Source organism: Arthrobacter sp. FW306-1B-G06A, assembly GCF_058781765.1.
Genome location: NZ_JBYSXB010000033.1, coordinates 1 through 56,884, shown reverse-complemented (window position 1 = coordinate 56,884; position 56,884 = coordinate 1). Strand labels below are relative to the sequence as shown.

General features: G+C 60.8%; 53 protein-coding genes and 1 riboswitch (1 of these 54 cut by a window edge). Of the genes, 23 read left to right on the top strand and 30 right to left on the bottom strand.

What is annotated here, in order from left to right:
• Both AC3WJM_RS16835 and AC3WJM_RS16830 read left to right on the top strand, forming a co-directional pair.
• Positions 1–428: the 3' portion of a class I SAM-dependent methyltransferase gene (locus AC3WJM_RS16835; RefSeq protein WP_492272447.1), read on the top strand. It extends 391 nt beyond the left edge of the window; only the last 428 of its 819 coding nucleotides appear in the window; its start codon lies beyond the left edge, outside the window; its stop codon occupies positions 426–428.
• A 139-nt stretch (positions 429–567) separates the two neighbouring features.
• Complete coding sequence (locus tag AC3WJM_RS16830) at positions 568–1,683, top strand: EAL domain-containing protein (protein WP_492272446.1); 1,116 nt, start codon at positions 568–570, stop codon at positions 1,681–1,683.
• A gap of 39 nt (positions 1,684–1,722) precedes the next feature.
• On the opposite strand, the gene AC3WJM_RS16825 is transcribed toward AC3WJM_RS16830, so the two are convergent.
• Entirely contained in the window at positions 1,723–2,367 is a 645-nt protein-coding gene (locus tag AC3WJM_RS16825; protein WP_284989977.1) for a TetR/AcrR family transcriptional regulator, read from the bottom strand.
• A gap of 239 nt (positions 2,368–2,606) precedes the next feature.
• On the opposite strand from AC3WJM_RS16825, the gene AC3WJM_RS16820 reads away from it, so the two are divergent.
• From AC3WJM_RS16820 to AC3WJM_RS16795, 6 genes are all read left to right on the top strand, one after another.
• Positions 2,607–4,112, top strand: coding sequence for an FAD-dependent oxidoreductase (locus tag AC3WJM_RS16820; RefSeq protein WP_492272445.1), 1,506 nt, complete (start codon positions 2,607–2,609; stop codon positions 4,110–4,112).
• A gap of 1,536 nt (positions 4,113–5,648) precedes the next feature.
• Complete coding sequence (locus AC3WJM_RS16815) at positions 5,649–5,819, top strand: hypothetical protein (RefSeq protein ID WP_307053644.1); 171 nt, start codon at positions 5,649–5,651, stop codon at positions 5,817–5,819.
• A 1,030-nt stretch (positions 5,820–6,849) separates the two neighbouring features.
• On the top strand, positions 6,850–7,482 hold the full coding sequence (locus AC3WJM_RS16810; RefSeq protein ID WP_492272444.1) for a response regulator: 633 nt from the start codon (positions 6,850–6,852) through the stop codon (positions 7,480–7,482).
• On the top strand, positions 7,479–9,266 hold the full coding sequence (locus tag AC3WJM_RS16805; RefSeq protein ID WP_492272443.1) for a sensor histidine kinase: 1,788 nt from the start codon (positions 7,479–7,481) through the stop codon (positions 9,264–9,266). The genes AC3WJM_RS16810 and AC3WJM_RS16805 overlap by 4 nt, the downstream gene beginning before the upstream one ends.
• Before the next feature lie 89 nt (positions 9,267–9,355).
• The gene (locus AC3WJM_RS16800; protein WP_492272442.1) at positions 9,356–9,961 is read left to right on the top strand and encodes a YdcF family protein; all 606 of its coding nucleotides are present in this window, start codon (positions 9,356–9,358) and stop codon (positions 9,959–9,961) included.
• 658 nt (positions 9,962–10,619) lie between these two features.
• Positions 10,620–12,314, top strand: a complete 1,695-nt coding sequence (locus AC3WJM_RS16795) for a right-handed parallel beta-helix repeat-containing protein (RefSeq protein WP_492272441.1) — start codon at positions 10,620–10,622, stop codon at positions 12,312–12,314.
• A gap of 136 nt (positions 12,315–12,450) precedes the next feature.
• Here the strand turns inward: AC3WJM_RS16795 and AC3WJM_RS16790 are convergent, their stop codons facing one another.
• The 4 genes from AC3WJM_RS16790 to pdhA form a co-directional block, all read right to left on the bottom strand.
• Positions 12,451–13,224, bottom strand: coding sequence for an SGNH/GDSL hydrolase family protein (locus tag AC3WJM_RS16790; protein WP_492272440.1), 774 nt, complete (start codon positions 13,222–13,224; stop codon positions 12,451–12,453).
• Positions 13,225–13,391: 167 nt separating this feature from the next.
• Positions 13,392–14,846, bottom strand: a complete 1,455-nt coding sequence (locus AC3WJM_RS16785; RefSeq protein WP_492272439.1) for a dihydrolipoamide acetyltransferase family protein — start codon at positions 14,844–14,846, stop codon at positions 13,392–13,394.
• A gap of 2 nt (positions 14,847–14,848) precedes the next feature.
• Positions 14,849–15,976 carry an alpha-ketoacid dehydrogenase subunit beta gene (locus tag AC3WJM_RS16780; protein ID WP_492272438.1) on the bottom strand — a complete coding sequence of 376 codons (1,128 nt, stop codon included), beginning with the start codon at positions 15,974–15,976 and terminating at the stop codon, positions 14,849–14,851.
• Complete coding sequence (pdhA, locus tag AC3WJM_RS16775; RefSeq protein WP_492272437.1) at positions 15,973–17,208, bottom strand: pyruvate dehydrogenase (acetyl-transferring) E1 component subunit alpha; 1,236 nt, start codon at positions 17,206–17,208, stop codon at positions 15,973–15,975. The genes AC3WJM_RS16780 and pdhA overlap by 4 nt, the downstream gene beginning before the upstream one ends.
• Before the next feature lie 171 nt (positions 17,209–17,379).
• Here pdhA and AC3WJM_RS16770 point away from each other — a divergent pair, with 171 nt between their 5' ends.
• Complete coding sequence (locus AC3WJM_RS16770) at positions 17,380–17,844, top strand: Lrp/AsnC family transcriptional regulator (protein WP_284989995.1); 465 nt, start codon at positions 17,380–17,382, stop codon at positions 17,842–17,844.
• Positions 17,845–18,075: 231 nt separating this feature from the next.
• On the opposite strand, the gene AC3WJM_RS16765 is transcribed toward AC3WJM_RS16770, so the two are convergent.
• Positions 18,076–18,207 (bottom strand): hypothetical protein, encoded by a 132-nt coding sequence (locus AC3WJM_RS16765; protein WP_492272436.1) that lies wholly within the window; start codon positions 18,205–18,207, stop codon positions 18,076–18,078.
• 349 nt (positions 18,208–18,556) lie between these two features.
• Between AC3WJM_RS16765 and AC3WJM_RS16760 the strand changes: the two genes are divergently transcribed.
• From AC3WJM_RS16760 to AC3WJM_RS16745, 4 genes are all read left to right on the top strand, one after another.
• Positions 18,557–20,032, top strand: a complete 1,476-nt coding sequence (locus tag AC3WJM_RS16760) for a tyrosine-protein kinase domain-containing protein (RefSeq protein WP_492272435.1) — start codon at positions 18,557–18,559, stop codon at positions 20,030–20,032.
• A 67-nt stretch (positions 20,033–20,099) separates the two neighbouring features.
• Positions 20,100–20,732 carry a CatB-related O-acetyltransferase gene (locus tag AC3WJM_RS16755; RefSeq protein WP_492272434.1) on the top strand — a complete coding sequence of 211 codons (633 nt, stop codon included), beginning with the start codon at positions 20,100–20,102 and terminating at the stop codon, positions 20,730–20,732.
• Position 20,733: 1 nt separating this feature from the next.
• Positions 20,734–21,636: a glycosyltransferase family 2 protein gene (locus tag AC3WJM_RS16750; RefSeq protein WP_492272433.1), complete on the top strand. Its 903-nt coding sequence runs from the start codon at positions 20,734–20,736 to the stop codon at positions 21,634–21,636.
• A gap of 17 nt (positions 21,637–21,653) precedes the next feature.
• On the top strand, positions 21,654–22,994 hold the full coding sequence (locus tag AC3WJM_RS16745) for a hypothetical protein (protein WP_492272432.1): 1,341 nt from the start codon (positions 21,654–21,656) through the stop codon (positions 22,992–22,994).
• On the opposite strand, the gene AC3WJM_RS16740 is transcribed toward AC3WJM_RS16745, so the two are convergent.
• The 8 genes from AC3WJM_RS16740 to AC3WJM_RS16705 all read right to left on the bottom strand — a co-directional run bounded on the left by AC3WJM_RS16740 (position 22,960) and on the right by AC3WJM_RS16705 (position 31,139).
• Complete coding sequence (locus AC3WJM_RS16740; protein WP_492272431.1) at positions 22,960–24,120, bottom strand: MATE family efflux transporter; 1,161 nt, start codon at positions 24,118–24,120, stop codon at positions 22,960–22,962. The two genes, AC3WJM_RS16745 and AC3WJM_RS16740, sit on opposite strands and share 35 nt — an antisense overlap.
• A 102-nt stretch (positions 24,121–24,222) precedes the next feature.
• Positions 24,223–25,473: a Coenzyme F420 hydrogenase/dehydrogenase, beta subunit C-terminal domain gene (locus AC3WJM_RS16735; RefSeq protein WP_492272430.1), complete on the bottom strand. Its 1,251-nt coding sequence runs from the start codon at positions 25,471–25,473 to the stop codon at positions 24,223–24,225.
• On the bottom strand, positions 25,470–26,561 hold the full coding sequence (locus AC3WJM_RS16730) for a polysaccharide pyruvyl transferase family protein (protein WP_492272429.1): 1,092 nt from the start codon (positions 26,559–26,561) through the stop codon (positions 25,470–25,472). Before AC3WJM_RS16730 ends, AC3WJM_RS16735 begins: the two co-directional genes overlap by 4 nt.
• 40 nt (positions 26,562–26,601) lie before the next feature.
• The gene (locus tag AC3WJM_RS16725; protein ID WP_492272453.1) at positions 26,602–27,051 is read right to left on the bottom strand and encodes an acyltransferase; all 450 of its coding nucleotides are present in this window, start codon (positions 27,049–27,051) and stop codon (positions 26,602–26,604) included.
• 90 nt (positions 27,052–27,141) lie between these two features.
• Entirely contained in the window at positions 27,142–28,203 is a 1,062-nt protein-coding gene (locus AC3WJM_RS16720; protein WP_492272428.1) for a glycosyltransferase, read from the bottom strand.
• On the bottom strand, positions 28,190–28,777 hold the full coding sequence (locus tag AC3WJM_RS16715; protein ID WP_492272452.1) for a glycosyltransferase family 4 protein: 588 nt from the start codon (positions 28,775–28,777) through the stop codon (positions 28,190–28,192). The genes AC3WJM_RS16720 and AC3WJM_RS16715 overlap by 14 nt, the downstream gene beginning before the upstream one ends.
• Positions 28,778–29,343: 566 nt before the next feature.
• Complete coding sequence (locus tag AC3WJM_RS16710; RefSeq protein WP_492272427.1) at positions 29,344–29,835, bottom strand: acyltransferase; 492 nt, start codon at positions 29,833–29,835, stop codon at positions 29,344–29,346.
• A 170-nt stretch (positions 29,836–30,005) separates the two neighbouring features.
• A complete protein-coding gene (locus AC3WJM_RS16705) occupies positions 30,006–31,139 on the bottom strand; it encodes a glycosyltransferase (protein WP_441433064.1) in 1,134 nt (377 codons plus the stop codon).
• Between the two features lie 273 nt (positions 31,140–31,412).
• Between AC3WJM_RS16705 and AC3WJM_RS16700 the strand changes: the two genes are divergently transcribed.
• The 4 genes from AC3WJM_RS16700 (at position 31,413) to AC3WJM_RS16685 (ending at position 36,499) form a co-directional block, all read left to right on the top strand.
• Positions 31,413–32,855, top strand: a complete 1,443-nt coding sequence (locus AC3WJM_RS16700) for a sugar transferase (RefSeq protein ID WP_441433065.1) — start codon at positions 31,413–31,415, stop codon at positions 32,853–32,855.
• Between the two features lie 41 nt (positions 32,856–32,896).
• Positions 32,897–34,783, top strand: coding sequence for a DUF4012 domain-containing protein (locus tag AC3WJM_RS16695; RefSeq protein ID WP_492272426.1), 1,887 nt, complete (start codon positions 32,897–32,899; stop codon positions 34,781–34,783).
• A gap of 185 nt (positions 34,784–34,968) precedes the next feature.
• Positions 34,969–35,577, top strand: a complete 609-nt coding sequence (locus tag AC3WJM_RS16690) for an LPXTG cell wall anchor domain-containing protein (RefSeq protein WP_492272425.1) — start codon at positions 34,969–34,971, stop codon at positions 35,575–35,577.
• Between the two features lie 319 nt (positions 35,578–35,896).
• Positions 35,897–36,499, top strand: a complete 603-nt coding sequence (locus tag AC3WJM_RS16685; RefSeq protein WP_492272424.1) for an arsenate reductase/protein-tyrosine-phosphatase family protein — start codon at positions 35,897–35,899, stop codon at positions 36,497–36,499.
• Here the strand turns inward: AC3WJM_RS16685 and galU are convergent.
• Together galU and AC3WJM_RS16675 are read right to left on the bottom strand one after the other, a co-directional pair.
• Complete coding sequence (gene galU, locus AC3WJM_RS16680) at positions 36,496–37,386, bottom strand: UTP--glucose-1-phosphate uridylyltransferase GalU (RefSeq protein WP_492272423.1); 891 nt, start codon at positions 37,384–37,386, stop codon at positions 36,496–36,498. The genes AC3WJM_RS16685 and galU overlap by 4 nt on opposite strands.
• A gap of 76 nt (positions 37,387–37,462) precedes the next feature.
• Positions 37,463–37,939 carry a carboxymuconolactone decarboxylase family protein gene (locus tag AC3WJM_RS16675; protein ID WP_492272422.1) on the bottom strand — a complete coding sequence of 159 codons (477 nt, stop codon included), beginning with the start codon at positions 37,937–37,939 and terminating at the stop codon, positions 37,463–37,465.
• Between the two features lie 82 nt (positions 37,940–38,021).
• Here AC3WJM_RS16675 and AC3WJM_RS16670 point away from each other — a divergent pair, with 82 nt between their 5' ends.
• The 3 genes from AC3WJM_RS16670 (at position 38,022) to AC3WJM_RS16660 (ending at position 41,208) form a co-directional block, all read left to right on the top strand.
• The gene (locus AC3WJM_RS16670; protein WP_307053671.1) at positions 38,022–38,849 is read left to right on the top strand and encodes a MurR/RpiR family transcriptional regulator; all 828 of its coding nucleotides are present in this window, start codon (positions 38,022–38,024) and stop codon (positions 38,847–38,849) included.
• Between the two features lie 187 nt (positions 38,850–39,036).
• Positions 39,037–40,398: a cation:dicarboxylate symporter family transporter gene (locus AC3WJM_RS16665; protein WP_492272421.1), complete on the top strand. Its 1,362-nt coding sequence runs from the start codon at positions 39,037–39,039 to the stop codon at positions 40,396–40,398.
• Positions 40,399–41,208 (top strand): bifunctional allantoicase/(S)-ureidoglycine aminohydrolase, encoded by an 810-nt coding sequence (locus tag AC3WJM_RS16660; protein ID WP_492272420.1) that lies wholly within the window; start codon positions 40,399–40,401, stop codon positions 41,206–41,208.
• Between the two features lie 42 nt (positions 41,209–41,250).
• On the opposite strand, the gene AC3WJM_RS16655 is transcribed toward AC3WJM_RS16660, so the two are convergent.
• Together AC3WJM_RS16655 and AC3WJM_RS16650 are read right to left on the bottom strand one after the other, a co-directional pair.
• Positions 41,251–42,651, bottom strand: coding sequence for an LCP family protein (locus tag AC3WJM_RS16655; protein WP_492272419.1), 1,401 nt, complete (start codon positions 42,649–42,651; stop codon positions 41,251–41,253).
• A gap of 115 nt (positions 42,652–42,766) precedes the next feature.
• A complete protein-coding gene (locus AC3WJM_RS16650) occupies positions 42,767–44,446 on the bottom strand; it encodes an Nramp family divalent metal transporter (RefSeq protein ID WP_492272418.1) in 1,680 nt (559 codons plus the stop codon).
• A 290-nt stretch (positions 44,447–44,736) separates the two neighbouring features.
• Positions 44,737–44,911, bottom strand: a riboswitch (M-box (ykoK) riboswitch).
• Positions 44,912–44,958: 47 nt separating this feature from the next.
• Here AC3WJM_RS16650 and AC3WJM_RS16645 point away from each other — a divergent pair.
• On the top strand, positions 44,959–45,318 hold the full coding sequence (locus AC3WJM_RS16645) for an ArsR/SmtB family transcription factor (RefSeq protein ID WP_059389577.1): 360 nt from the start codon (positions 44,959–44,961) through the stop codon (positions 45,316–45,318).
• Positions 45,319–45,369: 51 nt separating this feature from the next.
• On the opposite strand, the gene AC3WJM_RS16640 is transcribed toward AC3WJM_RS16645, so the two are convergent.
• Genes AC3WJM_RS16640 through AC3WJM_RS16630 form a run of 3 tightly spaced genes read right to left on the bottom strand, consistent with a single transcriptional unit; the run spans position 45,370 to position 47,785 of the window.
• Entirely contained in the window at positions 45,370–46,053 is a 684-nt protein-coding gene (locus AC3WJM_RS16640) for a hypothetical protein (protein ID WP_492272417.1), read from the bottom strand.
• Positions 46,050–46,859, bottom strand: a complete 810-nt coding sequence (locus tag AC3WJM_RS16635; RefSeq protein ID WP_332602696.1) for an ABC transporter permease — start codon at positions 46,857–46,859, stop codon at positions 46,050–46,052. Before AC3WJM_RS16635 ends, AC3WJM_RS16640 begins: the two co-directional genes overlap by 4 nt.
• Positions 46,856–47,785 carry an ATP-binding cassette domain-containing protein gene (locus AC3WJM_RS16630; RefSeq protein WP_492272416.1) on the bottom strand — a complete coding sequence of 310 codons (930 nt, stop codon included), beginning with the start codon at positions 47,783–47,785 and terminating at the stop codon, positions 46,856–46,858. Before AC3WJM_RS16630 ends, AC3WJM_RS16635 begins: the two co-directional genes overlap by 4 nt.
• Positions 47,786–47,823: 38 nt before the next feature.
• Here AC3WJM_RS16630 and AC3WJM_RS16625 point away from each other — a divergent pair, with 38 nt between their 5' ends.
• Both AC3WJM_RS16625 and AC3WJM_RS16620 read left to right on the top strand, forming a co-directional pair.
• Positions 47,824–48,339: a DUF2127 domain-containing protein gene (locus tag AC3WJM_RS16625; RefSeq protein WP_492272415.1), complete on the top strand. Its 516-nt coding sequence runs from the start codon at positions 47,824–47,826 to the stop codon at positions 48,337–48,339.
• Positions 48,340–48,803: 464 nt separating this feature from the next.
• Entirely contained in the window at positions 48,804–50,282 is a 1,479-nt protein-coding gene (locus AC3WJM_RS16620; protein ID WP_492272414.1) for an HNH endonuclease, read from the top strand.
• Between the two features lie 74 nt (positions 50,283–50,356).
• Here AC3WJM_RS16620 and AC3WJM_RS16615 read toward each other — a convergent pair whose 3' ends face one another.
• The 9 genes from AC3WJM_RS16615 to paaA are packed head-to-tail and all read right to left on the bottom strand — an operon-like array spanning position 50,357 to position 56,771.
• Positions 50,357–50,746: a hypothetical protein gene (locus AC3WJM_RS16615; RefSeq protein ID WP_492272413.1), complete on the bottom strand. Its 390-nt coding sequence runs from the start codon at positions 50,744–50,746 to the stop codon at positions 50,357–50,359.
• A 9-nt stretch (positions 50,747–50,755) separates the two neighbouring features.
• Positions 50,756–51,538, bottom strand: a complete 783-nt coding sequence (locus tag AC3WJM_RS16610) for a permease prefix domain 1-containing protein (protein ID WP_492272412.1) — start codon at positions 51,536–51,538, stop codon at positions 50,756–50,758.
• Complete coding sequence (locus AC3WJM_RS16605; protein ID WP_306959123.1) at positions 51,535–51,858, bottom strand: PadR family transcriptional regulator; 324 nt, start codon at positions 51,856–51,858, stop codon at positions 51,535–51,537. The genes AC3WJM_RS16610 and AC3WJM_RS16605 overlap by 4 nt, the downstream gene beginning before the upstream one ends.
• A gap of 38 nt (positions 51,859–51,896) precedes the next feature.
• A complete protein-coding gene (locus AC3WJM_RS16600; RefSeq protein ID WP_284990023.1) occupies positions 51,897–52,676 on the bottom strand; it encodes an enoyl-CoA hydratase/isomerase family protein in 780 nt (259 codons plus the stop codon).
• 11 nt (positions 52,677–52,687) lie between these two features.
• Positions 52,688–53,923 carry a 1,2-phenylacetyl-CoA epoxidase subunit PaaE gene (gene paaE / locus AC3WJM_RS16595; RefSeq protein WP_059389571.1) on the bottom strand — a complete coding sequence of 412 codons (1,236 nt, stop codon included), beginning with the start codon at positions 53,921–53,923 and terminating at the stop codon, positions 52,688–52,690.
• Positions 53,924–53,933: 10 nt separating this feature from the next.
• Positions 53,934–54,488 (bottom strand): 1,2-phenylacetyl-CoA epoxidase subunit PaaD, encoded by a 555-nt coding sequence (gene paaD, locus AC3WJM_RS16590; protein WP_059389572.1) that lies wholly within the window; start codon positions 54,486–54,488, stop codon positions 53,934–53,936.
• A gap of 8 nt (positions 54,489–54,496) precedes the next feature.
• Positions 54,497–55,465, bottom strand: a complete 969-nt coding sequence (gene paaC, locus AC3WJM_RS16585; RefSeq protein WP_441433084.1) for a 1,2-phenylacetyl-CoA epoxidase subunit PaaC — start codon at positions 55,463–55,465, stop codon at positions 54,497–54,499.
• Entirely contained in the window at positions 55,462–55,779 is a 318-nt protein-coding gene (paaB, locus tag AC3WJM_RS16580; protein ID WP_284990026.1) for a 1,2-phenylacetyl-CoA epoxidase subunit PaaB, read from the bottom strand. The genes paaC and paaB overlap by 4 nt, the downstream gene beginning before the upstream one ends.
• Positions 55,776–56,771: a 1,2-phenylacetyl-CoA epoxidase subunit PaaA gene (paaA, locus tag AC3WJM_RS16575; RefSeq protein WP_284990027.1), complete on the bottom strand. Its 996-nt coding sequence runs from the start codon at positions 56,769–56,771 to the stop codon at positions 55,776–55,778. Before paaA ends, paaB begins: the two co-directional genes overlap by 4 nt.
• Positions 56,772–56,884 lie beyond the last annotated feature (113 nt).

Here is a 56,884-nt window from a genome sequence, read left to right as displayed (position 1 = left end):
TCCTGTTGGAGCGGCTGGGGCCCGCCAACGTCTTTGTCCGCGGAGTCTTCCACGTCCTGAAACCCGGCAAGCAGGCCGCCATGGCCGCCAACCTGCGGACCGCCGTCGGGAACAGAGGCCGGGTGTTACTGGCCGAAACCAACTTCCGCGGAACTAGCCTCGGCTACCTGACCGAGCTCGGCGCCACCCGGCAAAGCATTCCCCTGCAACTGCGGCGCGCCTTGGAGAACCTTCCCAGGCCCGGGCATTTCGGTGCCGCGGAACGGCACCGCGCCTTTTCGGATGCCGACTGGCAGTTGATTGCGGACGGCCCGATGAACATCGAGGTGGTCCCGATGAACGCCGGCGGCCTTCCGCAGTGGGTTCCGGGATACTACGCACTCCTGGCCGGCGCGGAAAATTCCGGAACAGATCACAATCGGGTGTAACTGCGCCCAGGTGCGCAGCGCGGCGTTACATCCCTATGAAGATTTCATTTCAATCCGGGGCGACCGGATTGTTCGGCTGTAGTGTTTGCTTTGTTGCAGGTCCCGGGCTCAGCCGGAACTCAAGGCAAAGGAATGATTCATGTCGACGCGCAAACCGTCTGCTCGTGCATTGACCGATTCAGGGATGCCGGCTAGTCCGGAGGCTACGGAGCCACCCCTCGAGCAGTTGCGCGGGCTGCGCCTCCAGGTCCTGGAAATCATCGATGAAGTCTTAGGGGACTCTTCGCAAGCAACAGATGCGGTGCGCGAGGAACTTCGCCGGCACATTGCTGCCCACCCTGGGCGTCCGGAAGAGGCGCTGCTGGAACACTTGTCTTCACTCAGGTCGGAACAGCCGGCCCCGCAAAACGAGCCGGAGTCACAGGACAACCCGGCCGCCCAAGACGCGCCGGAGTCCGAGCACGCAATCAGCCAGCACCCAAGCAGCGCGCGTCTTGAGGCGGTGCTCCGCGACCACATGCTGATGACCGCTTTCCAGCCCGTATTCGACCTCAGTACGTCCACGGTGGTCGGCGCCGAGGCTTTGACCCGCTTCGTCAGCGACAGCGGAGACCCTGCCGATTACTGGTTCGCAGAGGCTGAGGACTCGGGGCTCCGAACGGATCTCGAATTCGCGGCGTTGGAGTCGGGGCTTGAGGCCGCGCTGAAGCTCCCGCCCCACCTTTTCGTGGCGTTGAAACTTTCCGACGAGGTCTGCCTGGACCCGCGCCTTCCTGGGCTTTTCGAGCAAACGCCGCTGGCTCCCGCGCGGGTGATCCTTGAAGTCTCCGGGAAGTTCCCCCAGGAGCAGGCCGCTTCGCTCGACGCCGCGGTGGCTCCGCTGCGCAGTGCTGGCGTGCGCTTGTCCATCGAAAACACGGGTTCCTTCTTCGCCGGGGCCAGCCATATCCTTCGGCTCAAGCCGGAAATGATCAAGCTGGAGCGGAATCTGACTGCGGGTCTCAACCAGGATTCCCTCCGGCAGGAACTCGTCGAGGCCGAGGTCGCGTTCGCGCGGGAGATCGGGGCGGCCTTGATTGCCCAACGCATCGAAACCAAGGACGAACTCGCCACTCTTGCGGATCTGGGAGTAACCCTCGGAGAGGGGTATCACCTTGGGCGGCCCTCGGTGCAGCCCAGCGAATGGGCAAAGTGGGGCGGGCGCTCCCGGCATCTCGCCTCCCCCGGCGGTCGCGGCAGAACCACTCGCAGCTGACGGTCGCGAACCCCCAAAAGGGCCGCCGCTTCGGATAACTCAGGCAGCTACAGGCCGATCCGGGCCTCGGTGTTGTTCTATCAACCAGGCCGCCATCTGCTGTGCGCGCTTTGACGCCAGGACGTCGCCTTCGGTGGCCGAAATGATGGAGCCCTTCATCAGGATGTGCCAAGAGCGTGCGAACTCTTCAGTCCGTTCCAGCCCGGCTTCCTCGGCCAGTTCCTGGATGTGTCCCCTGATCCTGGCGAGGTAGCCGATGCTGGCTTTCCCCAGCGGATGCTCACGGCCCATTTCGAGCAGGACGTTGATGAACGAGCACGCCTCAAAGTCCTCCCGCTGGAACCAGTCCCCGAAGACGTCGAAGATGGCGAGCAACTGCTCCTCGGCGGTGTCTCCCCGGCTCCGGGCATCGGAGATGATCAAGTCCACGGTCCAGATCTGGTCGCGAAGCGCGAGGAATGCAAGAACCAGATCGTCCTTGGACGGAAAGTGGCGGTAGAAGGTGGCCTTCGCCACCCCTGAACGCTCGATGAGCTGGTCGACGCCGACCGCGCGGATCCCGCGCCGCGAGAACAGTTCGTAGGCGGCGTCCAGGATTCGATCCACCGCGTCATCACGGGTGGTGGTTTGTCCGGCTGGCGATGAAGACGGACCGGGTGCTTCCGAGGCATCTGGCGTGCTCATGGTAAGAGCAATCTTACTCGTACCCCGCCAAGACAGACCGGTCTGTCAAAGCCCTTCTTGCGCCAACGCGGGGTCACTTACGGCCCATGTCGGGCAGCAACATGGGCCGTTAGTGACCCCGCGTTGGGTAGGATGCCTATTGCTTCTCTTGCGGCCTTCTGGTTCTCTGGCACTACCGGGCCGCCGCCGCGCTAAATCCGGTGTGGGCCGCGCCCCGGCTGAAGGGACGTGGGACTGCTATGACTTCTCTTTGGCTAGACGTGCGCGAGGCTTCCGCAACCGCGAGCCCCGATGAATTCACGCCAGGGAACACGTACGACGCCGTCGTGGTGGGCGCCGGAATCACGGGCCTGGCCACGGCCCTCATGCTGGCCCGGACCGGGAGCAGCGTGCTGGTCCTCGAGGCACGACATATCGGGGCGGTCAACACCGGCAACACCACGGCCAAGTTGAGCCTTTTGCAGGGCACCACGCTGTCCAGGCTCCGGAACCAGTATTCGGTGAACGTGGTCCGCGCCTACGTTGACGCGAACCGGGCAGGCCAGAAATGGCTGCTCGACTACCTCGAGGGCCGGGGTGCGCCGTTCCAGTACCGGGATGCTTACACCTTCGCCACCACACCCACCGGCGCGGAACACCTTGTCGCCGAGGCCAACGCTTCCCGGGCGTGCGGGCTCAACGTCAAGTCCACCCGCGAGACCGGGTTGCCGTTCGACGTCGACGCCGCCTTGCGGCTTGCGAAGCAGGCGCAGTTCAACCCCATGGACGTCCTGGATGCGCTGGCTGCGGATGTCCGGGCCGCCGGCGGCAGCATCGTGGAGGGTATCCGCGTCATGAACGTCCGCAACGGCGATCCCCTGACCGTGGTTACCAGGAAGGGCGAGGTCCGCGCCCGCTACGTGGTGCTCGCCACCGGGACACCCATCCTGAACCGCGGGCTCTACTTCGCGAAGCTGCGGCCTAACCGCTCGTACGCTGCCGCGCTGCGGCTGCCGGACGGCATGAGCCCTCCTCCCGGAATGTACCTTTCCGCCGAGCCGCCCACCCGCTCGCTGAGGGACTATCCAATGCCCGACGGCGGGACCTTGCTTTTGGTGGGCGGGTTCGGGCATGCGGGTGGCCGGGCGCCGTCGACGCAGGTGCACGTGAATGAGCTGCTCGGCTGGGCCCAACAGCACTATCCGGGCGCCGAGGTGACGCACACGTGGGCTGCCCAGGACTACCAGGCCGGGAACCTCATGCCGTTCTTCGGCCGGTTCCCCCGGGGCCACGGGAAGATCTTCTTCGGCACCGGCTACAACAAGTGGGGCATGACAAACGGTGTTGCGGCGGCGCTGGATATCACCGCCGATATCCGTGGCGAAAAGCTCGAGTGGGCCCGCATCATCCACCACCGGGTGACAGGTCCCCGCGGCGCAGCGTCGACGATTTCGCTCAACGTGGAGACCCAGCAGCAGAATTTCCGGGACAAGGCCGCCTTGAAGGAGAAACCGGCCATCACGGAGGAAACCCACCCCGCCGAGGGCACGGGCGTCACGGGACTGTTCCACGGGAAACCTGCGGCCATCTGCACGGTGGATGGCGTGGTGTGCAGGGTGTCGGCGGAATGCGCGCACCTGGGCGGGATCCTGCACTGGAACGACGCCGAAAAGTCCTGGGACTGCCCCCTGCATGGTTCCCGTTACTCTGCGGCAGGCAAGCTGCTGGAGGGGCCGGCGACGCACAATTTGTTCAAGCTGCAGTAGGGGGCTGCGCCCCTCAGCTTGGGTTGAGGCCTAAGCGTGCCGCCAACTAGCCTGGGCGGTTGAAGCGGTAAAAGGACGGCCCGAGTTCTCCCCTGTCGAGCGTTGAGGTCAGGGCGATGAGACTTTCCAGCGCGCCAGCGCGCCGCCGACGTGACCCCGCCCAATCACGTAATCCTCATGGATTCCACCTACTTATTCGAAGCAAGTACCGACGAAGAACACCTCTCGGGGGCTCCACGCCGACTATTCGCTGGGGCCCGCCGGCTCAAGGCCAACCGATTCGCCACCCGAATTTCGTTCGGCGTCGCGGCAATCATCGCAGCGACCGACGAATTGATGCGGGCAATCGGGCCGGCCATCGCCCTCCCCGCGGAGCAACGTAACTTTCATTCCGGCATCCTAGTCCCCCGCGCGGGCCGCCGGAAGGCTTCGCGGCCCGTGTCCTTCCGGGGGAACTGCGAGAGACCAACGAGGCGTAGATCGAGAAATCTAACCACAGCCGACTCGCTAATCCTCCTTTTGAAATGCAAATTTAAGAACTCACGTAAGACGAGTTTTGCTCGAAATTCCCTTCCAACAAAGGCAAAAAGACCGTATGATTTCTTGCAAGCTGCGGGTCTCAGGGGGCACCTATATGAATAGGAGCCTCAATTGCGACGTCTACATATTTTTGACGGGAACGCCCCCGGAACCGCGGCAGTCCAAACGCAATCCCCCTCGGGTGCGGTACGGATTACCGTTCCCGGCAAAAAGTCAGAGACGAGACCTGCCCAGCTTAAGGGCGTCCCGATCGGGCACTTTATTGGCGAAGGCGCACCACTTCTAACAACCGCCCTGTCCGGCGCGACAACGACCACCTACAGCACCCCACACGGCTCGCAAACGCTGATCACGGTCGAATCGGACAAAGCACTGCGCGATTACCGATTCCCATTAGCTCTCGCGGCCGGATCCACCGCAAAGGTGGAAGCTGACGGTTCGGTCCTCATTCGAGACGCCGCGGGAAGAGTCACAAGCACCTTTGTCTCTCCATGGGCATTCGACGCCGACGGCAAACCGGTGCCGACGACGTTCAGGATTGAGGACGATACCTTAGTTCAGCACATTGACTTCAATTCCTCGAACGCATTTCCCCTAACGGCCGATCCGAGTATTCAGTGGGTACCGTGGCCAGTCCTCGCTCTCACCGGCGCCGAGTTGCAGGTGCTAGCGGGACTCTCGGCCGCGGTGTTCGTCGGTGGAACGTGGGTAGGCTGCACATTCAGCAAGCTAACCGGATGGATCGCAACGGTCGTGAATCTGATTTGTAGGGTGAGCGGTGTTAGCGGAGCCATATCGGCCATCGGTATCATCAGTGGCGCGTTCAGGGGCGCCAGGCTGGTTGCCACAAAGTGCTATGGAATCAACCTTTCTAAACCGTCCGCTCCGCTCCGGGATATGCCTGGTCGAGACTGCGGCTTCTGAGAGAAGGCAATCGTGAAATGGTACTCGTGCGCGCATGCGCCGATGTTTGGAGCATCCTTGGCGCCCCTTTTTATGACCAATTGGGACCTGTGGCTTCAAATCCTCTTGCCATCTCTGGTCCTGGTTTCCTACGTGATCAATGAAGTAGTACTTCACCGGAGGAAGAAGGCCGCGCGTGCGCGCGCAGCCGAGCTGGATCACGCCGACCCTATGGTGCACGCTTACCGCGAGCCGGATTCGTGAATTCTGGTGAGATCTACTAGGACAGGGGTTTCAAATTGACCGCGAACGTAAATGGTACCGAAAGCGGCATCCGGTTTTCCCGACTGTGCGTAATTGTCGGGGTCATTGGGGGCGTCCTGACAGTCCTTCACCCGCTTCTGGGGGCTGCGCTGTCCGTGCTTGCGTTGGTGTGGGCTATTGCCGGTCAGCGCAGCACCGGTCAGCCGCGTACCGCATAGCACTCTTAGTCAGTCTGGCCGCTCTGGTGATGAACATTGCAAACACCACATATTTTTGCGCACGTAAGAAACCGGCTACTCATTATTGGCGTGATAGTTTGCGCGGGCGGGGTTCTGGGTGGATGGACTATGGGACACAGTAACCGGTAGTCCATCCTGTCGAATGGTGTGGCCGGCCAGTCGGTTTGGCCGGCCACAGACTTGGCTGCTCCGAAAGCAAAGTCTCACGCCCGGTATCTCAGGGGGCTGACGTATCGGGCGCACCATCCGGGGGCGGCTACCCCACTCCGGGGGCGGCTAACCCACAACGAACGCTATCGTCGAAAAGGACCGATAGGTGGCCGTTTGCTCGAATTTGAGTGGTAATCCCTGCGAATTTGAGTGGTGATCGCTGCGAAATTGAGTGGTCAGCCGCGCTACCCCGGAGCAGGCGGGCAGCCAAACCGGTCGCAATAACCGAACCCCTGGAGGCGAGCGCAAATTCACCGGGGCTATCCTCGCGGCATGGGGAACTACAGCACGGGATATCTGGCCAGGGATGAACGGCGCGAGCGTCGGAGAAGGTTTCAGCGGAAGCTGTCCTACGTTGGATTGGCTATTTTGGGCGCCGCCACAATCTTCGTAGTCACGATCGCCCTCCGCCACTGAGGCCGAAGCCTGAGGCGAGCACTCCGGCAGGCGGCGTCGCGAAACACAACGCAAGCGCCGCCGTCGTGATCTGTCCTGAGCCGTAACAACTGGCTGCTGCCGGTGAATCACTCGGTGTGCTCGGATACCCTTCAACCATGGGGGCTATGGGGTGGGTTCGGCGGGTGCTGGTTGTCGAAGATCAGCCGTTCATGCGCGGGCTTGTTGCCGAGGCTTTGAGGGGCGCGGAATTCGACGTGCATGACTGTGCCTCCGCGTCAGAGGCCATATCCATGTTCGCCGCCGTCGATCCCGATGTTCTTGTGACTGACATCGACCTGGGAACCCGGCCCAACGGCGTCGAACTGGCGCACGTGGTGAAGTCGCTCTCCCCGGGGTGCGCCATCGTTTTCCTGACCAACTATCCGTCGGAAGCTCCCTTTTCCGAGTTGCCGGCGGGATCAACGTTCGTCAACAAGTCGTCCCTTGACTCCGTGGACGGCCTCATCAGCGCGGTGAACTCGACCCTGGTGGAGCTTCCCGTGACCGTGACTCCCCCTGTGGCGTCGGGCGCAGCGAAGCTCGGCGCGCTGACCCGCGTACAGCTGGATATCCTGCGCTTGATCGCGGAGGGATGGTCGAACGCTGAAATCGCCAAACAACGGGGAAGCAGCATGCGCTCCGTGGAGAAGGCCGTCTCGCGCACGTTCGAGGCCCTTGGCCTGAACCGGAATCCGGACGTCAATCCGCGGGTTGCCGCGGCCACGCTGTACTCCCGCACGTTTGGGTTGCCGGCCCCTGCCGATAGCAATCAATGAGCGGCCGCTCCCCTGCGCTCTGGGCCCGGGGTATCGGCAGTAACAATGCCTTGAGCTTCTGGTCGTGGCTTCTGACCTTGCCCTTGGCGCTGACAGTCATGAATATGTTTGCCGGGTCGGTCACGCTCGCTGGGACGGGATCGGTCCCGCTGGCTGAGGAAAGTTCCGGCACGGCCGTCGTGTTTCTTGTGCACGTGGTGCTTGGCCTTTTGGGGATACTCCTTCGCCCTTTGATCTCGGCTCGCCCGAGCCTCAAAGGCAGAATTACGACGGCGTTCGGCACCTTCGCGTTCCTGGGCGCCTGCCGCCCGCTCCTGGTGGCTTGGTCTGCGCGGACCCTGAATATCGCGGATCTGAGTGAAGATCTCTGGGCCCGCGTCCTCATCAATATCGGCGCGGCACTGGTCTTCCTCTCGGCGATCGCGATGCTGACGGACTCCATCCGCGGGCATGCCTTGCTTGAACGCCGGCTCCGCGCTGCCCAGGCTGCGATCGAGGCGCAGCTCGGATTCGATGAGCATCGCTTGCGCTCGATCCGTTCCGACTATGTCGCCGAACTCTCCAAGCGCCTTGACACGGTCCTCTCTGCCCGGATGAGCGCAACCCTCGACCGGTCCGAGGCCTCACGCCTGCTGCGGACCATCTCCGATGAAGTCGTCCGCCCGATGAGCCACCAACTCTTCCACGACCACACCCCATTGCTCCCTGAGGCACCCCCTCCGCGGCCGCCTTCCCGCGCAGAACCCGCCGAGGGACTCACGCATTTGATCCGGGCAGTGCCGCTCGCATTGCCTGTGCTGCTCTTCGAATCGCTCATCGCTGTGCGCGTGCTAGCGGAATACGGCCTCCTCTTCCTGCTGGTTCAGTGGGTTGTGGGCGGAACCATCCTGCTTGTCGGGAACGCGGCAACCGCCCGGACGGTACGGAGGATCGCCAGTCCCCTGCGGCGAATTTCCGCCATGACCCTTTGCTACGCGGGCACGTCCGCACTTGGCGCGTCGGTGACCTGCCTCCTACAGGAGGCGTTCGGCTATGCCCAGTTCTTCTACTGGTCCGCCCTCTGGGCCTATCCGCTGACTGCGCTCACCGTGGCGGTTCTTCGAGCCGCCGAACGCCAACGACGGCGGCACGAAGTCAGGCTGGCACGCTCGCTCAACGAGCTACTCAAGCTAGCGGACCGCGCGCACCAAAAGCTGCTTCACACCCGCCGGAGCGTCGCCAGGGTCCTGCACACCAAGCTCCAGGGAAGCCTGGTTTCGAGCGCCCTCGCCCTGGACGGCTCCAGAGAGAACGATGCGGACGAGGATCTGCCCCCGCAGGACGTCAGGGACATCCTGGCGAGCGCCGTGGCTGCTGCGCAGAGTGAGATCTTGGAGGACTCGGCCGGACAGTCGGTGCGCGGAGCGTCCAGTATCCGGGACCTGCTGAGTACCTGGGGGCGCGTGCTGAAGCTGGGGTGCGACATTGACCCCGTTGTGTGGGTGCTGTGCGACGAGGACCCCGCCCGGGCTGAGGCCGTCATCGAAGTGCTCTCGGAGGGATTCACGAACGCCATCCGCCACGGTGAGCGAAACAATGTCCGGGTCACGATATCGGCCGGCGAGCCGCACCTGGGGCGCGCAGTTGCGGGCACCGGAGCCATTCACATAAGCATCAGTTCCCCCGGCCGGCTCCGAGGACCGATCCGCCCCAGCCTCGGGATGACGACGCTTCAGGCCCTGTCCAAGGAAGTGACACTCAGCGGGGATGGCGAGAAAGTCGTCCTCCGGGTGGTCCTTCAATGAGTCAGCCGATGGGTCTTGGGGTTAGCAGATAGTAGTCTTAGATCCAGTGCAGCGCTGCCGCCCACATCCCGCATTGGTCAGAGGACGGTATGACTCTTCTCCGCGATCACGAAATACAGGCAAAACCGCCTACCCGAAAGAAGCGTCTGTTCTTTCGCTCGTTTGCTGTCATCGCAGCCTTGGCGATTTTCTGGGCCGTTGCCGGCATCTTTCTGTACGTAGCCCCGCCATCTGACGAACCGAAGCACGCGGATGTGTTGTTCGTGCTCGGGCCCCCGGACCAACGCATGGTCTATGCCGAACAGCTAATGCAGCAGGGGTACGCGCCAACCATTGCTGTCTCAAGCCCGGTGGGCAGAGACGGCAGATTCGAAGCGGCGATATGTGGCGATCACCGCTCGTACCGGATCATCTGCTTCAACCCCGATCCGTTCACTACCCAAGGCGAAGCGCGGGCACTAAAAGACCTCTCGGATCAATATGGCTGGAAGAGCGCTGACGTCCTGACCGCCCAGTTCCACGTGACAAGGGCCCGAGTGATCGTAAGCCGCTGCTATTCAGGAAACCTGCATATGGTCGCTGACAGGATGGATGTGCCGGTGGTTTCCTTGACTGACCCAACGTATTCCTGGGCATACCAGTACCTCTACCAGACGGCGGCCTTCGTCAAGGTTGCGATCCACCCGGACTGCTGAGTCAAACAGGAACGTCAGGCTGGGCGCAGGATTTTCCAGTGCATTCTCTGGAAGGAAAGTAATTCCTCCAGCCTGTTTATAAAGTAACTCGAATAATAGCGCCGAGGTCCCATCCACAAGGAGATTGCGCGACCGCCCGGTTCTCGCTGGCGATTACCAGTTGCTCTCCATAAGATTTGCGCAATTTTAGTAAGTCGCCTTAGTAACCAAAACCCCGAACGTAGAGTACTTGATTCATAAGGAAATTCAAACCTTACAAGCCCAACCCCTGCACGGGGCATCTCCGCAGACACGGCTCTTTCGACATATTCCCACGTCAGACCGTATTTTCAATTTCGAGGGCCAGCCATGCAGCTGCGCTATCGCACGCCAAGTTTCGGCAAATAGCGTGTGGTTCCGCCGCTCCTGCCGCGAGTGTTCAGATTAATCGCATCGAATGAAATACGTAGCCCAGCCCGCAAAAGCGAGTATGGAAGGTAAAAAAGGCGTAATAGCTACTGTGGTTAGGGGAATCCCGCGCACTTAGCGTTTGGACATGTCGATCTACCTGTAGGAATGCGTACTACCTCGGGGCTTCTTCAAGCTCCCGTCCACCTGCGCTGCTCTTCCTGGTCGGTCAACGGTCTCCTATTAACACCATCTGGGATTGTGATCAGTCATGTACAAGGAATCTGAGGAACGAGGTGCGCCGCTGAGGGGTGGCGCAAGTGTCAAACGCCGCGGCCTATTCAAGCTTGGAGCGCTGGCAACTGCTATGACGGGCGCCTTCGCAGCGTCAAGCTTCGAGGCTTGCCCTGCCCAAGCTGCCGCCGATCTGGCATCGACCGGACCAAGCGCGAGCGATCTGTCGACGACGTATGTCACTCAGACTTCACTAGCTGCCAGCCTGACACGAATGGTGGCCAAGGATGAACTGATCGTGAACGTAAAGGACCACGGGGCAGTTGGTGACGCGGTTCGAAATGCATCGGGAGGTTCAATCTCATCCGGTTCGAGCACCTTCTTCGGCGGCGGCTTCGCAGCCAGCGATGTTGGAAAGTTTTTCGCGGCCGTTGGCGCCGGACCGAATGGCACCACGTTGATGACCGTCATCGCGGCCTACGTGAGTGCAGGCACCGTCACTTTGGGGACTCCGGCCTCGACGACCGTCACGAACGCACCCTACCTCTACGGCACGGATGATACCGACGCGATCCAGAAGGTACTTGATGGAGTCAATGATGACTCTTACACGCAGGTCTTCTTCCCTAGAGGGAGCTATCTCACTGGGGGCTTGCTGTTAAAAAACAACACACAACTGCTTGGCGCGGGGCGCGGCGCGTGGGCTTATGAGTTCTACCAGCGCACAACCCGTCTCATCGCGAAGCCGGATATGACCACGCCAGGCCTCATCAATGACTCGGCCGGCGGACCCGTGGGAAATGTCCGTATAGCCGACATGATGCTCGACGGCGCGCGAGCCTTCCAGGCTAATGCGCATTCAGGAATATACATGGCAGATTCCAAAATCAGCGCCGATTCCTTCTGGAGTATTGAGCGAGTCTACGTTGGATTCTTTAGCGGCGACGGAGCCTACTTCGGAGGCTTCCGACGCGCAAACCGCGTCAACGATTGCCACTTTTGGCGGTGCGCAGGCAACGGAGTACGCCTCGACGGCACCGATAATAGTTTCGTGCAAACGGTTTTCGCCCAGAATGGCGCGGACGGGATCCTCCTAAACCAAGGGGCCAACCACTTCTTCGGCTGCGACATATTCTCCAACGGCGGCAATGGCGCTCGGATCGTTCCATTCGGGCGAATGAATCAGTTCACCAATTGCTTCTTTGACACAAACTACAAATGTGGTGTCTACAACGAGGCCAAGAATCTCTCGTTGACCCAGTGCAGGTTCACCTCCAACAGCCAGAGCGCGGACGGACTCTACCCCGACATTGATATCGTTGGTGGCCCCCCGGGATGCTCGCTTATTAATCCGACGTTTTACGCAGGTGCCGGTCTAACCAACCTGCCTCATTCGGGAATCCGGGCGGCAGGAAACGGCGTGTCGAATCTTGTTTATGTGACTGGCTTCAGCCATGACCCTGGTGTCGCCACTTGGCGGTCAGGCTCCTATGTTGAGGTGTCCGTCGGGATGCTTCACAAAGGATTCGCTTTTTCTGACGGTTCAGTGCTGACCACTGGGTCCTCAAGCGGAACTAAATTGGGGGCAAATGCCACCAATAAGCTTGCCTTCTTCGGCGCTATTCCGATTGTTCGTCCCACGATTGGGGCGCCTGCTTCGGACGCAGCAACAACACAAGCGTTGGTCAATGACCTCCGAACAAAACTCATAGCGCTCGGCCTCATAGGTTAAACCCGTCGCCAGTACTCTTCAAAGTTTGGCGCGACGACCACGTTTTTGAAACTCATGCCTGAAATACTGATCCACGGCGACCGTCTGCGAGTCGGCGACATATCGAAGGAACCTGGCAGCCGATTCGACGCTGAGGTTAGCTGAGCCTGATACGTTCCAGGATCAGGTCAGCGATAGCGCGGTGGCCTTTGTCATTGGGGTGGAAATTATCGGAAGGACCGAGCCATGTTGCCGTCCCCTTGGGCCCAAAAGTGTCCTTCATTTCGTAAATGTCAGTCAGATCAACGTATTTGCCGCCGGTGGCCTCACATATCTTCTGGATTTCGAAGTCGTAAGGGTCCGTGATGGTCTGCCCGCGTCCACCCCATGCGCCAACGCAGATTATCTGCACCCCAACGGACCGCCTTACGTTATTGACCAGCGCCACATAGTCCTTGTGGAACTGATCGATAGGGGTTCTCGATGCGACGTCAGCGGTCCCCATGTCGTTGGTTCCAAGTTCAAGGATGGCCAGGTCAACACCCGAGTTCGGGACGTCCTGAACATTTCCGACCTTGAACAACGCCTGCGGGTCGGCCTTGGTTGCGCGCTGCTCAAGGATTTGTCCGTGCTTGCGGAGTTCAGCGTTCACAAGGAGACGGTACCCGTTCGCCTCGGTGCTGGCGAAGAGGCTATAGCTCAAGGAATCAGCAGCATAAAAGACCGACAGTGGCCTGTCCTTGGGAAATGAAAGCTTGATGATCTTGGCCTCAGATGCAGCATCAGCTTCTGCCTTCATATCTGCCTTCACCTTGGCTGAGAATGCGTCAGCCTTCGCTTGGACACTAGGGTCCTCCTTGGGCGCGCCATTGCATCCAGTAACAACTAGCGCAATGGCCAGCATCGTTGCAGATTTCCCCCAAAGTTTCATGGTTCGATTCTAGGGGACCGGCATGACCTGCTAAGTCGCACTATCTAGTATGCCCGCGCATCAGACCCAGTAATCGTTCCAACCAGTCGACCAAGTCGAGTTTGAGTGAATCCGGCACACGGGCGCGACTTCCAGCAATTCTCTGAGCAGCCTCCGTCGCATGTGGGCTACAAATCCGCCAGCACCGTCCCCGGGTTCTCGATCGCATCCGCAACATATCTCAGGAATCCGGCAGCCGTTTCCCCGTCACAAACTCGGTGATCGAAAGCCAGCGTCAGCTCCGTTACCTTGCGGACGGCGAGCTGTCCGTCAACCACCCACGGCTTGTCGATGATCCGGCCTACGCCGAGCATTGCGACCTCGGGGTAGTTGATGATCGCGGCTGAACCGTCCACGCCGAAGACACCGTAGTTGTTCAGAGTGAAGGTGCCGCTGGCCAACTCCGTCGGTGTTGCCTTGCCGTCACGTGCGGCGGCGGTGAGTCGGCGGATTTCGGTATCGAGTTCGCGGGCATTCAACAAATGGGCGTTGCGGACCGACGGAACCACGAGTCCGCGGTCCGTCTGAGCGGCGAAGCCAAGGTTGATGCCGTCGAAAGCGATGATCTCCTGCATGTCACCGCCGGCCGTGTCCTCCGCGGTGACGAACCGTGTGTTCAGCTCGGGGAATTTTTTTAGCCCGGCTGTGACAAAACGAGCGATGAACGCGAGAAGTCCGGGAGCGCCGTGCGGATCCCGCTTCTTGAGTTCTGCACGCATCTCAAGAAGTGCAGTGGCGTCCACGTCTACCCAGACCGTTGCCTCAGGGATCTCGGACCGGCTGCGGGTCATGTTCGCCGCAACAGCCTTCCTTATCCCGCGGACCGGAGTACGCGAAGCCACGGTCAAGCCGGTACGGGCATCCTGGGCACCTGTGGACGGCTGGACTCCGGTGGAAGGCTGAACAACGGCGGGCACCTCAACGGGGGCCGTATCGCGCGTGGCCCCTCCGATGGCGGCCTCAATATCGCGGCGCAGGATGAGGCCGCTCTCCCCAGAACCAGGCACGGCGTCCAGTGAGACCCCATGGTCCCGGGCCATCTTCCGCACCAAGGGAGAAATCACGGCAGAGAGCTTCCCCGGGATCCGCGTGCGGGACAAGGAGAGTTCGGCAAAGTCGGGTTCCGATGTCACGGCAACGGCAGAACCACCAGACACCTTCCGCGGCCGTGTGCGACGAGCCTCGCCACCTCCGGATGTGCCGTAGCCGATGAGAACATTTCCGGATCCGGCTTTCTCTTCGGTCCGGTAGGTCTCTGCAGCTGCGACCACCGCGGGCGCCTCGGGAACCTCTTCTTCCATAGGCGCACGCACAGGCTCAGCAGCAACCGAAGCACCAATGGGAGCCACCGAGATCAGAGGTTTCCCGACATCGAGCGTCTGACCGGCCTCGCCGTGCAGCACGGCAACGATGCCTGCGTACGGCGAGGGCACCTCCACCATGGACTTGGCGGTCTCAACCTCGGCGATCGGCTGATCCACACGGATCTCGTCGCCCACGGCCACAAGCCAGTTGACAAGTTCAGCCTCGGTGAGGCCCTCGCCCAGGTCCGGAAGCAGGAACACCTGCATTTCTGTGCTCATGGTCAGTTCTCCCATTGAAGGTCGTCAACGGCGTCGAGGATGCGGTCGACGCTCGGCAAGTAATAGTGCTCCAGCTTCGGAGCCGGGTACGGGACGTCGAAGCCGGTCACGCGGCGGATGGGCGCGGCCAGGTAGTGGAAACAGCGCTCCTGCACCCGGGCCACGATTTCAGAGGATACGGAGGCGAATCCGTGAGCCTCGGCGATGACAACAGCTCGCCCGGTCTTGCGCACCGATGCGCAGACGGTTTCGTCGTCGAAGGGCACGATCGAACGGACATCAATCACTTCAAGGCTGCGACCCTCTTCCGCAGCAGCGGCCGCGGCGGCGAGCGCCGTTGGGACCGAGGGTCCGTAGGCGATGAGCGTTGCATCCGTGCCGGGACGCGCGACGGCGGCGCGGCCCTCGCTGCTGGATCCTGTCGCAGCGTTCGAGGAGTGTTCAGCGCGCAGGGCGCCCAGGTCCACCTGGTCTTTGGACCAGTAGAGCTTCTTGGGTTCCATGAACATGACGGGATCATCGGAATCGATGGCCTCGCGGAGCATGCGGTAGCCGTCCGCCACGGTCGCCGGCGTGTAGACCTTTAGGCCGGCGGTGTGGGCGTAGTAGGACTCGGACGAGTCGCAGTGGTGCTCTACGCCGCCGATCCCGCCGGCATACGGGACGCGGATGACCATGGGAAGCTTGACGGCGCCCTTGGTTCGGTTGTGCATCTTGGCGACGTGGCTGACTATCTGTTCGAAGGCCGGGTATGCGAAGGCGTCGAACTGCATCTCAATTACGGGCCGCATTCCATTCATGGCCATACCTACTGCCATGCCCACGATGCCGGACTCGGCCAACGGGGTATCGAAGCACCGTTGCTCTCCGAATTTGGCCATGAGGCCATCGGTGATCCGGAAGACGCCACCGAGGCGACCAACGTCTTCACCGAATACCAGGACGGAAGAATCGGCCTCCATGGCGTCCGCCATCGCGGTGTTGAGAGCCTTGGCCATGGTGATGGTCTGCGGACCGGAGGCTTCGGCGACTGCGGCTGCGCTGGCTGCCGCACTGGCGGTGGCAGAGCTGACGTCACCGGTTGCGGCGTGCTCGGTGGCCTCAGAGGATGTGGTGACGGCGGGGCTCATTTTTTGCCTGCCTCCTTCTGGCTGGATGCCTCACGGGCGAGTTCGTCGGCGAGCAGGGCGGACTGCTCCTTCAGTTGCGGAGTGGGTGTGGAGAAGACGTAGCGGAAGAGGTTCTGCGGATCTACCGGGACGTCCTCCCCCAAGCCTTCGCGAAGCTGCGACGCAACGGCTTCAGCCTTTGCCGCGATTCGTGTCGAGCCGTCGTCGTCGAGGAGTCCTCGGCCGGTGAGATAAGACGTCATGCGGCTGATGGGGTCCTTGGCAGTCCACTCGGCCACTTCGCTGTCCTGCCGGTAGCGGGTGGCGTCGTCAGCGTTGGTGTGGGCCTGCATGCGGTAGGTGTGGGCCTCGATCAGGAGCGGGCCGGAGCCTTCACGGGCCAGTTTCACTGCCCGGTCCAGAACGGCAAGCAGCGCGACCAGATCATTGCCGTCAACGCGCTCACCGGCCATGCCGTAACCGACGGCCTTGTGCGCCAGCGACGGTGCCACGGACTGTTGGCTCAGAGGCACAGAGATCGCGTACTTGTTGTTCTGTACGAAGAAGATGACAGGCAGGTGGAAGACGGCGGCGAAATTGAGGGCTTCGTGGAAGTCCCCTTCGCTCGTGGCACCGTCGCCGCACATTGCCAACACCACGGTGTCTTCGCCGCGAAGTTTGGCGGCATGGGCAACTCCGACTGCGTGCAGCAGTTGGGTGGTCAGCGGCGTGCACTGAATACCGACCTTGTGCTTGGTGGGGTCGTAGCCGCCGTGCCAATCGCCACGGAAGATCGTCATGGTCTCCACCGGGTCCACTCCGCGGGACATGACCGCCACAGCGTCGCGGTAGGTGGGGAACAGCCAGTCGCCTTCGCGGAGGCACAGAGCAGCCGCTACCTGGCAAGCCTCCTGGCCGTGGCTGGACGGGTAAACGGCCATGCGGCCCTGACGGACGAGGGCGGAGTTCTGATCATTGACGCGACGCCCGACGACGAGCTGTTCGTAAGCCGCCATGAGTTCGGTATCTCCAGGGATGGGATATTCGTGACCGGGTTCCGTGCCCTGTTCAACTTCGGGCTTGAGCACGCCAGAAGGATCGACCATCTGGATCTGATGGCGGGCAGGCAGCATATAGTCTTCCACGCTGATTCCGAACTTGCGCCGCACTTCGGAAGCTTGGTCGTTGGCTTCGGTGTCGTCCGGCCGAGCGTCAGCCAGCCCCTGGGCCTCATGGTCCGCGGAGATCGTCATTGGTCCGTCCTTCTGTATCCACTATTTGTCACCAGTATGTTCCCTGGAGAAGTTTCGTATCCAGCGCTGGGCAAAATCGTGGAAAAGCTTGCGGAAAAGCTCTAGTCTGGAAGACAAATCGCAAATGTGAGCTGGCTAACGGGCCCACACTGTGGACGAATTGGAGATGCGATGGCGGAGGTCGAAACCGACCAAGCGGAAGTTCCACTTGACCAAGTGGACAGGGACATCATTGCCGAGCTGACGCGGGATGGCCGGATGTCGGTGACGCAGGTGGCGGAGAATGTCCACATCAGTCGCGCGCATGCGTACTCGAGAATCTCTCGGCTGACGGGGGAAGGCGTGCTCACCAAGTTCACCGCACTGGTGGATCCTATCAAGGCCGGCTTGAAGTCATCGGCCTACGTCACGCTCAAGGTGCAGCAGCATTCCTGGCGCGAGCTCCGTGAAGAGCTTCGGCTCATTCCGGAGGTGCAACACATTGCGCTGGTGGGCGGCGACTTCGACGTCATCCTGTTGGTCCGCGCCACCGACAATATTCACCTGCGCAGGGTCATTTTCGACCAATTGCAGTCAATGCCCGGTGTGCAGGACACTCAGACGTTCCTGGTGTTTGAGGATCTGGATACGCGGTAGGGCCTGAGTGTTTGGGGCGGCCGCTGGGATCTTAGGTCCGCGTCTTTCGGTACCGCCACCTATTTTGTTGGACAAACGCACGTCATCCCGGGGGCGCAGCAAACATGGGGACTACTCTTCGTATTTCCCCGCATCCGCAGGGCGAGGATCAGCGTACCGCCTGCTCCGACGATACCCAGCGCGCCCAACATGGTTGCCAGTCCTTCGGCGTAGTCTTCGAGGGACATTGTGCTACCGGGACAATGCCAGGTAGACCACTGCAGCCGTGACCAACAGCAAGACGATCAAACCGCCGAACTTGAACCGTTTCCGGGTGGTCTTTCGATATGGATTGATGTCCACGTAAGGCAAAGCGTCCTCCACTTTTGATGTTCCTGAATGTCCCCCGTGTAAGTATCGGTCAAGTTACGACACATGTAAGAACCGCTCCTCGATGACCGCACTTTGCACCTAGAACCTGTCGCTCGGAACTCGGTTCTTAGACTTCAACTCCAGGCAAATCCGGCCGTGATGTTGTAGGTACCAGCACACAAATCTCCGAGCCTTGACACCATAATCTTCCCTAGGATGCAAATCAGGTCCGTATCTTTCACAGATTTGGGACCGCGGTATGCGCCGACCGGTAGGATAACCTTGGCGGGCCAGAGCGCAGTACTTGGATAGACCGGCGTCATAACTGCCATCGCCAGCAATCGACCTAAGGGGGACCGGTTTGGATTTACGCGACTATTTGCGGGTTCTGCGCCGCAATTGGATCTTGATCGCAGCCACATCGTTGGCGGGCATACTAGTTGGCGGAGCTGCATCGATCCTGACTCAACCAATCTACACATCCGATACACAGCTATTCGTGGCGATCCAAAGCTCCGGATCGGTGTTGGAGCTCCAACAGGGCAACACCTTCAGCCAAGCCCGCGTTCAGTCTTACGTCAAAACCGTTGGATCACCTGTAGTACTTCAGCCTGCGATCGATTCGCTTGGTCTTTCGATGACCGCGGAAGAACTAGCCACGCACGTGAAGGCTAGTTCCGAGGTCAACACGGTACTGATCAATATTTCCGTTACGGATAACTCGCCGGTCCAAGCGGCCGCAATTGCGCAGGCTGTCGGCAACAGTCTTGTTCGAGCGGTTGATACGCTGGAACGGCCGAAGACTGGAGGAACTTCCCCAGTCGCCTTGTCCATAATCAAACCGGCAGTAGCCCCCACCGCCCCCTCTTCTCCGAACACTCGCCTAAACCTCCTGATCGGCCTAGCTATTGGTCTAGGACTAGGAATCGCCGCTGCCGTGCTCAGAACGACTCTGGACAGTCGAGTGAGGGGGGAAGCCGACCTTCGCCACGTCACGGACGCGCCGCTTCTCGGAGGCATCGCCTTCGACCAAGACGCAACCAAAAAACCACTTCTTACACAGGCCGCGGCCCAGAGTCCAAGAGCCGAATCCTTCCGCCAGTTGCGGACGAATCTACAGTTTGCAAATGTGTCAGGCCGCGCAAAAACAGTCCTTATTACATCTTCGCTCCCAGGCGAAGGAAAGAGTACAACCGCGACCAATCTCGCAATTGCATTGGCCCAGGCCGGACAGACCGTGTGCCTTGTTGATGCAGACCTTCGCCGACCGATGATTAATGAGTATCTCGGCATGGATCGAAATGCTGGCCTCACCACTGCGCTTCTTGGGATTGAAGAAGTCGGCGATCTACTTCAACGGTGGGGTGAGGATCAGCTTTATGTGCTCACTTCTGGGCAAATTCCCCCAAACCCTAGCGAATTGCTTGGCTCTCAGGAGATGAAGCACCTAATCGCTCAGCTGGAGCTCACCTTCGACACAGTGATCATAGATGCGCCTCCCCTTTTGCCGGTTACAGACGCGGCGGTGCTGTCACAGCACGTTGGAGGCGTTGTTGTTGTCGTTGGTTCTCAAAAGACTCGTCAGCAGGATCTGGTTAAGTCCCTCGGAGCGCTCGAAATGGTCGGGTCTACAGTCTTAGGGGTGGTCCTGAATCGACTCCCAGTGAAGGGTCCAGACGCGTACTCTTACACGTACTACCGCCATGATGCCCTGAAGTCTGGAAATTCAAGCAATTTCGACGAAACCCAGCCTGAGTCCAGAACCTCTAACGATCTCTTCCAGGAGACTCTTCCCGAGGAACGGCCTGCGCGAGTTTTTCCAGCCAACAGGCACTAGCCCATATGCGGGACCTTCATGCAACCATGCACCTCTCGACAATGGCTAAGCAGGAAGGAAATAGACAATGCCAGCAATGAAGCAATCGTTGATCGGCAAACTTTTCCTACGCATCTACCTACACGCGCCGCTCCGTCGCCGGATACTCGCCAAGATCATTTCGATCGAAGGTGGCGACATGTATTCGTTGACGCTGAGGAAGATCCTACTTGACCACCACGGGATAACGGTGGGCCGCTTCAGTTACGGTTCGCTTCTTAGCATTGGTAATTGCGATACGAACACTGAAATAGGCGATTACGTCTCAATCGGGCCCAACGTCAGGCGCTTCGGCGCAGCCCACCCGATGGACTATCCGGCGTTGCACCCTTTGTTCTACAACCCCAGTCTGGGCCTGGTCGCAGCAGACAAGGATGTAGAGCGCAGTCCATGCTGGATAGGTCACGATTCGTGGATCGGAGCAAACGTTACGATCCTTCCCGGCTGTCGCCGAATTGGGATTGGCGCCGCTATAGGCGCTGGTAGCGTCGTCACGCGCGACATTCCTGATTTTGCTGTGGCCGCGGGAAATCCAGCCAAAGTTCTTCGAAATCGATTCCCGGATATTACCCAGGAAGAGATTCTCGCAAGTAAGTTCTGGTCATTGACCCCCGAAGAGGCTCTTGCGGCTGTTGTCGACCTTGGCCCGAGAATGGAATGAAATGACAAAATCGAGTGATTCCCTCGCTGCAGTTGTAGTGCACTACCAGAGTCCCGAAACATTGAAGATTACACTTGCGAGCCTTAGCCAAAAGATTGATCCAAGACTAATATTTATTGTTGATAATTCGTCAAGTCTGACCGATGGCCATTTTGAAGGATTTGGCACAATTTTGGACGATGGTATCAATAGGGGTTATGCCGGAGGTGTGAATCACGGATTCAAATACATTTCGTCAAAGCTGCCAGACGTAACGGAGGTTCTGGTCTGCACGCACGAGGCGGTATTTCGGGGCGACTCCCTGGAGGAGCTTCTGAAAACAGCAGCTGCTTATCCTAGGGGCCACCTCGTCGGGCCTAAACTAATCACCCATGAAAAGGGTCAGCAAGTCACGTGGTCAAATGGCGGACAATTGCGGTTGCCGTTTTTTTATCCGAAGCACGATAGGTCGCCGTCGAGGTCGGGTGTACGCAAAGTTGATTGGGTTGACGGCGCCACGTTCATCATGGATACAGGAACCTGGGCTACTTTGGGGGGCGTTCCTGAAGAATTCTTCATGTACATGGAGGATGTCGCTCTCGGATTACGCTGCGACGCTGCCGGAATTCCAGTTCTCGTGAATCTTGACGCAGTTGTTGAGCAGACCGCAAACGGTCCTAGTCGACGATTAGCGATAAGAAACCGCATTCTGCTGGCGCTCCGATACATGAGTCCTTGGAAGCGTCTAGTGATAATCGCCGAAGTGCGAGGGCGCCAGTGGCTGATGTCGGTACATCCATCCAAAGAGGTTCGTAGTAAAGCGCAAGAAAGCAGGGGGGCAGTTAGGGAGGCCAAGCGCATCGCCATGACGATGCCGGCACCTGGGCGAGCCCCTGGCGACTCTTCTCCGCCCGTCCACGAGTAAGGGAGCCCAGGGGCCCGATGAACGAAATACTCCCGATAGGACTAGGCGTTGCAGCGGTCGCCCTGATCCTCGTAGTTTGGCTACGCGACTGGTTTTTCCGTTGCTGCGCGGTTGGTCTCATAGTTTTCGCTTATAGCGCCGGGTACTTGCAGCTGGTTTTGCCGGTGAAGGTTGTGATGCTGGTCTTGGTACTAGCCATGATCGGGTATCTCGTGGGCACCAAACGCGTGCACACTAGCGCCAGAGAGAAGGCCCTGCTGATAGGGCTTGCTGTTCTGGGCGGTGCGGGCTTTGGAATTGGTCAAGTTTTTATTGCTCAATCGGAAGCCGACCCGCTTTTTAGATACACCTTGTTATACCCGGCAATGTTTATCGCCGGCTACTTCGTTTCCAAGGCTGACAAGGCCCGCTCATTCTTGGCTATTTATGTATGCGTCAGCCTCGGCATGGCCCTGCTTGCAGCATTTGAACGTATTCGGGGCACGTTCCTTGTCGCGGGCGGGTACGACACCGCCGACCGACTTGTCCGAGATGGGGCATTGCGAAGCGTTGTCTTTTCTGAGCATCCACTTGTGCTGTCGGTCCTCATTGCAGCCTCTGTGCCGTTTATCCCTGTCGTATTCAAATCCTTCGGCGCTAGGTGTGCGTCCTACGCCATACTCGTCGGAGGCGTGCTCTCGACCAACAGCCGCGGGGCCTTGACTATTCTTGCGGCCTGGTTTGTCATAAGGGCGGCTTCGAAAGTCAATTTCTTGACGCCGGCGGCGGCGCGCATTGCCAAATTTGTTGGGTTCGTTGGCGGGGGCGTGGCATTCCTTTCAATCATCCTCGGTGACGGGATGAGCGAGCTCTCAAGCGTCAGTGCCTTGGACGCCAGCACTGAATACCGCGCAGCCCTCTATACGTTTGCCGCCCGTTCGCTAGTCGAACAGCCTTGGGGTTGGGGTATTCCTGGCTTGCCCGAGGGAATCTATCTCTTGCCAAGCTATTTTGGCGTGCTGGATATCTCCAGGACCGTCGATTCAGAGCTAGCCCTGGCCATGTTCGATTTTGGTTGGATGGGGCTTTGCGGTTTCGTGGGAATCTTGTTTATCCAGGTTCGGGCTCGCTCCCTCTCGAATCCCTTCGGCCAAGCAGCGGTGATTATCACTGCATCCGGATTTTACCTTGCCCTCCACGCTTGGGTAGGACTTGGATCGATCTGGATTCTTTTGGCTGGACTAGCCCTCGGCCACCTGTCGTCTCCGATACCTCGCCTTAAGTACGAGGGCCAAACCGGGACCGCTCTGAAGGAATCGAAACGAACGACTCGCCATCACGCTCCTATCGTCCATACAAAACCGCCCAGGACCCGATAGAAAATCGAAGGATCCTGGGGCCAACCAACCAATAAACGTAGAGTCCCCCCACAAGGACAAAAACGCCTCCCATGACTGTTACCGCAAGCGACGGGTTCGTCTGCTTCCCGAGCCACCAACAGGTTGCAATCAGGACGATCATCGTGCAGGGGAACCAGCTATCGCCGGTCGGCGAGACAGCAAAATGCTGCAGCACCGGTGCCAGTGCCGCCAAGCCGATAGTCACTGAACATGCAGGCAAAAGCAAATCTAGGGAGGGCCCAAAGGCCGGCCCGAAGAGCATAGGAACCAAGACGACGGCACCTAAGGCGCCCGCCGTGACAATGGGAACACTGGCCAGCATGCAAATCTGCCAAGTCAGCCACGTCCTTTGCCGTATTCCGGTCTTCGGCGCGGTTGCGTATGAGTACTGAATTATGGTCTGGAACGTTTGATATGCCGTCTGCGGAATCAGCGCGACAACGGAATAGTACCCGACGGTCTGTACCGTCGCCTGCGTAATAAACATCATGCTGTCCACTCTCAACAGCGAAGCCTCGACCACCTGTGAGCGCCACGCCCGCCATGCCCGATGGAGGAGTGATCTCAACCTCTCAGGTTTGAACACCCCTTCGTCTATTCCCTTGAGGAGCCTCCTTCGAGGCAGGACGATCAGGGTCATTTGCACCAAAAGTGATCCTGCGTTGAATGCTAGAACCAACCAAAGCTGCAACGTACCGGAGAAATAGGCGATAACAATGCCGAAGCATACCGCTCCAGATGCCGCTAGGTTTGCGATACCAAAATTTTTAGTGAGACCAGCAACGATAAGGATATTTGCGTCTATCGACTTACTGGCACTCATTCCCGCTAGAGCCAAAAAAACAGCCGTTGCCATCCGTTCCGGAAGATCCAGGTTGAGGATTTGACCCAGCCCAACACCAATTACAACTGCCGCAACCACTGAATACAACATCAGTTGCCGGCCTCTGCGACTCCAGCCGTGAGCTTGGCCTAAGTCTGCCGCAACAGCCTGACGGGCAAGCAGCCCAAGACCGAAAGCTCCGACCAATCCGACGAAGATTGATGAGAGCATCACGATCGCGAGTTCGCCCCTAGCCTCGGGGCCCAGCGCGCGCGCAGTCAAGGGAGCAGTTACCAGTCCCGCGATGAGCGGAGCGATGTTTCCTGCTAGATGCAAGAGTGCCCTCATCTCAAAAGGCCTCCCATTCGATTGCGGCTGCCATAATCACGTACGAAATCTCTCAAGCCATGACCTTCTAAGCGATCCATAGGCGTAACGCGCCGAGCGAATCGGGCTCTCAGATGCAAGCCTCAAGAGGTGGAAGCCTACGTACCTCGGTATTCTCCAGCCTGCCAGGCGGCGTCCAAGCAACCGCGCTCCCAAAGTTGCCCTTCGTTCAACTTGATACGGTTGAATGGAACATATCTGGCGCAGGTCCAACGGATCAGCCTGAATGATACCTGCCTCAACGGCCGCGATGATTGTTTGATGGCCACGTTTAGTTCGCGCGATCAGGGCACTTACCCCGCTGCTGTCTGTGAACTCGGGATATCCACGATCATCCGTCTTCCAGTAGTCGCCAGCTACAATGTCGGCGCTCTCACCGACACCATCAGGACAAATCTTGCAGCGCCACTGCATTGACGGGCCGAGCTGCTTACCCCACGACGCGTCGTAAGTCGTAGATCCGCGGACACCATCCATCGTCTCGGCATAAAACTCACCTGGCCACCCGTGTCCACGGTAGCGCAGCGTTCTAAGGGGAGAGCCCGCAGGAATCCCCAGTTCCGAAAGCAGGCGATCGGTGGCCAACTGGCTTGGCACCCCGGCACAGAAAAACGACATGAGCAAAGGACGATCTTCAATTCCCCGAAATTCGCCAATTTGCCTCAGCGCAGCAACTTCACAAGGCTTGCCCACAAAAACAGAATCAGGAGACAACGAATAACCTTCAGCGGCGACCGAGACAGGGGCGTACCGTGAACCTGCCTGTCGAAGAAAATCGGACTTCCGTCCTAATTGCACGGCGACCGTGCGCCGCGGCTCGTTTGTATCGGCAGCAGCCCCGATCACCCTTGCAGAATGGCCCGATTCAACCAACCATTCGGCTAAGGCTGTGAGGACTCCACCACTGCTCCCCCGAAAACGCGTCTCTGCGTCGGTCGCCCACGCTTGCCACGAAGAAATTGCGTGCCCGAGGGCAGGATCAAAGTGATGTTCCCCGCCGGATATCTCCTCTGGTACCGGACGCCTCACCACGATGCCAGGGCAACTTGCCTCGAGCTCGTCGGTCATCTGGCGGTCATCCTTTTTTGATAGCGGCAGGCGCCGGACCGGCCGATTGAAGCCCGCCCCATCAAGCACCATGCTGATTCCAGGATCGATAAGCGCACAAGCGCCGCAACCGGAGCAGTTTCCGGAACGCACAACCGATTCCAGAGTTCGGTCGAATCCCAATTGGTTCTCCGCCCTCATGTACGTGCGCTCCTGGCGAGATGGTTTACAGCTCTTTGGAGACGGTATTCCGCGCTCTCCTTAACATGAGCAGCCTCTGACGGCAGACTCGAGAGATCCAACAGTTTCACGACCCGATCGACGATGTCCTCTTCTTTTAGGTCAATCGTGTGCACCCAGCCAATGTCGGACAACAGGGGGGCAAATTTCCGAGAGTACGCCAAAGGAATGGCCGGGGTTCCGACAGACAAGGCATTCAAGCAAGCATGCATTCTGGCGCCGATTACTACTTGACTATCGGCAACAAATGCCCTGACGTCATCCAAACCGGCGGGCACGAAAACGGCGACCTTGTCGCCAAATTCTGCCACGAGTTCCTTCACTGCGGTCATATCATTATCGAGGGAAGGATTATCAATAACATGAGGCATCAATGTAATCTCGCGATCCGCGGCGATGAGTCTTCTAATAAGATCTCTCGTCATTTCCCGATACCGGAGCCTTGAGCCGTGAGCGTCCGTGTTCCACAGAAGTCCAGACACATTGAGCACAATATCCGCTCTATCTGACCCACTGGAATTAGGTTGGGGTAATGCAAATACGACATCAGTGGAAAGACAATCTGGCTCGTAGCCAAGGCGCCGCGCATAGTCCAGACTCGTGCTGTCACGTACAAAAACCGTTTTCGCACGCTTCAGTGTGCGGCGGGCAGCTAGGCGTCCTAGTACTGAATTGAAAGGACCGATAGTTTGAGGGGAAAGGATGACCGGCACGCCAGCAGCTTGGGCAACATGTCGCGTGTAAAACATGATGGCCATTCGCTTCAAGCCATAGATGTCTGTAAAGCTGTCTCCTGCACCAGTGTCTATTACGGCATCGTACTTCGCCATGCGATTCCTCAAGACTTTGCTACCGGTCAAGGTTCCTTTCAGCACCACTTTGCCAGAGAGTTGCGTACCGAGCGGACCGAAATCGAAACTCTGGAAGTCGACTTCTGTATCGGGCCCCCAAGCTTGTTGAGCAAGGGAAAGAGCGCCTTGACTTAACGCCCTGACGCCGAGATTGCTGGAACTGTCGTCAGCCCACAGGACTAGTACGCGTTTGGACAAGATGTCTCCCTAACTGTCAGCGAACGCAGGCATTTGGCCTCTACTGGAAAGGCATGTGGAAATTGAGGTCGTATTCCAAGTCGCGGCTTCTGCTACCGATAACCCTCGCTGGAACGCCAGCCACGATCGTGAAAGGCGCAACGTCTTTCGATACGACGGCCCCCGCTGCCACGACGGCCCCCTCGCCGACGGTTACGGCGGGCAGAATCGTGGCACGCGAAGCCACGTACGCCCTATTCCCGATATGGACCGGACCGCCTTTAGTGCCAAAATCTTGGCTCTGCGGATCGTGTCCAACCGTAAAAATTTGAACGTGACCTCCGATATTGACATTGCTTCCAATACTCAGGCCAAGCCTGCCATCCAGAAAGCAGTCATTTCCTACAATCGTATTTCTGTCTATAGAGATTCCTTGGGGAGCAAAAAATGCTAATCTCCAGTGTACCGACGAATTAGTGCCGATTTTCAACCCAAAGACATTCCGATACATAAAAAGTCGGAATCTGTGCCAGGGCACCCGGCCGACCACAAAACCAACCCAAAGCTTAAACCCCTGAAGATACAAACGCATTAGGTCCTCTCAAAGCGTCGACGAGGCGGTGATGGATCGAATGTTCGTCAACATAGCGCGAACGGACTCGGTAAATGCTCGCTGACTGAACTGGAGCTCAAAATCCTCGGTTGAGGGAACCGCAGGAAGTTGGGGTGGCTGTTGCAGTAGATCCTCGATTCGCCCGATAAACGAGCTCCACCGTGGGCTGAACCCATTGGCAACGTGGGCCGTCCCCAAAACAGGCACACCATATGCCATAGCCTCGACAGCCTTTGCTTTAATCCCACCACCGTGATCAATGGGGACGATCGCGGCATCTATTTGTCGGTAGAAGTCACCGAGCGAGTCGACTCGTCCGAGCACTTCAACAGGAATCCCCCAGCCCTTTACGACCTCGGAACCGAAGCCCGCAACCTTGATCGCAATACCCTTCTGGATAAATTCGCCAGCAAAGTCCCTAAAAAATTTTCGGAGGGACATGACGTTTGGCGGATAGTCGAAGTTTCCAATGAATCCCACCGTCCGCAGTGTCTTCCGTTCACCCTGCGCGCTGAACGACACGGGCGTAATTGGAGTCGGGATCCAATGTCCAGTTGAGACCCCCGCCGAATCCGTCAGTCGAGTATCGGCAAAGCCCGCAAAAACGTTGGCGATCGGAGACCTAACTAAGCGGCGTTGTTGAATTTCCCAGAACAAGCTCTGACAAATTCCGCCGGGGCGAGACATGATCGACGCACGTCCCATGGTTCGCGCGTTCACGCTCCACAGATCCATCCAATCGAAGATTAGTGATTCCCGCGGAAGGATCCTTGCGGCTGAATCAAAGACCGACGGTACAGTCACAACATTCAGATCCGCCGGCATCATGGAAGGTAAAGCACCGGTGAGGGGCATTGGGATGAGTTTCTTCTTCAACGTCCGGAGAGGAGTCTGGGCCTTCGCATCGGTCGCTGTGGCACGGAGCGGATGAACCGTCGTATTGAATCCAAGCGCGGTTAACGCGTCTTGCCAGGCGAGAGCCCGCAGACCGCCGCCGTCCCGCGGCATTTCGGAGCTACCGTACCAATAGACGATGTTAGCCGTTGGCATTTTCTCTCCCGGGGCTATGGTTGCTAACGGATCGCCAAATTTCTCGAAACCGTTCGCCGTAGCGGGCTATCGAAAAGGACTCTTCATAGGTCACCCGTGCATTAGCACCCATTCGTTCAGCATCCCGTCGGCTAAGAGACCGTAGTTTCGAAGCGAGTTCCTCAGCATTCCCCATTTGGAACAAGATACCGTCGTGACCGTTTGTGACAACATCCTTCGCACCACCGGCATTACTAGCGACAACAGCGCGTCCTCGCGCGAAAGCTTCCAAGACCACTAGGCCGAAAGGTTCGGGCCGGTCGGAAGGAAGGATGAGGAAATCTGCGGAATCAAGGTAAGGGACTATGTCCGGAACCTCGCCAACAATGGAGATCCGATCGGAGTGTTTGACAGATGCGACCAGAGCTGGCACGTCGACTCCAGTACCCATTGCCGGGGATCCGCCGAGTATCACCAGATCGCCGGGGCTATGGTCCTGGTCCCAAGCCTGCAGCAATGTAGCGTGACCCTTCCAGGAGTTCCATCGGCTCGCGACTACAAATTCAAGTTCCCGAGAATCGGGAGCTAGCGGCATGGGTGGATTATCGGTCTCGCGATGGGCGTTGACAAGCAGAATCGAGCGAGATTGCAGACGACGAGGAAGTGATTCGAGAGCGGCGTTTGAGATGCAAATGATCCGGTCGGCTAGGCGTGCGAATAATCCCATTACGGGTCCTTCGCGCGGCGACCAAATTTCCTGAACATGGAGCACCACAGTTTTTATCCCTGCAAGCCGCGCTAGAGGAATGCAAAAGATCATCGCCGACGTCGTACAGTAGACCACTTCAGGTCGTTCTGCCAAAAGTAGCCTATATGTCATAAAGATACGCCTCAATAGCGGCAGGAGGCCTGACAATGATAGATAGCGTCGCCGGATAACAACCAGTGGACCAGAGATGTTTTCGATTCCCCGAATGTCCAATTCGATGCCGAGTCCGTTATGTGCCTCGGGCAAATCGTCAGGTAGGCAGACCAGTGTTTTGTTCCGGTCCTCTACGGGGAGGGAGCTGATGACCTCTAAAAGGATCTTATCCGCACCGTACATCTCGTTGCTCGAGTGGAGAAATATCACGCGCCGTTGTCGGCTACGTTGTTGCCCGCTCACCGCGACCTCAACACTTTCGCGGGGACACCAGCCACGATCGCGTTGTCAGGAACGTCTCGCGTCACTACGCTGCCAGCGGCTACTACTACACCTGAACCTACAGTGACTCCCGCCGTGACTGTTGCGCCGCTTCCGATCCATACGTTGTCCCCGATCGACAAGGATTCACGCACGACACCCTGAGCCTTTATCGTTCGCTCTGTGTCCCCAAAAACATGATTCTCAGAAAAGAGTCTGACGCCCGGACCGAGCATGACGTCATTGCCGATTCGAATTTCTCCCGAACACCCAATGAAGCATCCTGCCCCAAAGCTGGTGCGATCGCCGACCCATAGGCCAACCCCAACTTCGCCGCCGTAGTAGCTCGTCGGGCGAATCATGCAGCCCCGGCCAATCGACACATCGCTGCCGAAGTTCAGGCCGTATTTTGTGAGGCCTTGAACCTCGGCAAAATCTTCGACAACGAGTCGTCCTTGATGCGAGATCATTTGAGGGTTCATTAATCGAGCTCCACGCCCAACAAAGAGCGGTCCCCGAGAGTTCTTGAGCCAGGGTTTCAGCGGAGCACCCCGAAGAAGCATCCGGAATGTTCGAAAGGCCATCTGCGAAGAAGCCAAAACATTATCGCCGGTGGAAAGCCCTCTAAATCGGAGAAGGTTCACGATACTAGGCTTCCAGATTGATCCGTCGACTGAATCTGTTCGAGGATGGCGGTTTCATACTTGCTGCAGACAGATTCCCAGGTGTAGCCCTCTTGCAGCCGTGCTTTCGCTGCTTCGGACAGTTCATTCTGAAGAACTGCCGAGTCCATAACTCGGCGGATGGCATGCTCAATGGCTTCAGGATCGGGGCTGCAGAATTGGGCAGCGTCGACCAGAACCTCACGGTTGTAAACCGTGTCTCGAGCAACTATAGGAGCCCCGTTGGCCATCGCCTGCACTAAGGCTGGGTTTGTTCCGCCTACGCTGTGCCCATGAAAATAGGCCCCGCAGTGCGTCCACAAAGACAGAAGTCGGCTGTCGTCTGCGATGTGGCCCAGCCAATGCACGCTGGAAAATTCCGCAGCAAGTGATCGGGCAGCTTCATCGAGGGTCCCACCGTAGCCAGCTGAACCTACTATGACTACGTCATAGTCAGCGGCCAGTCGTTTCGCCGCCTCGAGGAATTCGGGGATGGTGTTCTCAGGGACGAATCGTGCCACGGCAAGCACGTAGCGTCGTCGACTAAGAGGAGACTCAACGGCATTTGCGTCCGTGAGAGCTTCCCCGCCGTACGGGATGTAGATGCTCTCTCGAGCGAATTCTGACATCCATCGTCGCTGTATCTCGATCGAGTCTGCCACCAGCACGGTGCCGAACCTTGCTGTCATCCGGGCTCCAAGACGGAAGATGGTCTTGGCAAGCCGGCCCCATTTTGCCCGTTCCCATTCAATTCCGTCGACGTTAACAACGGTGGGAATTCCCCTCAAGGCCAAGAGTGGAAGCCAAAATCCGTTAGCAACATTCATGATCAGCGCCACGTTCGGACGGGACCACATTGCGTGTAGGCAAGACGAGAGCCCAAAACTGAGAGTACTCAAAGACTTATTTTCAAGACCAGGCGTCTCGATCACCTTAACGCGCAGGTCGCGGTCTGGGTCATCCGACTTGATACCTGGACGACCGTAGACGGTCACATCCCAACCTCGTTGTGCCAGATACGGCGCGAGTTTACGAACCGCCGTTTCAAAACCGCCGTAGTAGCTCGGATACCCGCGGGTTCCGATGATAGCGACAGATTTCACCATACTCATGCCCCCATTGATGGCTTACCGATAGGCTCCGCCTAGTACAAGGCCGAGATTATCATCCCTTTTGGACAAGTCCGTTTTGGGTCGTACTGCTACGACTGCGGATTCCAGGCTGATACTCGGTCTTGCCCATCGTGTTCCGGTCATGTGTGACGCCGATCCGGGCAAGCGAGGGCAAATTACCGCCAAAAGATTCCTGCCGGCCCGGCGCTATATGTATGGTTGGCAAGGGCTCCTCCGACGACTCGGACAGCAACGCAATTGGGGGGATGGGGGATGAACTTGGTGGAAACTAGGGCTGATTGGCGCGTACGAACTTCACGCACGCTTCGGATAGTCGATGCGTTGGTCATCATGTGGGCCGTAATCGGGGCCTACATCATCCGGTTCGGTCTGGATTCGAGTTTGGCGGGAACCGGAGATTTCAGCTACTTCTGGCTTTCCGTGTTTCTGACGGTCGCATGGTGGTTCATGCTGGAAGCGTGGAGCACGCGGCAGAGCAGAATCCTGGGTTCCGGACCAGATGAGTACAAACGCGTGGCCGCCGCATCGCTTTGGCTCTTTGGGCTCATTGCAATGTTTTCCTATGTGTTTCGGCTTGAAACTGCTCGCGGATACGTCGGAATTGCACTGCCTGCCGGGTTGATTGGACTGCTCCTGGCCCGTTGGCTCTTGCGGCAGCATCTCGGTGTCCATAGGCAAAACGGACGGCGAATGTCTCGGCTCCTGTTGCTAGGCGGACCGAGCGCCGTTGCCCATCTTGCCGAGACATTGGCGCGGGAAAAGCACGCGGGATATCAGCCGGTTGCGGCGTACATACCGGGCTCGCAAGGTCATAACACTGAACTGGATGGAATCGGGTTGCCAGTCCTTGGAAATGATCCTGATACGAACTCTATTTTGGACGCGATAAGCCTCTGCGGAGCAGACGCAATCGCTGTCTCAGCAGGGGTGCAGCTTCACCCTCAAACGATTCGCCATTTGGGCTGGGAGCTTGCCAATCGAAACATAGGCCTCATCATGGCGCCAGCGCTGACTGATATTGCGGGGCCGCGCATCCACACACAACAAGTTGCGGGGCTGCCCCTCATACACGTAACTACCCCTACGTTGGAGGGCGGTCAACGCGTAGCCAAGCGTCTCTTCGATATCGCAGTGTCGGTCACATTGCTACTGCTGGCTTCCCCTCTGATGGCTTTCCTGGCTGTTCTCGTAAAAATCGACAGCCCTGGCCCAGCTCTTTTCCGGCAGGAACGGGTGGGAATCGAAGGCACCCGTTTCAAGATGTTGAAGTTCCGCTCCATGGTTGTAAACGCTGAGGCCAAGTTAGACGAACTCATCGAGAAGAACGAAGGTAGCGGCGTCCTCTTCAAGCTCCGGAACGACCCGCGGGTCACGCGTATCGGCGGTTTTCTACGAAGATACAGCCTGGACGAACTACCCCAGTTGTTTAACGTCCTTCGAGGTTCTATGAGCTTGGTTGGTCCGAGACCTCCCCTGCCGCGCGAGGTCGAGGCATATCAACTTGAAGTGCGCCGACGTCTCTTGGTAAAGCCCGGGTTGACTGGACTTTGGCAAGTAAGTGGGCGTTCAAACCTCTCATGGCAGGACGCTGTCCGTTTGGATCTCTACTATGTAGAAAACTGGTCATTGGCCGGTGACCTCGTCATCCTTCTTCGCACCGCTCGCGCTGTCTTCGGCAGCAATGGTGCTTACTAAATGGGGAACTTTTCCATGACTCTTATCCGGACCGGTCACGTATGACCGACACTCAGCAATCCGAAACGATCGAGGACGATCCCGGGCTTCGCCGTGCCACGCGAAGTGGCACTCGAGGTAAGTTTCGCCGTCGACTGCTCGCAACCGGGATCTGTCTTGGCACCCTTCTGGTGGTGGCCGGGGCCGCCGTCCTGTGGCTGGGGGCTAAGGCTTCCACCATCAAGACCGAGCTTGAATCATCCACCCAGTTAGTGCCGAAGCTCAAGGAGAGCATCCTCCAGAACCAGCCCGCAGATGCCACGGCTGTTGCTGACGAGCTTCGACGCCACACTGCCGCTGCTCGGGACGCCGCCTCTGATCCACTCTGGTCCTTGGCCTCTGCAACCCCGTGGCTCGGCGCGAATTTCACTGCCACTGCCGAAATCGCCCGCTCAGCTGACGACGTAGCCACGCTGGGCGTCACCCCCCTTGTAAAGGTCTACGATTCCCTGAAATGGGACAAGCTGATGCCGAGCGCCGGCGGCACTGACCTGGAACCAATCCGCAAGGCCGCCCCTGCAGTGTCCTCCGCCGCTCATGCCGTGCGCGCCTCTGCGCAGCGCCTGAACGGCATTGACGCCAGCGGATTGCTCCCCCAGATCGCAGGGCCACTGACACAGGCCAGACAACAACTTAGCTCTGTTGCGGAAGAGCTGGACACCGCGTCCGACGCGGCGAGCCTAACTCCGGTCATGCTGGGCTCTGACAAGCCGCGGCACTACCTGCTGCTCGTCCAGAACAACGCCGAGGCTCGCGCTACGGGCGGTATCCCAGGTGCCCTAGTGGTCCTTACCGCGGACAAAGGCAAGATCAGCCTTTCCGCCGAAACCAGTGCTACGGAACTCGGCCGTTTCTCCCCCCCGGTCTCGGTGGATGATGAGCAGCAACGCATATACACCGACCGCATGGGCACCTTCATGCAGGACGTCAACTTCACTCCAGATTTCCCGACGGCAGCCACCACCGCGTTGAAAATGTGGGTGCAGAAAAAGGGCGAACAGCTGGACGGAGCAATTTCGATCGATCCAGTGGCTCTGGGCTACATCCTGGACGCCACAGGACCCGTCAGCCTCCAGGACCCTCAGATGCTTGCCCTGACTGAAGGGAAACTTCCGAACCAGCTTTCCGGCAAGAACGTGGTAAAAACACTGCTCTCCGACGTCTACGCCCAAATAAAAGATCCAACGGCGCAAGACGCTTACTTTGCGATGGTGGCCAAGGAAATCTTCGGTGCCCTGTCTTCGGGCAAAGGCGAGGCGAAGAGCCTGTTTGCCGGCGTCGGGAAAGGCGTAGACGAGCACCGGGTTTTGCTCTGGTCAGCGAATACGACAGAACAGTCTGTTATCGCGAAGTACACGCTAAGCGGCTCTATTTCCGGCCCCAGCGTGCCGGCGGCCCAGTTCGGCGCCTACTTTAATGACGGTACGGGCGCGAAAATGGACTACTACGTGAAACGCACCGTTCAGCTCATCCAGCAATGCACGGCTGCCGATGGTTACGGAACCGTCAAGGTGCGCATTACCAGCACCAATACTGCACCCGCTGACGCGGCGACCTCCTTGCCCGCCTACGTTACTGGTGCCGGTGCCTTTGGCGTGCCGCCCGGAACCGCCCAAAGCAATGTGATCGCCTACGGTCCCGCCCAGGCCAATGTTGAAACCGCAACACAAGACGGTAAGAACGTCCCCTTCGGCGCGCAAATCCACGACGATCGGCCAGTGGGCACACTCTCCGTCCGGCTGGCGCCCGGACAGAGCAGCACTGTGGAATTCACTTTCGGAAAAATCGTCCAGCACAGCCAGCCCGAAGTGGTTGTGACTCCTACCGTCCAATCTGTGGACAAGGTAATACTCCCGACTCAATCGGCAAGCTGTGGAACCGCAAGATAGACGGGGTGTTAACCCTTTGTAACGGGTTTGGATTTACTTTGCTGTAAGCACCCTTAGGATGATAGTTTCTCTCTTGGGTGGGTCTCAGATTTCAGTTCACGTGTTCGTGGTGGATGAAATCACGTCATCACAATGAATTACGTATCAGGTCTCAAGCACGTACCAAGGTCTCAGGGGGACAAAAATTGAAGAAATCACTTGCAGTGCTCGCGCTTGCGGGTACCATCGCTCTCGCCGCTTCGGCTCCAGCAATGGCCGTTGATTACCCGGCACCGGCTCCGGGCACCGTTTCCAGCGCAACCGTAACTGTAGGCGGAACCGTCGTATTCTCCGGCGGAGGCTTTACGCCCGGAGAAACCATCGTCATCACCATTACCTTCACTGCTGCTCCTCAGGGCGCTGCAGCACCCGGCACCAGCAATGGCATCGCCATGGCCGTACCGGGAGGCCTTCACCTGGCACCCACCACGGTGACCGCTACTGCCAACGCCTCCGGTACTTTCTCCACCGACGTCTCGCTGACCGCGGCAGGTACCTACCAGCTGACCGCCGTCGGGGCGACCTCCGGCCACAGTGTCACGTCGACCGTTGTTGCCGCCGGGGTCAGCCCTGGGCTAGCAAACACCGGTGGCACAGGGCTGGCCAATACCGGTGGTACCGGACTGGCCAACACGGGCGTCGATTCCAGCCTGATCCTTTGGGGCCTGGTTGGCGCTGGCGCACTCGTAGCCGGCACGGCTTCCGTAGTGGTGGTTCGCCGCCGCGCAAAGAACGAACCCGTAGCAACGGCCTAAACGCTAAACAAAAGGAGGGGTTGTTTCCGGTGATCCGGAAACAACCCCTCCTTGTTTGCGCGTACGGTAATTTATGAACATGGGGAGACATTGGCGACGCCGCAAACGGCTGAGCTTCAGGGTGGAGTTGCCAGCGATTCCACGAATTCCAGCCATTCCGAGTCAGGCCTGGCCGATCATTTTTCTGATCCTGCTGGCCGCAGCTTCCTTCGGTGTGGCTGCTTTCGCACTGATGCGGCACACGTGATTATGACTCCCGTGTTAACTTGTAAAACACAGGTGTCACGCACGCCTGCCAGCTAGTGAAAGAGCTACACCTTTGGAATCGCTCCACCCCATTCGGATACTGACCGTTTGCACCGGCAACATCTGCCGCTCCCCCGTAGCCGAACGCTTGCTTCAGGCAGGCCTGGACCAGGTTCTTCCCGGCGGCTTCGAAGTCCGCAGCGCCGGCACCCGCGCCATGGTGGGAAGCCCCATCCAACCGCTGTCAGCCGACATCATCCGCACGTACGGCGGAACACCCGAGGACTTTGCCGCGCGCCAACTCACCTCAAAAATCCTCAGGGAAGCGGACCTGGTACTCACCATGGCGTCCCACCATCGCGGGGAAGTTCTGCAACTGGACGCCTCCCTGCTCAAGCGGACGTTCACTATCCGCGAGTTCGCGCGAATGGTGACGGCCCTCGAAGAACGAGGCGACGCGCCGCCGTCGGGCGCTGACTACACCCAACTATGGCGAGAACTGCCGGCACGGGCATCCTCCGTCCGCCACCTCGTCCTGGCGGCAAAATCCTCGGACAACGACGTTGCGGACCCCTACAAACAAGGCGCCGAGGCGTACCTGCGGATGGAAGACGAACTGGCCCCGGCCATCCTCAGGATTCTGCGCTACGCGCGTCTAAGCATGCAGCAGTCCTAGCCGAGGAAACCTTTCATCCAGGTTTTGAGGTCTTCGCCGAACTCGGCGCGCTCGGACGCCAGAGTGATGACGGCCTTCAAGTAGCTGAGCTTGTCCCCGGTATCGTAGCGACGTCCACGGAAGACCACCCCGTAAACGCCCGCGCCTTCGCCGTCGCCCTTCGCGAGGGTCTGAAGCGCGTCGGTCAGCTGGATCTCGCCGCCCCGCCCGGGCCCGGTCTCTTCGAGGACATCGAACACAGACGGGTGCAGGACATAGCGTCCAATGACAGCCAGGTTCGATGGAGCTTCCTCAACGGAAGGCTTCTCCACAAGACTGTTGACCCGGACGTAGTCCTCCCCCGCGATGGGCGTAATGTCGGCGCAACCGTACGCGCTGATCTGCGACGGTTCCACTTCGATGAGGGCAATCACCGAGCCGCCCGTCTTCGCCTGGACGTCGATCATGGTTGACAAGAGCTCCTCGCTCTCGTCGATCAGGTCGTCGCCCAAGAGCACTGCAAACGGTTCGTCGCCCACGTGCTGCTTGGCGCACAGCACGGCATGGCCCAAACCCTTCGGCTCTCCCTGCCGCACATAGTGTATTGGTCCAAGCCCGGAGGCATGCTGCACTGCGTCCAAGCGAGCTTCGTCGCCTTTCAGCTCCAGAGATCGTTCAAGATCAGGTGCACGATCAAAGTGGTCTTCAAGGGCGCGCTTGTTGCGGCCTGTAATCATCAGCACGTCGCTGAGGCCCGCCTTCACGGCTTCCTCAACCACGTATTGGATGGCCGGTTGATCCACTACCGGCAACATTTCCTTCGGCATCGCCTTGGTGGCAGGCAAGAAACGCGTGCCCAATCCGGCTGCCGGAATAACTGCTTTACGAACTAATCTCCCCATAGACATAGGCAAATCCTACGAATGGATTATCGGAAGCACGAATCCTTAGGGCAAGATTGCGACATTTCCGGCCAAGAAGTCGCTAGCTCCGGGCCTTGCGCACCGGGTGCTCGCTCAGGATGGACAGGCGGTTGAAGGCGTTGATGCCGATGCACGCCATGCACAGCACGCTGATCTGTTCCTCGGTGTAGACCTTCCGCGCGCGGGAGAACAGCTCGGCCGTGGGACGGGCACTGCTCATGCGCGTGATCTGTTCGGCAAGCTCAAGCGCTACCTGTTCGGCCTCATCGAAGAGCCCCACCTCGCCATGCACCGACACCAGGGAAAGCCGCTGCTCAGTCTCGCCATAGCCAATGGCGCGGCGGTGATGCAGGTCCAGGCAGAAGGCGCAGCCGTTGATCTGCGAAGCCCGATAGTTCACCAACTCCAAGGTCCGGCGCGGGATCCCGGTCCTGTCCGCCTCGGCAGTCACCTTACCCGCGTAGTCGGACAGGGCTTGATAAAGCCCGGGCTGTTGCTTGTCCAGATAGCCAGCGAGTCGCGGTGTATTTTCGCTCATTCGCCGAGCCTATCGGAGAGATAAACCCGGCAAAAACCACAACGGCTGTGGGAACAGCGCGGGGTCGTGAGACGGTTGTTTCATGAGGATCGATGAGCGAATCGAACAGCATTATCCGGCGCTTGGCCCGCAGGAACAGCTCGCGGCAGACACTATCCTGAACCACTTGGGTGATCTCGCCGTCTACAACGCGGCCGAACTGGCGCGCCTGAGCGGTGTCTCCAAGGCAACCGTGAGCCGCTTGTTTCGCCGCCTCGGCTTTGCCGATTTCAATGAGGTCAAGGAGCACACCAGGGCACTGCGGTCCAGCGGCGTGCCGCTCGCCACCAGGGAGTCCGACGGCGGTTTGCCGACCCACGCGGCACTGGAACAGCGGAACCTTCAGCGCCTGTTCGAGTCCATTGACGAAACACGGCTGGGCGAGGTGGCCAATCTGCTTGCGGGAGCCCGGAAGGTACTGCTCATCGGCTTCCGAAACAGCTTCCCCCTCGCGCTCCATTTGCGGCAACAGCTCCTCCAATGCCGCGACGGCGTCGGGCTGGCCCCGCAGCCAGGCCAAAGCGTGGGCGAAGAACTCGCGGGGCTCGGTCCTGCCGATGCTGTGGTGCTGCTGGGTTTCCGCCGCCGTCCAGAAGCCTTCCCAAACGTCCTCAAAGCAGCTGCCGGAACAGGTGCGTCCACCATCCTGATTGGCGATGCCAGCGGGCGCCGGATGGCCGGCGACGCCAAGGTGTGGATCGAGTGTCCCGTGGAAGGCGCTGGAGCCTTCGACAGTTATGCTGCGCCCATGAGCCTCCTGAGCGTCCTGGCCAACGCGGTACTTTCGGCCATGGGAAGACCAGGGACCAAACGCATCAGTGAAATCACAGGCCTTTTCGACTCGCTCGGAGAGGTTGAAAGGCTTCGGTAGATCCGACTCTCAGACGGTGAGGAACCGTCCTCAGACCAGCGATCCGCGCACCTTTTGAAACAGATGTTTCAAGGTTCCGATAGTTTAATACATTCGTTTCAGGCCGGAAACAATGCTCCCCTACGTTGGAGGGGTCCCTTGAATTTCGGCCGCGGACCTCTGGTTCCGCATGAGGATTGGCTTCGCCATGAAACTCGACATCTATGCTGCGCAGGCAGCCGCCATCAAGAAACCGCTGTACAAGTCCCTGTTCTTCCAGATCTTCGTCGCCGTCGTCGCGGGCATCCTGATCGGGTATCTTTGGCCGTCGATCGGGGCAGGACTACGCCCGCTCGGTGACGGATTCATCCAGCTCATCAAGATGATCATCGCGCCGCTGATCTTCCTGGTGATCGTCACAGGGATCGCGGCCGTTGGCGATGTCAAAGCCGTGGGCCGAGTGGGAGTCAAAGCGCTCTTGTATTTCACCGGGGCCACGTTGTTTGCCCTGGCCTTCGGCCTCGTGGTGGCCAACATCGTCCAGCCCGGTGCGGGGCTCAACATCGACCCCAGCACCCTAAGCCAGGACGCCCTGAAGGCCAAGACCGGCACCGCTCCGCCCAGCGACGCCGGACAATTCATCCTTGGCATCATCCCGACGAGCGTGATCGGCGCCTTCGCGAGCAACAACCTCCTCCAGGTCCTGTGCTTCTCTGTCTTCTTCGGCGCGGCCATAGTGGTGATCGGCAAGGACCGCTGTGCCCCTGTCATGAAGGTCCTGGACACCATCCTGGAGGTCTTCTTCAAGATCATGGGCTGGGTGATGCGCCTGGCCCCGATCGGCGCCTTCGGTGCCATGGCGTTCATCATTGGCCAGTATGGACTGAGCACATTGGGCACCTATGCCTTGCTCATCGTGGCCTGCTACGGTGCAGCGATCGTGTTCATTGGCCTGCTGTTCGTGATCGCCTGGGGCCTGGTCCGGGTCCCGTTGTGGCAGTTCATCAAGTACACGCGCGAGGAATTCCTCCTGGCTCTGGGCACCGCGTCCACTGAGTCGGTTCTGCCGCGGATCATGACCAAGCTGACGGACGCCGGCTGTTCCCGCTCCACCGCCGGCCTGGTGGTCCCCACCGGCTACTCCTTCAATCTGGACGGTGCGGCCATCTACCTGTCGATCTCGCTCTTGTTCCTTGCCCAGGCCTTCGGCCACCACTTGGATCTCGGGCAGCAACTGGCCGCCCTAGGCATTCTGATGCTCACCTCAAAGGGCATGGCAGGCGTCCCGGGTTCGGCCTTCCTGGCACTCTCCGCGACGGCGGGCGCATTGGGGATCTTCCCTGTGGCCGGCGTCGCTCTCCTGCTCGGAGCCGACCGCCTCATGGACTCCATGCGCGTCGTCGTGAACCTGCTGGGCAACTGCGTTGCGACGTTCGTCGTCGCCAAGTGGGAGGGGCAGTTCGACCGTGAAGCCATGCTCCGTGCCTTCAGCGGAGACAAGCCCGCAGCTGAAGGCGGCCCGATCAATGCCGGGAACCTTGCCGTGCAGGCTGCAGGGACGCGCAGTTAGATGGCCAATTCATTTCACCCCGAAGGCGCCAGTCCACAAGCCCAGCTCCCAAAGGACCGGGCCATGGTCAAGGACGCCTATACCGTCATACCCAAGGGCGTCCTTAAAGACACAGTCACCAGCAATCTCCCCGGCTGGGAGAACACACGGACTTGGATCATCGCACGCCCCATCGAAGGTTTCGCGACACGGTTTTCCCAACTAATCGTCGAGGTGGGACCCGGCGGCGGTTCGCGGAAGCCCGAGCCGGAAGCCGCCGTCGAAGGGGTCCTCTTCCTGACAAGGGGATGGCTTACCCTGACGCTCGACGGCGAACTGCATATCTTGGAGGAAGGCAGCTACGCGTATGTCGCCGCCGGGGCCGACTGGTCCGTAAGGAACGATTCGGACGGCATCGCAAATTTCCACTGGATCCGTAAGGCCTACGAACCGGCGGATGGCTACACTGCCACGTCCTTTGTGACCCGCGATCAGGATGTGGAGCCCAGCCAGATGCAAGATACCAACGGCAGCTGGGCCACGACTCGATTCGTGGATCCCGACGACCTCGCGCATGACATGCACGTGAACATCGTGACCTTCGAGCCTGGCACTTCCATCCCGTTCGCTGGAACACCAGCCATGGAACATGGGTTGTTCGTCCTCGAAGGCAACGGCGTCTATCTGCTCAACGACGACTGGGTGAAGGTCGAAGCCGGTGACTTCATGTGGCTGCGCGCCTTCTGCCCGCAGATCTGCTATGCAGGAGGCCCGGGCAAGTTCCGTTACCTGCTCTACACCGATGCAAATCGCCAGATCCGTCTCACATAAGCGTCCGGGTGGTCATAGTGCCCTGACCTCACGACCACTCCGCTACTTCACGCAGGCGATCGCCCCGCCCTGCAGCGCTCCGGTGGAATCCGCATAGACGTTGCTCGCGGACGCCGACGGAGTGGCTGGTGCCGCAGCCCCTGAGGCGGGTGCCGCTTCGGAAGCGGGTGCCGCCGGCGAGGTGGTCGCCGCCGTCCGGATCGCCGTCGTCGTCGGTGCGGGAGCCGGCGGGACCGGAGTAAGGAGTTCCTTGACGGTCGCCTGCACCTGCTTGACGTCCACCGTGTTGATGGATGCGCCATCCGGGGAGGTGCCGAAGCCTGTGATCGGCAGGGTGGAGAAAGAGATGTTGCCGCCGGTCAGGGACGTGGCCTGCTGGGCGAGCTGGATCAGGTTCAAGTCCGAATCCACCACGATGTTCTTGCTCACCGCATCCAGGACACCCTGCATTTTCCCGATGTCGGTGAAGGTCCCGGCGTCCTTGAGCTGGTGCGAGACCGAGGCGATGAAGGCCTGCTGCCGGCGTTCGCGGTCCAGGTCCGAGAAGAGGTACGTCGGATCGGTGGTGTCCCGGCGCTGCCGCACGAAGGCCATGGCCTGTTTGGCGTCGATCTGCTGCATGCCCGCTTTGAAGTCGGCCCCCGAGAAGGTGTCCTGGGTGGCCCGGTTCACGCACACCGTGATGGGCGCGATGGCCTGGGCCGTCTGGTAGAACGCGGCCATGGTGACCTCGAGGAAATGGTCGATGTGCACGCTGCCCAGGAACCTCGTCACGGTCGCTATTTCGGCCTTGCGCCCGGCGTCGCGCGCCGCCTGGTAGGTCGCGTCGTCGTCGGGCTTTCCAGCGTTGATCAAGGAAGTCTTCTCCGCAGCGAAACCGTAACCGTACGCCTCCTTGATCTTGGCTTTGAACGGGCCGCTTCCGGGGATGCCGTCCACCTGGACGTAGTCATCCCGGGGAATCGAGATTCCTGCGGCTTTGGAACCGTCCGCGGGGATGTGGAAGAGCATCAGGACGTTCGAGTTGTAGCCGCCGATATTCTCATCCCCCGCGTGCAGCGCGTCATACATCTCCGGAGGAAGGGGCTTACCCTTCTCGTCAACCCTGGTATCCAGGCCCATGATCAGGATGTTCGTGTCCTGGCTCAGTTTCGGCACCGCCTGGGGCAGCGTCTTCAGGTCATTGAGGACATCCGATCGGTGGACGTTGTTGTTGACCGCAACCGCCGTCGCGCCCACATACGTGACCACGACGGCGGCCGCCAGGGCCACGGTCGCCGCGACCGCCGTCGTCGAGATCAGGAGGACGGACTTGCGCCGGGACTTGTGGCGCATATGGCGAGGGCCCTGAGAGCTTGCCTCCCCGCTGGGTGATCCGGCATGCGTTCCGCCGCGTCTTCCGGCGCGTCTTCCGCCGCGCAGGCGGTGGGGCCGATCATTCATGGAATTCTCCTGTCCCCGCCGCGGTTGGCGCGGTGGCTGGGTCCGCGGCGGGACCAGCGGGTAAGCAGATTGTAATCGGACATCCAAGGAATGGACTCGATGACGCGGGAAACCATCAGGCGCCAAGGGCGAGCTGGACCACCCGGACGATCACCAGGATCATCGCGATCAGCAAATACGCGCGCAGAACCGTCAGGCCAATCCGGTGCCCTGTGGACAGCTTGGGGACGGTGAGCAGGGTAATCGGAGGCATCCGCCAGGTGGTCCGCTGTGACCGGTCCACTGCATCCGGGCTCGGCATTGCGGGATGGATTCCGCGGTAGACCAGGAACACAACCGCCGCGACGGCGGAGACGGCGCCACCCCCGATGAGGATGCCCAGAACGGCGTCCGAGCCCATGTCCGGGAACAACACCTCGGCGGTCAGGACCAAGGAGAGGATGACGAGGACCGCGATCACGGCCGAGGTGAAGAAGTTCATGAACCGCCCGTTCACCCACGGTCCCAGCACCTGCTTGTCATTGCAGAGCAGCAGCAGGAACACCGTGGCCGAGGGAAGCAGGACCCCCGCCAACACCTGGACCCCCACCGTGAGCAGACCCAAAGGGCTGCCCGGGATCAGGACCACAATGGCCGAGAGGAGCAGGACTCCGGCGAACACGGCGTAGAAGCCTTTGGCGTCGGACACTTTCCGGTGCAGGGAGTGCTTGAGCCCCAGGACGTCACCGAGTGCATAGGAGGTGGAAAGCCCGACGGCGGCCGCGCCGATGATCGAGGCATCGATCAGTGCCAGCGCAAAGAGGACGCCGGCAACCTTTCCGACGTGCTGTTCGAGCCCGACGGCGACACCGCCTGCGTCGGTGAAGTTGCCTAACTCAGGGGTGCCGGCAAACGTCGCCGCAGTGAAGGAAATAATCGCTGCGGCGCCCACGATCACGATGGTGATTCCCAGCCAGAGATCGGCCTTCTCGTACTTCAGGAAGCGGGGAGTGATGCGCTTGTCGATGATGTACGACTGCTGGAAGAACAACTGCCACGGCGCCACGGTGGTTCCAACGATCCCGATGATCAGCAAAGTCACCGTGGACAGGTCCGCACCTTTGGGCATGCCGGGCACGACAAAGTCGTGGGCGACTTGTCCGACGTCGGGATGGACCATGAAGATGATCGGCACCAGCAGCAGCGACCCGGCTACCAAGGTCAGACAGACCCGCTCGAACCGCTTGAAGGAACCGGTGCTCGCGGCGCCCACGATCACCGCGGTGGCCAGGAGGATTCCCGGGATCTTGGGGATGCCCAGGTAGTCCAGGCCCAGGCTGATGCCGATGAACTCCGTGACGATGGTCAGGGCGTTGAGGATGAACAGGTCGATGACGCTGAACGCGCCCCAGAACTTGCCGAAGCGCTCCAGGATCAGCCGGGCATGTCCGACGCCGGAGACGACCCCCAGGCGCAGCACCATTTCCTGGTTCACGTACAACACGGGGACCAGTAGGAGCAGAGTCCAGAGCAGCGACGTTCCGTAGTTCTGTCCGGCCTCGGTGTAGGTGCCGAACGCGCCGGCATCGTTGTCGCCGACCATGACGATCAGCCCGGGTCCGATGATCGCCAGCAGGGTCTTCACGCGCGCTTTGATGCCCGAGCGCGGCTTGTCATCATTCACACGGATGGTGCCGAAAGCACCCTTGATGTCGCCGATGTGGGCGGTGTCCAGGGCTGCGGATGGCGCTAGCAGGGTCTTGGTTTCGGTCATGATGTACCGGCCTTCTGCCCGGAAACGGGCATAAAAAGTCATGGAAAAGCCTCGCCGGGGCACGGGGCATGGGCGGGCGTATTTGCGTTGCGTAGAGGGCGCACGTTGCGTGCCGCTTGGATCAGGCTCGCTGGATCAGGCTCTGGCTGGAGCAGGCCATGGCTGGATTAGGCCCGGCGTGCCGGACGGAATCAGCGCAGTGTTTCAGGAGCCTGAAGCAGAATCCGGAAAACGGGACGGGAGACTGGGTTTATGACCATCGTTCATGATGGAACCGTCACCTCCTGCTGCCGTTGGTCGCGCCGCGGGGAGGGCGGGCATAGAGACCCGCACATGCCCCTCCTCGTAAGACCTTTGGCACTTCGCGGCGTGAACCCGGACTGTGTCCAGGAGCCAATCGGGACCACCCCTTAATGCCGGGGCGGCCTGTCCTGACCCGGGGCGTCTCTCGACGTTGGGGGTCGCTGGCATGTTTCCGCGAAGGAGCCTCAGCTAACGAACGGCACCTTGCTCACTATATATACCTCATTTTATCCGTATGAAACAATATAAGCATGGATGCAGATAACGCTGTGTGCGGCCGGGAGCCGGATAGCCAGTACGTCGAGCTCGCCGTCGAGGTCTTTGCGATGCTCGCCGACGCCACCCGGATCCGCATCATTCTTGCGCTGCGCGACGGCGAATTGCCGGTCAACCAGCTGGCGGAGCTGATCCAGAAATCCCAGGCATCCGTGTCCCAGCATCTGGCCAAGCTGCGCCTCGGCCGCGTTGTCACCACACGGCAAGCCGGAACCCGGGTGTACTACCGCCTCGCGAACGAACATGTCCGGCAACTTGTCACAGACGCGATCTTCCAGGCCGAGCATTCCCTCGAGGGAACACCCCGCCACCACCACGCCGACATCACTGACTAGGTGTGAGCGGGCGGCCGCAACGGCGAGCGCCACCGCCGTCGTGGTTTAGTCCTAGCGGCGCTTGAGCATCACCGCGACCGCTGTCCCGATGCCCACCGCGACGGCGAGGACCCCAGGCCCGGTCACAGCCTGACCACGCCACCCCTCCCATGGTGCGGCCGTCGGCAAAAGCAACACCGCGGCGATCGCGGCCAGCACGAGCACCGCAATGTTGACGGCCAGCCGCATCCGGCGTCCCCCGGGCTCCGGTTTCCCGCGCTTCTGTTGGACGGTGCGGCGCCGCCAGTCGTCGGCTATGAGACCGGGTACCCGCCTCACGTACGCGAAGACGTGCACTGCGAGGGTGGCGAGCCAGAACAGGAAGCTGACAACGTGCACCCGGATCAGGATCTCGGGGGCCGGGCCGGTGATGGCCAAGGCGATGCCGCTGCCGATCAGCACGAGCGTCGAGACGATGAGCAGCGGAGCAGTCAGGCGCAGAAGCAGCCGGGGCGGACCCTTGCGGCGATAGGCGGGATCCCGCGAGTAGTAGCGAATGAACCGCCAGCCGGTGCTGGCCGTCTTGGCCACCACCGGGCCGGCCAGGAGCACGCCAATGAAGAAGTGCGCCACGATCAGGCTGCCCAGGGTGGGAACGGTGGCGATCTCGGCCGCCGACAGCACCAGCACCACGGCCCCTGTCAGGGCGGTGAGGCGCTCGTTGCCGACGACGCCGGAGGGTGCTCCTTCTGTCACGCTTTGACGTCCTGGCGGGGGAACACGACGGCGGTCACCACAACGAAGCCGACAATCCACAGGAGCGCTGCACCTACGGCTGCCGGATAACCTTGGAGAGGGGTCGGGCCAACCAAGGGCACGGTGGTCCCCACGATGGTGTTGAACACCCGGCCCGGGAACCACTGGCTGACCTGCGGCAATACCACCGCGATGATGCCTTCGACCACCAGGATGTAGGCCAGGCCGATCCCGACGCCGGCCGCGACCGAACGCGTGAGTACCGCGATGACCATGCCCAGGGCGCTCACGCCGACGAGGCACAGCACCTCATTGCCCAGGAACGCCAGGAAGACCTGCAACCCCTCCGGAGAGGTCCAGGCGGCGGTCTGAATCCCTTGGCCTTGAGCAGCGACAAGGATGAACGTGCCGCTGATGAGCAAGGTGAGCAGCATCGAGAGCAGCACAAAAAGTACCAGCCCCAGCATTTTGCCTGCCAACCAGCGCAGGCGGCGCGGCTCACAGACCAACAAGTTGCGCAGCGTGCCTTGCGACCATTCGGCGGCGAGATTGGCTGTCACCATCACCAGCGCGATGGCAATGATCACGGAGCGGGCCTGGCCAATGATCGAGACCAATCCCTGGGGTGTGGGGAACGCGGCAATCAGGCCGGTCATCTCCCGGCCGGTGGCTCCGGATGCGATCTGGTGGAACGTCAGATAAGCAATAAAGGTGCTCACCACCAGCATCGCCCCCGCGACCGCCACAACACTCCAGCGGCGGAACTTGAGCACTTCGCTGCGAAACGCACGGATCACGGAAATCATGAGCGGTCTCCTTTCAGCAAAGCCAGGAACAGTTGCTCCAGGCTGGCTTCCCTCACTCGGATGGTCAGATCCGGCGCGCCAGCCTCCCTGGCCTGCCGGTTCAAGGTCTCGGCAAAACCGGCAGAACAGGCGATGCGCAAGGCCTGATCCTCCCGCGTGACCGTATAACCGGCCTCGCCCGCGATCCGGGCCACCAGATCCAACTGGACCGAGTCCTGGGCTTCGACCACTACCTCGACGCGTTCGGCGAACAGCTCCCGTGCCGGTCCGCAGAACAGGGCCTTCCCTTGATTGAGCATGATCAGCCAGTCGGTGAGCTGTTCCAACTCGCCGAGCAAGTGACTGCTGAGGAGGATGGTTTTCCCCTGGCCAGCCAAACGGCGCAGCATCTCGCGCATCTCGATGATGCCGAGGGGATCAAGGCCATTGGCTGGCTCGTCGAGAATGAGGAGCTCCGGATCGGGCAGCAGCGCCATCGCCACCCCAAGGCGTTGCTTCATGCCCAGCGAATACGTTCCTACCCGGTCACGCGCCCGATCGGAGAGTCCCACCACTTCCAGCAGTTCGCTCACGCGGGAACCGGGATGGCCTCCAAGACGGGCGAGCACCTCCAGATTGCTCCGCCCGGAAAGGCCCGGATAGAACGCCGGCGCTTCCACCAGTGCCCCGACGCGCGGCAGGTAGCGCTCGAACTCAGTGAGCGAGTGGCCCAGAACCGTGGCGCTGCCCGCATCCGCCCGCACCAGGCCCAAGAGCAGGCGAAGGGTGGTGGTCTTGCCTGCCCCATTAGGGCCAATAAACCCTGCGATGGCTCCCTGAGGCACGCGCATGGTCAAGCCGTCGACGGCGGTATGCCTGCCAAAGTGCTTGCTCAGGCCATGTGTTTCAATCGCGAAAGCTCCTGCGGGATCAGAAGAGAGGGGCATAAGAAAGAATGTATCTTGAGGTAGCGGAGGGAAGTGTGATGGAAACGAAACCAGCTGAAACAACCCTGCTCGACCGGACATTTCGCGTGAGCCTCATCCTGAAGGGCCTGGACGGCGTCCTGGAACTGATCGGCGGCGTTCTTCTTTTGCTGGTGACGCCTCAACAAATCGGTGATCTGGTCCATTTCCTCACCCAGCACGAACTCGCCCAGGATCCGCACGACTTCCTGGCGAACAGCCTGGTGCACCTGAGCTCCAACCTCTCAGGGTCCGCGACGCTGTTCGGCGCGATCTACCTACTGCTCCACGGCTTGGTCAAGATCGTCCTCGTCTGGGCCGTCCTGAAGGACAAACTCTGGGCCTACCCGTGGATGATCGCGTTCCTGTTGGTCTTCATCGTTTACCAGGGCTACCGGATCGTCGTGGCCTTCTCCTGGGGCCTTGTCCTTTTGACAGCCTTCGACATCTTCATCGTCTGGATCACCGCCCGTGAGTACCGGCTGCACGGGGCACGGAATCGACAGCACTCCCCTACGACTCGGCAGGGAGGCTGAGGAATCTTCGGGCGGCCGTCGGTTCGTGGGTGCGGGCCCACTGCTAGGTTCCGGAACGCAGCAGTGGGACTTCTCCCACGATTTCAACAGACCAGGGCTTGCGGCCGGACCCTTCCTACCCCCTGGCGACCTGCGCCGCTTCTCCTGGAACGCCCGGAAACCTTCGGCGTAGTCCTCGGTCTTGCACAGCCGGGCCTGCACGAATCGCGACGCTCAAGACGAGCATCGGCAAAGTAGTCCGCGCCCTCCGCGAGCACTCCCAGCGAATTGGCCGAGATCCCCACAACGAGCAACCCGGCCTCCAGCACCAGGTTCAAGTTCGACCTTCGGGCTCCGCTGAGGGGGTTCGATACACAACGCGGACATCTGCGGTCCCGAAAAAGTTTTACTAATTTTCCTGGTTTTCGGTGAGGAAGCGGTTTCCTGGGCCCTAAATTGTCAGACCCCCCTGGAATGCTTTGGTTATGGAAGGGATTCGGGGAACACAGCTGATGGAGACGGGCTCGCCAGTCGGCGGCGCGGCTACATTGTCAGGTGCCTGGGTACGGGACGTGATCGATGCCCTGACCTCGTTCCGGCCAGCCCTCCCGAACGGCACGGTACCCGATGGCCGCGCCGAGCTGATCGACCAGTTGCGTGCCCTGGAGGATCTGAAGTCCGCGGCCGCCGCTGCGCAAGCCCGGATTGCCGTCTCCTTCGATGCGGCCCAGCGCAGCGCCGAGACGAACCTGGGCGTCCCCGCCGACGAGCGCGGCCGCGGCGTCGCAGCCCAGATTGCCTTGGCCCGGCGGGAATCCCCCGCCAAAGGATCCCGGTTGCTGGGCCTGGCGAAAGCCCTCGTGAGCGAAATGCCGCGCACCCTCGCCGCCCTGGACACCGGGCAGCTGAACGAATGGCGCGCCACCCTGTTGGTGAAGGAAACAGCCTGCCTGAGCGCCGAAGACCGCTGCGCGGTGGATGAGGAACTGGCCGCCGACACCGGGACCTTCGACGGCGCCGGAGACAAGACCATCATCTCCGCCGCACGGGCCGCCGCCTACCGGCGGGACCCCCGGTCGGTGACGCAACGCGCCAGCCACGCCGCGGCGGAGCGGCACGTGAGCTTGCGCCCGGCCCCGGACACCATGACCTACCTGACCGCCCTGCTTCCCGTCGCCCAGGGCGTGGCCGTGCACGCGGCCCTGTCCCGGCATGCAGACTCGCTCCGCTCCGGCGGAGACACCCGCAGCCGCGGGCAAATCATGGCCGATGCCCTGGTCGAACGCACCACCGGCACCCCCGGCGGGATCACCGGAGTGGCCATCCAACTCGTCATGACCGACCGGACCCTGTTCCAGGGCGACAGCGAACCCGCCCGGCTCCCCGGCTACGGCATCGTCCCCGCAGGTTGGGCAAGAACCCTTCTCAACGGCAGCAGCGGGAACACCAAACATGGCGCCGGTCCTGGCGAACCCGAAGGCGGGCAAGAACTCAAGTTCTGGCTCCGGCGCCTCTTCACCGCTCCGGGAACCGGAGAACTCGTCGCCGTCGATTCCCGGTCCCGGCTTTTCCCGGCCGGGCTGCGGCGCTTCATCGAGGCCCGCGACGACACCTGCCGCACCCCTTACTGCGACGCACCGATCCGGCACTTCGACCACATCATCCCCTGGCACGACGGCGGACCCACCACCCTGACCAACGGGGCGGGCCTCTGCGAAGCCTGCAACCACACCAAAGAACTCCCCGGCTGGACAGCACAAACCGGAGCAACAACACGCGCCGGGACACGGCACGTCCTCGGCATCCGCACCCCTACCGGACACCACTACCAATCAACAGCCCCGCCATTACCAGGCACCGGCCCACCCGACACCGCGCCGTCACATTCCAGACGCCGGCGCAAACTCCGCCACCAAGCCAAGGCGCGGAGATACGCCCATCTCACGCAACTCCAGGTCGCGTGACACTCCAGGACGCTTGAGCAACGCCAGCCAGCTTGAGCAACGCCACCGTTGGGTCCCGGCGTTCGGCGGCGTCCTCAAAGAGCCGCGGTCACCAGATGGGTGCGGAGATTGCTTTGCTGCTCTGCGTCCCCGGCTTCCGGGGTCCGGGTAAGCCGGCCGAAGTTTGCTGCGGGCTGTCCGGCCTGGACCACCACGGCGTTCCTCCATCCGCCGGCCCGGAAGAGTGCCTCGGGGGAATCCGTACAGAACGGTAGCGGGCGTCCGGCACGCCTGCGGGCGGCCACCAGTGGCGCCATGCCCTCAAGCGTCAAAAGCCCGGTGCCAAAGATATCCGCCAGGAAGGTGGACCGTCCCGCGGAGAGGGCTGCGGCGTCGTGGACCAGGGACTCGGCATCGGAGGCGGCAATCCACCGGCCCGTGCCTACAATGGCTGCCCGTGCCCGGGCGTCATCAAACCCCGCCACCGTACGGCCTTAGGAACCCACGGGCTTCATGCGCATCCTGCGCAGGGCGGCTACCGCGAACACGACGGCGAGCGGCAAGGCGACGACGACGGCGCTCAGCCACGCGCCCGTGCCTTGCCAGCCTTGGACGGCGGCGTTAAGGGCCAGGACGCCGGACGCCGCGGCGGCGAGCAGGAAAGCCGCGGCCGCGAGCGACGGCGCGAGGCCTGCCGGGAGCGCGGCGTCGCGCGGCAGGAGCCGCCATACGAGCAGGAGGACAAGGCCCAGCACCCCGAGGACCACCCGATATTCGACCACCTCGCCCCAATGGTGCTCGGCAGCGGCCTGGGCACAGTCGAGGCCAGCGTAAGGTGCCTGCAGGACCGCGCATCTCGCGGCCGTGTAGGCGACGCCGGGGAGGTCGCCGGCCACGAAGCCCGCGCCCCAGATCCGGCCGAACAGCTCAGATACGACGCCGCTCACGCCGACGGCGATCGCGCCCACAGCCGCAAGGCCAACCAAGGGCCGCACGAACGCCCGCAACGGCAGCCGGGCAACATCTCGAAGTGACGGGCGCAGGACCGGCGTCACGGTGCTGACCGGGCCGAAGCGCTTGACGGCCTCGCGTTCGGCGTCCACCGGGTCCAAGCCTTGCCCACGGAGCCGGGCGGCGCATTCGCGCAAATGCGCCTCGGTTTCAGCGAGGAGCCTGCGTGCGGCAGCGGGATCGCCGTCGCGCGCAGCTACGAACAGCTCGTCGAGGTATGCGTCGATGGGCCCCTCTTCGGCCCCGGCGCCGTTCCCCGCGTTCACGATGCCGCTCCAAGAACGCCCCGCACCGCCGCCGAGAAGCCCTTCCACTCCTCCACCTTGCGGGAAAGCTCGGCGTGTCCGGCCCCGGTGAGCGCATAGACGCGACGTCGGCCGCCGTCGTCGTCCGCCCAGCGGCTCGCGACGCACCCGGCCGCCTCGAGTTTGTGCAGCGCGGGGTAGACCGAGCCCTCCTGAAGCTCAATCCGCGCGCCGCTGCGCTCGTGAATGCGCGCGATGAGCGCGTAGCCGTGCGCCTCGCCCGCTCCGAGCGAGCTGAGCAGCAGCAGGTCAAGTTGTCCGTTCACTGAACTTCGCCCCATACCTAGAGAGTCTAGGTATGGGACGGGATGCTGACAAGCTACCCCTTGAAGACCGGCGCCCGCTTCTCCTGGAACGCCCGGAAACCTTCGGCGTAGTCCTCGGTCTTGCACAGCCGCGCCTGCTCGTCGTTCTCCTCGGACATCGCGGCCCACAAGCCAAGTCGCTGATCGCGGATATGCGCCACGAGCTCCTTGCTGGCCGTGAACGCACCGGTGGCACCCGCCGCAACCCGCTCCACGATGATCCGCGTGGCCTCCAGCAAGGCGTCGTCCGGCATGACCCGGCTGAACATGCCCTGCGCCACGGCCTCGGCGCCGCTGATCAGGTCCGCGGTGTAGATGAGGTCCAAGGTCCGGTGCATGCCCAGGCGCTCGGTGAAGTACCAGTGCCCGCCCGAGTCCAGAGTGGCGCCCAGTTTGGCGAACGGTGAACCGAACTTCGCGTTCTCCGCCACGTACACCACATCGGTAGCGAGCAACAGGCCGAGCCCGACGCCGAGGCACGCGCCGTGCGCTGCCGCGAACGTCGGGGCGGGGAAGGCTGCCATCTTCTTGAGCAGCGGCTCCACGAGCCCGTTCAAGTACGCCTTCGCGTCGTCGCTCTCCGGCGTCACCCCGGCAATGTCGCGTCCCGCGCAAAAGGCGCGGCCCTCTCCGCGGAGGAGCAGCGCCCGCACCATCCCGCGGGAGGCTGCGGCAGCGGCGTCGTCGTACGCTCTATCCAGTTCCGCGAGCGCCGCCTCGTCCAGCGAGTTCAGCTTTTCAGGGGCATTGAGGACAATTTCGGCGATGCCGTTGGCGATGGAGAGCTCGATCATTCGTATATTCCTTAGACGTCGAAATCGACCGTGACGGATTCACTCGTGGGGTGGGACTGGCACGTCAGCACGTAGCCCTTGTCCAACTCATCCTGCTCCAAGGCGTAGTTCTCGTCCATGCTGACCGTCCCGGAGACCAGTTTGGCGCGGCACGTGCCGCACACGCCACCGGCACACGCAAAGGGGACGTCCGGGCGGACGCGCAAAGCCGCATTCAGGATGGATTCCCGCGCGTGGGTGGGGCTGGCGACATCGCCCGTCAAACCATCCAGCTTGAAGGTGATCTTGAACGTGTCCTTCGACTCGTCCTCCACAACGGGCCGGCCGGCGTTGCCCTCTGGACGGTCCGGGCGGCCGGTGGTGAAGAGCTCAAAGCGGACGTGCTCGGGCTCCACGCCACGGGCAGCGAGGGTATCCCGGCACAGCTGGACCAGCTCGAACGGCCCGCACAGGAACCATTCGTCCACATCCTGCGCGTGGATGGCGGTGCCCAGCAGCTGCTGGAGCTTCTCGGCGTCGATACGTCCCGTCATGAGCGGCGCGATCCGCTGTTCGCGCGACAACACATGGTGCAGCGCCAATCGCGACGGGTACTTGTCCTTCAAGTCCGCCAATTCCTCGAGGAACATGACGTCCATGGCGGCCTTGTTGGCGTAGATCAGGTCGAAGCGCGTGCCCGGGTTCGCGGCCAGCAGCGTGCGGGCGATCGCGATCACCGGGGTGATGCCTGAGCCGGCGGCGATGGCCACGAACGAACCGGCGTCGGAGAGCTCGCTGGCCATGTTCTCCGGATTGTTCATCGAGTTCATGACGTTCTGCTGGACAGTCTTGCCGTCCTTGCCATGCTTCGAAATGAACGCGCCCATGGGGCTCATGACGTCCAGGGTGTCGCCGGCCCTGAGCTCCGCGTTCGCCCACGTCGAGAAGATGCCGCCCAGGTCCTTCTTGATCGCCACGCGGATCTCGCTGCTGCCGTCCGCGAAGCTGCGCGGCTCTGCGCAGATGGAGTAGCTGCGGCGGACCTCGTGCGGCTCCCCGCTCTCGTCAGGAAGCGTGGTCCGCAGGGCCACGTACTGGCCGGGAAGGTAGTCATACTGGCCGGCGAGCTCAGCCGGGACATCGAACGTGACCTCGATGGCGTCGTCAGTCAGGCGGCGGACTTCCGAAACGCTGAGGGAATGAAAAGACGCACGACGGCGGCCGGTGGCCTGCGCTTGTTCGGCTGCGGTCTGGCGGACAACGGGCATGTCGGATTCCTTACAGGACTTTGAAGTAGTCGAACGGTTCCTTGCAGTCCTGGCAGACGAAGAGCGCCTTGCAGGACGTGGAACCAAAGCGGGTGAGTTCCTTGGTGTTCAGCGAAGAACACTGGGGGCATTTCACAGCGAGCTGGAGCCTTACCGGGCCTGAGTGGCCGCCGGCGGCCGCCCTGCCACTCGGAGGGGCGATGCCGTATTCCTGCAGCTTGGCCTTGCCGTGCTCGGTCATCCAGTCCGTGGTCCATGCCGGGGCCAGGACGAGCTCGACGTAGACACTCGGGTAGCCCTCTTTGTGGAACGCGGTCTTGAGGTCGTCGCGGATGGCGTCCATCGCGGGGCAGCCCGAGTAGGTCGGCGTAATGGTGACCTGGACCGCGGGGACCAGCCCGCCGTCGTCGAACAGTTGGACATTGCGGAGGATCCCCAAATCCTCAATGGTGAGGACGGGAATCTCCGGATCGCAGACCGTGGCGGCAATCCCCCAGGCCTTTTGCTCGGCGGTTTGCTGAGTCTTGACCTGCGCGGTCCTGGCGCTGGTGTCATGAACGAACATGTCCACCGTCACCAGCTTGCACCGGGATGTTCGCGGGCAAGCACCTGCATCTCGGCGAGCAGGTAGCCCAAGTGCTCGGAATGCTTGCCTTGGCGGCCGCCACCTGAAGCCTGCGGAATGCGTTCGAGACCGAGTTCGCCCCCCGAAGCGGCATCGAGGCCGGCTTCGCCCAGGATCTCGCCCGTGAGCCGGTCGAAGTCCGCGCGGAGGCTGGAGGGCTGCACTCCTGCTCCGCTTTCCGCGAGGCGGGCCGTGAGCTCGTCGTCTTCGAAGAGTTCTTCCACATACGGCCAGACGAGCTTGAAAGCCTGGACAATGCGACGGCGGGATTCTTCCGTGCCGCCGGCAAGCCTGAGGACCCACTGGGCGCTGTGGTCGCGGTGGTAGTCGACCTCTTTGAGGGCCTTCGCCGCGATGGCTGCGATGGTTTTGTCGCTCGAGCCGGTTAGCCGTTTGTAGAGCTCGAACTGGTAGTAGCTCACGATGAACTGCCGGGCGATGGTGACGGCAAAGTCCCCGTTGGGCTGCTCGAACAGGTGCGCGGAACGGAACTCGTGCTCCCGGCGGAAGTACGCCAGATCGTCCTCGGACTTGTCCCACGCCGCTCCGGCGTAGGTGAGGAAGGAGCGGGCGTGGCCGAGCTGGTCGAGCGCGATGTTGCCCAGGGCGACGTCTTCTTCAAGCTCGGGTGCGCGGGAGATCCAGTGACCCAGGCGCTGGGCGAGGATCAGGCCGTCGTCGCCGATGCGCAGGGCGTATTCCGCGACGTCTTCGCTTGGCTTGACTTGTCCCTTGCGGATTTCGAGGGCGATGTCCTCGGGGCGCAGGGCGTTCCCGGGCGTGATGCGCGTGGCGCTTGCGGAACCGTCTCCGGAAGCACCGGCGCCTTTGACGCCGACCGAGATGTCGCCGTGGCCCTCGATGGCGAAGTCTGGGTTGTTTTCGTTTGCGTTTGCGGGGTTTTCGGGGGCGGTCACAGGTGCTTCACGCCTTCGCTCTTGGTGTAATACGTCGCGTGGCGGTAGTCCTTGCCCTGCGGGGACTCGAAGAAGGAGCCCTTGGAATCCGGGTCGCTCGAGGAAATAGCATCGGCCGGAACCACCCAGATGGACACGCCTTCGTTGCGGCGCGTGTACAGATCGCGGGCGTTGCGCAGCGCCATCGCCGCGTCAGGAGCGTGCAAGGAGCCGGCGTGGACGTGGGACAGGCCGCGGCTGGAGCGGACGAAGACTTCCCAGAGGCTCCAGGGGGTCTCGTGGGGTTCGTTGGTCTCGTGGGCTGGCGTGGTCATGCTGCGTCTTCCTTTTCTGCTTGCTTGCGCGCGTATTCGGCGGCCGCTTCGCGGACCCAGGCGCCGTCGTCGTGAGCTTCACGGCGGCGCTCAAGCCGCTGCGCGTTGCAGGGACCCTTCCCGGCGAGAACGTCTTTGAACTCGTTCCAGTCCAGGGGCCCGTGCTCCCATTTCTTGGTTTCTTCGTTGAAACGGATGTCCTTGTCCGGGAGCGTGAGGCCCAGGACCTTGACCTGCTCCACCATCATGCCGACGAAGCGGCTGCGGAGCTCATCGTTGCTGAACCGCTTGATGTTCCAGGCCATGGACTGCTTGGAGTTGGGGGAATCGTCGTCGGGCGGGCCGAACATCATCAGCGCCGGCGCGTACCAGCGGTTGACGGCGTCCTGGGCCATCGCCTTCTGGGCGGGCGTGCCGTTGGACAGTTCAAGGAGGATCTCGAAACCCTGGCGCTGGTGGAACGACTCTTCCTTGCAGATGCGCACCATTGCGCGTCCGTAGGGTCCGTAGGAAGCGCGGCACAGGGGAACCTGGTTGCAGATCGCGGCACCGTCGACGAGCCAGCCGATCGCGCCCATGTCCGCCCAGGAAATCGCTGGGTAGTTGAAGATGGATGAGTACCGTGCCTTGCCGGCGATCAAGTCGCTGGTCATCTTGTCCCTGCTCTGGCCGAGGGTTTCCGCGGCCGAGTAGAGGTACAGCCCGTGGCCTGCCTCGTCCTGCACCTTGGCCATGAGGATGGCCTTGCGCTTGAGGCTCGGAGCCCTGGTGATCCAGTTGGCTTCCGGCTGCATGCCGATGATCTCCGAGTGCGCGTGCTGCGAGATCTGGCGAAGCAGGGTCTTGCGGTAGGCCTCCGGCATCCAGTCGCGGGGTTCGATGCGCGAATCCTCAGAGATGATGCGGTCAAAATACGCCTGACCGGCCCGTTCCCGCTCAAGCTCTTCGGGGGACAGCTCAGCGGGCACAGACTGCAGATTCTGCGATGCCATGGTTGCTCCTAAATATTTACCGACCGTTCGTTCAGAATATGCGGAAGGCGCGAGATGCGTCAAGCGTTGAATCACTACACGCAACAGGTGGAGCAGGCCGGGCGGGGCGGGGC

Excerpts from the sequence above, each read along its gene's own strand:
- AC3WJM_RS16790 (WP_492272440.1), bottom strand. The coding sequence starts at position 13,224 with ATGAAACTTTGGGGGAAATCTGCAACGATGCTGGCCATTGCGCTAGTT.
- AC3WJM_RS16820 (WP_492272445.1), top strand. The coding sequence starts at position 2,607 with ATGACTTCTCTTTGGCTAGACGTGCGCGAGGCTTCCGCAACCGCGAGC.
- AC3WJM_RS16715 (WP_492272452.1), bottom strand. The coding sequence starts at position 28,777 with ATGCCGCTAGCTCCCGATTCTCGGGAACTTGAATTTGTAGTCGCGAGC.
- AC3WJM_RS16635 (WP_332602696.1), bottom strand. The coding sequence starts at position 46,859 with ATGATTTCCGTGATCCGTGCGTTTCGCAGCGAAGTGCTCAAGTTCCGC.
- AC3WJM_RS16655 (WP_492272419.1), bottom strand. The coding sequence starts at position 42,651 with ATGAATGATCGGCCCCACCGCCTGCGCGGCGGAAGACGCGCCGGAAGA.
- AC3WJM_RS16780 (WP_492272438.1), bottom strand. The coding sequence starts at position 15,976 with ATGAGCCCCGCCGTCACCACATCCTCTGAGGCCACCGAGCACGCCGCA.
- paaE (WP_059389571.1), bottom strand. The coding sequence starts at position 53,923 with ATGCCCGTTGTCCGCCAGACCGCAGCCGAACAAGCGCAGGCCACCGGC.
- AC3WJM_RS16770 (WP_284989995.1), top strand. The coding sequence starts at position 17,380 with ATGGCGGAGGTCGAAACCGACCAAGCGGAAGTTCCACTTGACCAAGTG.
- paaB (WP_284990026.1), bottom strand. The coding sequence starts at position 55,779 with ATGACCACGCCAGCCCACGAGACCAACGAACCCCACGAGACCCCCTGG.
- AC3WJM_RS16650 (WP_492272418.1), bottom strand. The coding sequence starts at position 44,446 with ATGACTTTTTATGCCCGTTTCCGGGCAGAAGGCCGGTACATCATGACC.
- AC3WJM_RS16660 (WP_492272420.1), top strand. The coding sequence starts at position 40,399 with ATGGCCAATTCATTTCACCCCGAAGGCGCCAGTCCACAAGCCCAGCTC.
- AC3WJM_RS16725 (WP_492272453.1), bottom strand. The coding sequence starts at position 27,051 with ATGTATCGGAATGTCTTTGGGTTGAAAATCGGCACTAATTCGTCGGTA.
- paaD (WP_059389572.1), bottom strand. The coding sequence starts at position 54,488 with ATGTTCGTTCATGACACCAGCGCCAGGACCGCGCAGGTCAAGACTCAG.
- AC3WJM_RS16625 (WP_492272415.1), top strand. The coding sequence starts at position 47,824 with ATGGAAACGAAACCAGCTGAAACAACCCTGCTCGACCGGACATTTCGC.
- AC3WJM_RS16620 (WP_492272414.1), top strand. The coding sequence starts at position 48,804 with ATGGAAGGGATTCGGGGAACACAGCTGATGGAGACGGGCTCGCCAGTC.
- AC3WJM_RS16665 (WP_492272421.1), top strand. The coding sequence starts at position 39,037 with ATGAAACTCGACATCTATGCTGCGCAGGCAGCCGCCATCAAGAAACCG.
- AC3WJM_RS16795 (WP_492272441.1), top strand. The coding sequence starts at position 10,620 with ATGTACAAGGAATCTGAGGAACGAGGTGCGCCGCTGAGGGGTGGCGCA.
- AC3WJM_RS16830 (WP_492272446.1), top strand. The coding sequence starts at position 568 with ATGTCGACGCGCAAACCGTCTGCTCGTGCATTGACCGATTCAGGGATG.
- AC3WJM_RS16815 (WP_307053644.1), top strand. The coding sequence starts at position 5,649 with ATGACCAATTGGGACCTGTGGCTTCAAATCCTCTTGCCATCTCTGGTC.
- AC3WJM_RS16645 (WP_059389577.1), top strand. The coding sequence starts at position 44,959 with ATGGATGCAGATAACGCTGTGTGCGGCCGGGAGCCGGATAGCCAGTAC.
- AC3WJM_RS16805 (WP_492272443.1), top strand. The coding sequence starts at position 7,479 with ATGAGCGGCCGCTCCCCTGCGCTCTGGGCCCGGGGTATCGGCAGTAAC.
- AC3WJM_RS16670 (WP_307053671.1), top strand. The coding sequence starts at position 38,022 with ATGAGGATCGATGAGCGAATCGAACAGCATTATCCGGCGCTTGGCCCG.
- AC3WJM_RS16630 (WP_492272416.1), bottom strand. The coding sequence starts at position 47,785 with ATGCCCCTCTCTTCTGATCCCGCAGGAGCTTTCGCGATTGAAACACAT.
- pdhA (WP_492272437.1), bottom strand. The coding sequence starts at position 17,208 with ATGACGATCTCCGCGGACCATGAGGCCCAGGGGCTGGCTGACGCTCGG.
- AC3WJM_RS16720 (WP_492272428.1), bottom strand. The coding sequence starts at position 28,203 with ATGCCAACGGCTAACATCGTCTATTGGTACGGTAGCTCCGAAATGCCG.
- AC3WJM_RS16695 (WP_492272426.1), top strand. The coding sequence starts at position 32,897 with ATGACCGACACTCAGCAATCCGAAACGATCGAGGACGATCCCGGGCTT.
- AC3WJM_RS16745 (WP_492272432.1), top strand. The coding sequence starts at position 21,654 with ATGAACGAAATACTCCCGATAGGACTAGGCGTTGCAGCGGTCGCCCTG.
- AC3WJM_RS16600 (WP_284990023.1), bottom strand. The coding sequence starts at position 52,676 with ATGATCGAGCTCTCCATCGCCAACGGCATCGCCGAAATTGTCCTCAAT.
- AC3WJM_RS16700 (WP_441433065.1), top strand. The coding sequence starts at position 31,413 with ATGAACTTGGTGGAAACTAGGGCTGATTGGCGCGTACGAACTTCACGC.
- AC3WJM_RS16705 (WP_441433064.1), bottom strand. The coding sequence starts at position 31,139 with ATGAGTATGGTGAAATCTGTCGCTATCATCGGAACCCGCGGGTATCCG.
- AC3WJM_RS16710 (WP_492272427.1), bottom strand. The coding sequence starts at position 29,835 with ATGATCTCGCATCAAGGACGACTCGTTGTCGAAGATTTTGCCGAGGTT.
- AC3WJM_RS16750 (WP_492272433.1), top strand. The coding sequence starts at position 20,734 with ATGACAAAATCGAGTGATTCCCTCGCTGCAGTTGTAGTGCACTACCAG.
- AC3WJM_RS16800 (WP_492272442.1), top strand. The coding sequence starts at position 9,356 with ATGACTCTTCTCCGCGATCACGAAATACAGGCAAAACCGCCTACCCGA.
- galU (WP_492272423.1), bottom strand. The coding sequence starts at position 37,386 with ATGTCTATGGGGAGATTAGTTCGTAAAGCAGTTATTCCGGCAGCCGGA.
- AC3WJM_RS16675 (WP_492272422.1), bottom strand. The coding sequence starts at position 37,939 with ATGAGCGAAAATACACCGCGACTCGCTGGCTATCTGGACAAGCAACAG.
- paaA (WP_284990027.1), bottom strand. The coding sequence starts at position 56,771 with ATGGCATCGCAGAATCTGCAGTCTGTGCCCGCTGAGCTGTCCCCCGAA.
- AC3WJM_RS16785 (WP_492272439.1), bottom strand. The coding sequence starts at position 14,846 with ATGAGCACAGAAATGCAGGTGTTCCTGCTTCCGGACCTGGGCGAGGGC.
- AC3WJM_RS16825 (WP_284989977.1), bottom strand. The coding sequence starts at position 2,367 with ATGAGCACGCCAGATGCCTCGGAAGCACCCGGTCCGTCTTCATCGCCA.
- AC3WJM_RS16605 (WP_306959123.1), bottom strand. The coding sequence starts at position 51,858 with ATGGGGCGAAGTTCAGTGAACGGACAACTTGACCTGCTGCTGCTCAGC.
- AC3WJM_RS16735 (WP_492272430.1), bottom strand. The coding sequence starts at position 25,473 with ATGAGGGCGGAGAACCAATTGGGATTCGACCGAACTCTGGAATCGGTT.
- AC3WJM_RS16755 (WP_492272434.1), top strand. The coding sequence starts at position 20,100 with ATGCCAGCAATGAAGCAATCGTTGATCGGCAAACTTTTCCTACGCATC.